This window comes from Clostridium sp. NSJ-49, from assembly GCF_014287725.1.
In the GTDB taxonomy this organism is placed as follows: domain Bacteria; phylum Bacillota; class Clostridia; order Clostridiales; family Clostridiaceae; genus Clostridium; species Clostridium disporicum_B.
Genome location: NZ_JACOOP010000006.1, coordinates 1 through 57,671, shown reverse-complemented (window position 1 = coordinate 57,671; position 57,671 = coordinate 1). Strand labels below are relative to the sequence as shown.

Annotated in this window: 56 protein-coding genes, 4 tRNA genes, 1 pseudogene, 1 riboswitch and 2 other annotated features (1 of these 64 running past the window's edge); of the genes and pseudogenes, 50 read left to right on the top strand and 11 right to left on the bottom strand. The window is 29.6% G+C overall.

What is annotated here, in order from left to right:
• The 19 genes from secY to cwlD all read left to right on the top strand — a co-directional run.
• Positions 1-1,165: the 3' portion of a preprotein translocase subunit SecY gene (gene secY / locus H8S10_RS03305; protein ID WP_186837930.1), read on the top strand. It extends 113 nt beyond the left edge of the window; the window shows 1,165 of its 1,278 coding nt (coding positions 114-1,278); its start codon lies off the left edge, out of view; its stop codon occupies positions 1,163-1,165.
• Between the two features lie 22 nt (positions 1,166-1,187).
• Complete coding sequence (locus H8S10_RS03300) at positions 1,188-1,838, top strand: adenylate kinase (protein WP_055267054.1); 651 nt, start codon at positions 1,188-1,190, stop codon at positions 1,836-1,838.
• On the top strand, positions 1,838-2,587 hold the full coding sequence (map, locus tag H8S10_RS03295; RefSeq protein WP_055267056.1) for a type I methionyl aminopeptidase: 750 nt from the start codon (positions 1,838-1,840) through the stop codon (positions 2,585-2,587). The genes H8S10_RS03300 and map overlap by 1 nt, the downstream gene beginning before the upstream one ends.
• Positions 2,588-2,638: 51 nt before the next feature.
• A complete protein-coding gene (locus tag H8S10_RS03290) occupies positions 2,639-2,950 on the top strand; it encodes a KOW domain-containing RNA-binding protein (RefSeq protein WP_055267058.1) in 312 nt (103 codons plus the stop codon).
• Positions 2,951-2,957: 7 nt separating this feature from the next.
• Entirely contained in the window at positions 2,958-3,176 is a 219-nt protein-coding gene (gene infA, locus H8S10_RS03285) for a translation initiation factor IF-1 (RefSeq protein ID WP_005212092.1), read from the top strand.
• Between the two features lie 47 nt (positions 3,177-3,223).
• A complete protein-coding gene (gene rpmJ, locus H8S10_RS03280; RefSeq protein ID WP_016205879.1) occupies positions 3,224-3,337 on the top strand; it encodes a 50S ribosomal protein L36 in 114 nt (37 codons plus the stop codon).
• Between the two features lie 207 nt (positions 3,338-3,544).
• A complete protein-coding gene (gene rpsM / locus H8S10_RS03275; RefSeq protein WP_055267060.1) occupies positions 3,545-3,910 on the top strand; it encodes a 30S ribosomal protein S13 in 366 nt (121 codons plus the stop codon).
• Positions 3,911-3,925: 15 nt separating this feature from the next.
• Positions 3,926-4,321 (top strand): 30S ribosomal protein S11, encoded by a 396-nt coding sequence (rpsK, locus tag H8S10_RS03270; protein WP_055267062.1) that lies wholly within the window; start codon positions 3,926-3,928, stop codon positions 4,319-4,321.
• A gap of 32 nt (positions 4,322-4,353) precedes the next feature.
• Positions 4,354-4,974 carry a 30S ribosomal protein S4 gene (gene rpsD / locus H8S10_RS03265; protein ID WP_055267064.1) on the top strand — a complete coding sequence of 207 codons (621 nt, stop codon included), beginning with the start codon at positions 4,354-4,356 and terminating at the stop codon, positions 4,972-4,974.
• Between the two features lie 102 nt (positions 4,975-5,076).
• On the top strand, positions 5,077-6,024 hold the full coding sequence (locus tag H8S10_RS03260; RefSeq protein ID WP_055267067.1) for a DNA-directed RNA polymerase subunit alpha: 948 nt from the start codon (positions 5,077-5,079) through the stop codon (positions 6,022-6,024).
• A 20-nt stretch (positions 6,025-6,044) separates the two neighbouring features.
• A complete protein-coding gene (gene rplQ / locus H8S10_RS03255; RefSeq protein ID WP_032117049.1) occupies positions 6,045-6,386 on the top strand; it encodes a 50S ribosomal protein L17 in 342 nt (113 codons plus the stop codon).
• A gap of 197 nt (positions 6,387-6,583) precedes the next feature.
• A complete protein-coding gene (locus H8S10_RS03250; RefSeq protein WP_055267113.1) occupies positions 6,584-7,417 on the top strand; it encodes an energy-coupling factor transporter ATPase in 834 nt (277 codons plus the stop codon).
• Positions 7,402-8,280, top strand: coding sequence for an energy-coupling factor transporter ATPase (locus H8S10_RS03245; protein WP_186837929.1), 879 nt, complete (start codon positions 7,402-7,404; stop codon positions 8,278-8,280). Before H8S10_RS03250 ends, H8S10_RS03245 begins: the two co-directional genes overlap by 16 nt.
• A 2-nt stretch (positions 8,281-8,282) precedes the next feature.
• Positions 8,283-9,080: an energy-coupling factor transporter transmembrane component T gene (locus tag H8S10_RS03240; RefSeq protein ID WP_186837928.1), complete on the top strand. Its 798-nt coding sequence runs from the start codon at positions 8,283-8,285 to the stop codon at positions 9,078-9,080.
• Positions 9,081-9,103: 23 nt separating this feature from the next.
• Positions 9,104-9,838 carry a tRNA pseudouridine(38-40) synthase TruA gene (gene truA, locus H8S10_RS03235; RefSeq protein WP_186837927.1) on the top strand — a complete coding sequence of 245 codons (735 nt, stop codon included), beginning with the start codon at positions 9,104-9,106 and terminating at the stop codon, positions 9,836-9,838.
• Positions 9,839-9,996: 158 nt separating this feature from the next.
• The gene (rplM, locus tag H8S10_RS03230; protein ID WP_055267075.1) at positions 9,997-10,431 is read left to right on the top strand and encodes a 50S ribosomal protein L13; all 435 of its coding nucleotides are present in this window, start codon (positions 9,997-9,999) and stop codon (positions 10,429-10,431) included.
• Positions 10,432-10,457: 26 nt separating this feature from the next.
• Entirely contained in the window at positions 10,458-10,850 is a 393-nt protein-coding gene (gene rpsI / locus H8S10_RS03225; protein WP_032117054.1) for a 30S ribosomal protein S9, read from the top strand.
• Positions 10,851-11,136: 286 nt separating this feature from the next.
• Positions 11,137-12,750, top strand: a complete 1,614-nt coding sequence (locus H8S10_RS03220; RefSeq protein WP_186837926.1) for a Na/Pi cotransporter family protein — start codon at positions 11,137-11,139, stop codon at positions 12,748-12,750.
• Between the two features lie 145 nt (positions 12,751-12,895).
• The gene (cwlD, locus tag H8S10_RS03215; protein WP_055267078.1) at positions 12,896-13,600 is read left to right on the top strand and encodes an N-acetylmuramoyl-L-alanine amidase CwlD; all 705 of its coding nucleotides are present in this window, start codon (positions 12,896-12,898) and stop codon (positions 13,598-13,600) included.
• Between the two features lie 135 nt (positions 13,601-13,735).
• Here cwlD and H8S10_RS03210 read toward each other — a convergent pair whose 3' ends face one another.
• Entirely contained in the window at positions 13,736-14,593 is an 858-nt protein-coding gene (locus H8S10_RS03210) for a YitT family protein (protein WP_186837925.1), read from the bottom strand.
• Positions 14,594-14,907: 314 nt separating this feature from the next.
• Here H8S10_RS03210 and H8S10_RS03205 point away from each other — a divergent pair, with 314 nt between their 5' ends.
• The 5 genes and pseudogenes from H8S10_RS03205 to iadA all read left to right on the top strand — a co-directional run bounded on the left by H8S10_RS03205 (position 14,908) and on the right by iadA (position 22,052).
• Positions 14,908-17,139, top strand: a complete 2,232-nt coding sequence (locus tag H8S10_RS03205) for a ribonucleoside-diphosphate reductase subunit alpha (protein ID WP_186837924.1) — start codon at positions 14,908-14,910, stop codon at positions 17,137-17,139.
• A 154-nt stretch (positions 17,140-17,293) separates the two neighbouring features.
• Complete coding sequence (locus H8S10_RS03200) at positions 17,294-18,328, top strand: ribonucleotide-diphosphate reductase subunit beta (protein ID WP_055267084.1); 1,035 nt, start codon at positions 17,294-17,296, stop codon at positions 18,326-18,328.
• Between the two features lie 172 nt (positions 18,329-18,500).
• The gene (gene ptsP / locus H8S10_RS03195) at positions 18,501-20,120 is read left to right on the top strand and encodes a phosphoenolpyruvate--protein phosphotransferase (protein WP_186837923.1); all 1,620 of its coding nucleotides are present in this window, start codon (positions 18,501-18,503) and stop codon (positions 20,118-20,120) included.
• 166 nt (positions 20,121-20,286) lie between these two features.
• A pseudogene (locus H8S10_RS03190) lies at positions 20,287-20,811 on the top strand (chromate transporter).
• Between the two features lie 68 nt (positions 20,812-20,879).
• Positions 20,880-22,052, top strand: a complete 1,173-nt coding sequence (gene iadA, locus H8S10_RS03185; RefSeq protein ID WP_186837922.1) for a beta-aspartyl-peptidase — start codon at positions 20,880-20,882, stop codon at positions 22,050-22,052.
• A gap of 210 nt (positions 22,053-22,262) precedes the next feature.
• Here iadA and H8S10_RS03180 read toward each other — a convergent pair whose 3' ends face one another.
• Positions 22,263-22,853, bottom strand: coding sequence for a cell wall hydrolase (locus tag H8S10_RS03180; protein WP_186837921.1), 591 nt, complete (start codon positions 22,851-22,853; stop codon positions 22,263-22,265).
• Positions 22,854-22,917: 64 nt separating this feature from the next.
• Positions 22,918-23,916, bottom strand: coding sequence for a hypothetical protein (locus tag H8S10_RS03175; protein WP_055267094.1), 999 nt, complete (start codon positions 23,914-23,916; stop codon positions 22,918-22,920).
• 159 nt (positions 23,917-24,075) lie between these two features.
• Between H8S10_RS03175 and cdaA the strand changes: the two genes are divergently transcribed.
• The 12 genes from cdaA to H8S10_RS03115 all read left to right on the top strand — a co-directional run bounded on the left by cdaA (position 24,076) and on the right by H8S10_RS03115 (position 37,984).
• Positions 24,076-24,933, top strand: a complete 858-nt coding sequence (gene cdaA / locus H8S10_RS03170) for a diadenylate cyclase CdaA (protein WP_055267096.1) — start codon at positions 24,076-24,078, stop codon at positions 24,931-24,933.
• Positions 24,900-26,144 carry a CdaR family protein gene (locus tag H8S10_RS03165; RefSeq protein WP_186837920.1) on the top strand — a complete coding sequence of 415 codons (1,245 nt, stop codon included), beginning with the start codon at positions 24,900-24,902 and terminating at the stop codon, positions 26,142-26,144. The genes cdaA and H8S10_RS03165 overlap by 34 nt, the downstream gene beginning before the upstream one ends.
• A 261-nt stretch (positions 26,145-26,405) precedes the next feature.
• Positions 26,406-28,004 carry an FAD-dependent protein gene (locus H8S10_RS03160; protein ID WP_186837919.1) on the top strand — a complete coding sequence of 533 codons (1,599 nt, stop codon included), beginning with the start codon at positions 26,406-26,408 and terminating at the stop codon, positions 28,002-28,004.
• A gap of 141 nt (positions 28,005-28,145) precedes the next feature.
• The gene (ptb, locus tag H8S10_RS03155; RefSeq protein WP_186837918.1) at positions 28,146-29,054 is read left to right on the top strand and encodes a phosphate butyryltransferase; all 909 of its coding nucleotides are present in this window, start codon (positions 28,146-28,148) and stop codon (positions 29,052-29,054) included.
• Between the two features lie 24 nt (positions 29,055-29,078).
• Positions 29,079-30,149 (top strand): butyrate kinase, encoded by a 1,071-nt coding sequence (gene buk / locus H8S10_RS03150; protein WP_186837917.1) that lies wholly within the window; start codon positions 29,079-29,081, stop codon positions 30,147-30,149.
• Between the two features lie 223 nt (positions 30,150-30,372).
• Entirely contained in the window at positions 30,373-31,212 is an 840-nt protein-coding gene (locus H8S10_RS03145; protein ID WP_055267105.1) for an AIM24 family protein, read from the top strand.
• A gap of 173 nt (positions 31,213-31,385) precedes the next feature.
• Entirely contained in the window at positions 31,386-32,729 is a 1,344-nt protein-coding gene (gene glmM / locus H8S10_RS03140; RefSeq protein ID WP_055267107.1) for a phosphoglucosamine mutase, read from the top strand.
• A gap of 332 nt (positions 32,730-33,061) precedes the next feature.
• Positions 33,062-33,484: an FMN-binding protein gene (locus H8S10_RS03135; RefSeq protein WP_186837916.1), complete on the top strand. Its 423-nt coding sequence runs from the start codon at positions 33,062-33,064 to the stop codon at positions 33,482-33,484.
• Between the two features lie 231 nt (positions 33,485-33,715).
• A riboswitch (purine riboswitch) is annotated at positions 33,716-33,817 on the top strand.
• A gap of 77 nt (positions 33,818-33,894) precedes the next feature.
• Positions 33,895-35,196, top strand: coding sequence for an NCS2 family permease (locus H8S10_RS03130; protein WP_207731827.1), 1,302 nt, complete (start codon positions 33,895-33,897; stop codon positions 35,194-35,196).
• A 117-nt stretch (positions 35,197-35,313) separates the two neighbouring features.
• Positions 35,314-35,488, top strand: a binding site (T-box leader).
• A 158-nt stretch (positions 35,489-35,646) separates the two neighbouring features.
• Positions 35,647-37,308, top strand: a complete 1,662-nt coding sequence (gene gltX, locus H8S10_RS03125; protein WP_055266669.1) for a glutamate--tRNA ligase — start codon at positions 35,647-35,649, stop codon at positions 37,306-37,308.
• Positions 37,309-37,556: 248 nt separating this feature from the next.
• Positions 37,557-37,709, top strand: a complete 153-nt coding sequence (locus tag H8S10_RS03120) for a hypothetical protein (RefSeq protein ID WP_156334263.1) — start codon at positions 37,557-37,559, stop codon at positions 37,707-37,709.
• Between the two features lie 137 nt (positions 37,710-37,846).
• Complete coding sequence (locus H8S10_RS03115; RefSeq protein ID WP_172675765.1) at positions 37,847-37,984, top strand: hypothetical protein; 138 nt, start codon at positions 37,847-37,849, stop codon at positions 37,982-37,984.
• Positions 37,985-38,173: 189 nt separating this feature from the next.
• Here H8S10_RS03115 and H8S10_RS03110 read toward each other — a convergent pair whose 3' ends face one another.
• Entirely contained in the window at positions 38,174-39,832 is a 1,659-nt protein-coding gene (locus tag H8S10_RS03110; protein ID WP_055266667.1) for a glutamine--tRNA ligase/YqeY domain fusion protein, read from the bottom strand.
• 288 nt (positions 39,833-40,120) lie between these two features.
• Here H8S10_RS03110 and H8S10_RS03105 point away from each other — a divergent pair, with 288 nt between their 5' ends.
• The 3 genes from H8S10_RS03105 to H8S10_RS03095 all read left to right on the top strand — a co-directional run bounded on the left by H8S10_RS03105 (position 40,121) and on the right by H8S10_RS03095 (position 42,025).
• Complete coding sequence (locus H8S10_RS03105) at positions 40,121-40,435, top strand: DUF1540 domain-containing protein (RefSeq protein ID WP_055266665.1); 315 nt, start codon at positions 40,121-40,123, stop codon at positions 40,433-40,435.
• Positions 40,436-40,614: 179 nt separating this feature from the next.
• A complete protein-coding gene (locus tag H8S10_RS03100; protein WP_186837915.1) occupies positions 40,615-41,457 on the top strand; it encodes a CPBP family intramembrane glutamic endopeptidase in 843 nt (280 codons plus the stop codon).
• Entirely contained in the window at positions 41,450-42,025 is a 576-nt protein-coding gene (locus H8S10_RS03095) for a 5-formyltetrahydrofolate cyclo-ligase (protein WP_070205690.1), read from the top strand. Before H8S10_RS03100 ends, H8S10_RS03095 begins: the two co-directional genes overlap by 8 nt.
• Positions 42,026-42,061: 36 nt before the next feature.
• On the opposite strand, the gene thrS is transcribed toward H8S10_RS03095, so the two are convergent.
• On the bottom strand, positions 42,062-43,993 hold the full coding sequence (gene thrS / locus H8S10_RS03090; RefSeq protein ID WP_055266659.1) for a threonine--tRNA ligase: 1,932 nt from the start codon (positions 43,991-43,993) through the stop codon (positions 42,062-42,064).
• A gap of 72 nt (positions 43,994-44,065) precedes the next feature.
• Positions 44,066-44,279: a binding site (T-box leader), on the bottom strand.
• A 167-nt stretch (positions 44,280-44,446) separates the two neighbouring features.
• Between thrS and H8S10_RS03085 the strand changes: the two genes are divergently transcribed.
• The 3 genes from H8S10_RS03085 to H8S10_RS03075 all read left to right on the top strand — a co-directional run bounded on the left by H8S10_RS03085 (position 44,447) and on the right by H8S10_RS03075 (position 45,685).
• Positions 44,447-44,530, top strand: a tRNA-Leu gene (locus H8S10_RS03085).
• Between the two features lie 116 nt (positions 44,531-44,646).
• Positions 44,647-44,721 (top strand) — tRNA-Gly (locus tag H8S10_RS03080).
• An 88-nt stretch (positions 44,722-44,809) separates the two neighbouring features.
• A complete protein-coding gene (locus H8S10_RS03075; protein ID WP_186837914.1) occupies positions 44,810-45,685 on the top strand; it encodes a LysR family transcriptional regulator in 876 nt (291 codons plus the stop codon).
• Positions 45,686-45,690: 5 nt separating this feature from the next.
• Here H8S10_RS03075 and H8S10_RS03070 read toward each other — a convergent pair whose 3' ends face one another.
• From H8S10_RS03070 to H8S10_RS03060, 3 genes are all read right to left on the bottom strand, one after another.
• The gene (locus H8S10_RS03070) at positions 45,691-46,251 is read right to left on the bottom strand and encodes a chromate transporter (RefSeq protein WP_055266655.1); all 561 of its coding nucleotides are present in this window, start codon (positions 46,249-46,251) and stop codon (positions 45,691-45,693) included.
• A gap of 1 nt (position 46,252) precedes the next feature.
• A complete protein-coding gene (locus H8S10_RS03065) occupies positions 46,253-46,852 on the bottom strand; it encodes a chromate transporter (RefSeq protein ID WP_186837913.1) in 600 nt (199 codons plus the stop codon).
• 158 nt (positions 46,853-47,010) lie between these two features.
• Positions 47,011-47,412 carry an HNH endonuclease signature motif containing protein gene (locus H8S10_RS03060; RefSeq protein ID WP_055266651.1) on the bottom strand — a complete coding sequence of 134 codons (402 nt, stop codon included), beginning with the start codon at positions 47,410-47,412 and terminating at the stop codon, positions 47,011-47,013.
• Positions 47,413-47,736: 324 nt separating this feature from the next.
• Between H8S10_RS03060 and H8S10_RS03055 the strand changes: the two genes are divergently transcribed.
• The 3 genes from H8S10_RS03055 to H8S10_RS03045 all read left to right on the top strand — a co-directional run bounded on the left by H8S10_RS03055 (position 47,737) and on the right by H8S10_RS03045 (position 49,689).
• Positions 47,737-47,810 (top strand) — tRNA-Gly (locus H8S10_RS03055).
• A 23-nt stretch (positions 47,811-47,833) separates the two neighbouring features.
• Positions 47,834-47,909: transfer RNA gene (locus tag H8S10_RS03050), tRNA-Lys, on the top strand.
• Positions 47,910-48,249: 340 nt separating this feature from the next.
• On the top strand, positions 48,250-49,689 hold the full coding sequence (locus H8S10_RS03045) for a Na+/H+ antiporter NhaC family protein (RefSeq protein WP_347707663.1): 1,440 nt from the start codon (positions 48,250-48,252) through the stop codon (positions 49,687-49,689).
• Between the two features lie 129 nt (positions 49,690-49,818).
• On the opposite strand, the gene ispF is transcribed toward H8S10_RS03045, so the two are convergent.
• Positions 49,819-50,292: a 2-C-methyl-D-erythritol 2,4-cyclodiphosphate synthase gene (gene ispF, locus H8S10_RS03040; RefSeq protein WP_186837911.1), complete on the bottom strand. Its 474-nt coding sequence runs from the start codon at positions 50,290-50,292 to the stop codon at positions 49,819-49,821.
• A 394-nt stretch (positions 50,293-50,686) separates the two neighbouring features.
• Between ispF and H8S10_RS03035 the strand changes: the two genes are divergently transcribed.
• The 5 genes from H8S10_RS03035 to H8S10_RS03015 all read left to right on the top strand — a co-directional run bounded on the left by H8S10_RS03035 (position 50,687) and on the right by H8S10_RS03015 (position 55,546).
• Positions 50,687-51,280, top strand: coding sequence for a class D sortase (locus H8S10_RS03035; RefSeq protein WP_055266645.1), 594 nt, complete (start codon positions 50,687-50,689; stop codon positions 51,278-51,280).
• 9 nt (positions 51,281-51,289) lie between these two features.
• Complete coding sequence (locus tag H8S10_RS03030; RefSeq protein ID WP_186837910.1) at positions 51,290-52,282, top strand: anti-sigma factor domain-containing protein; 993 nt, start codon at positions 51,290-51,292, stop codon at positions 52,280-52,282.
• A 17-nt stretch (positions 52,283-52,299) separates the two neighbouring features.
• A complete protein-coding gene (rluF, locus tag H8S10_RS03025; RefSeq protein ID WP_055266640.1) occupies positions 52,300-53,085 on the top strand; it encodes a 23S rRNA pseudouridine(2604) synthase RluF in 786 nt (261 codons plus the stop codon).
• A gap of 328 nt (positions 53,086-53,413) precedes the next feature.
• Positions 53,414-54,142 carry a DUF3298 and DUF4163 domain-containing protein gene (locus H8S10_RS03020; protein WP_186837909.1) on the top strand — a complete coding sequence of 243 codons (729 nt, stop codon included), beginning with the start codon at positions 53,414-53,416 and terminating at the stop codon, positions 54,140-54,142.
• Positions 54,143-54,169: 27 nt separating this feature from the next.
• Entirely contained in the window at positions 54,170-55,546 is a 1,377-nt protein-coding gene (locus tag H8S10_RS03015) for an aldehyde dehydrogenase (RefSeq protein ID WP_186837908.1), read from the top strand.
• 55 nt (positions 55,547-55,601) lie between these two features.
• Here the strand turns inward: H8S10_RS03015 and H8S10_RS03010 are convergent, their stop codons facing one another.
• Positions 55,602-56,669 (bottom strand): mannose-1-phosphate guanylyltransferase, encoded by a 1,068-nt coding sequence (locus H8S10_RS03010; protein WP_186837907.1) that lies wholly within the window; start codon positions 56,667-56,669, stop codon positions 55,602-55,604.
• Positions 56,670-56,964: 295 nt separating this feature from the next.
• Positions 56,965-57,402, bottom strand: coding sequence for a globin domain-containing protein (locus H8S10_RS03005; RefSeq protein ID WP_055266631.1), 438 nt, complete (start codon positions 57,400-57,402; stop codon positions 56,965-56,967).
• Positions 57,403-57,671 lie beyond the last annotated feature (269 nt).

Here is a 57,671-nt window from a genome sequence, read left to right as displayed (position 1 = left end):
GATTGAGACATCATATTTGACACAAGTAACTGAATCTGGAGGATTATTAAGTTTTTATAACTTAATATCAGGAGGAGCTTTAAAAAACTTTAGCATATTTGCTTTAGCAGTTTCTCCATATATTAATGCTTCAATCATAGTGCAATTACTAACAATTGCAATTCCTTCATTAGAACAACTTTCTAAAGAAGGTGAAGAAGGTAGAAAGAAGATACAAAGTATTACAAGATACTTATCAATAGGAATAGGATTCGTTTTAGCAATGGGAATATTCACTATGATATCTTCTCAAGGAGCTGCTACAGGATTAAATACAGCTGAAAAAGCAGTAGTATTAATTTCTTTAGTAGTTGGTTCTACATTCTGTATGTGGCTTGGAGACCAAATAACTCAAAGAGGATTCGGTAACGGGGTATCAATATTAATATTTGTCAATATCGTATCTCAATTACCAATGACTTTAATGTCATTATTTACATTAAAGGAAGCTGGTCAAGTAGGAATAGTAGAAATTACCATATTCTTAGTAGCTGTAGTTGCACTACTAGCAATAAGTATTTTCTTCTCATTAGCAGAGAGAAGAGTACCTGTTCAATATGCTGGTAAAGCTGTTGGAAGCAAGGTTATGAAAGGGCAATCTACACATATTCCACTAAGTATAATAGGATCAGCGGTTATTGCTATAATCTTTGCAATGTCAGTAATGATGTTCCCTGAGACAATAGCTAATTTCTTCCCTGGTAAGAGTTGGTCAACATGGATTTTACATAGTCCATATAGTATATTCAATAAAGAAACATGGATGTACCCAGTATTCTATGCTGTGTTCACTATATTCTTTACTTGGTTCTATACTCAAATCACTTTTAAACCAGATGAAATGGCTGAAAATCTTCATAAATCTGCAGGATTTATTCCAGGTGTTAGACCAGGAGCTCCAACAGAGAAGTATTTTGAAAAGTTACTTACTAAAGTATCTTTAATCGGAGGAGTATTTGCAGCGGTTTTAGCAGTATTACCAACAATAGTTAATAATTATACAGCATTCAAAGGAATTCAATTCGGTGGAACATCTGTATTAATTTTAATCGGAGTTGGATTAGATTTTTCTAGACAACTTGATTCACAATTAGTAATGAGACACTATCAAGGATTCTTAAAATAGATTAATAATGGAGATGATGCCCGTGAAGATAGTATTATTAGGTCCTCCTGGGGCTGGAAAAGGAACACAGGCAAAATCAATTAGTAATAGATATTCTATACCACATATTTCTACTGGGGATATCTTTAGAAAGAATATTTCTGAAGGAACCCCTCTAGGAATAGAAGCAAAGAGTTACATGGATAAAGGTCAGTTAGTTCCAGATGAAGTAACTATTAATATGGTTAAGGATAGACTTACTTGGGAAGACTGTAAAAATGGATATCTATTAGATGGTTTTCCAAGAACTGTTGCTCAAGCTGAAGCCCTAGAAGGATTTTTAGCAGATAGAAATGAAAAGTTAGATACAGCTCTTTCAATAGAAGTACCTAGCAGTTTCATTCTTGAAAGAATGACAGGAAGAAGAGTATGTCCATCATGTGGAGCTAGTTATCATGTAAAATTCAATCCACCTACTAAAGATGGTGTGTGCGACGTTTGCGGAAGTGATATAGTACAAAGAAAAGATGATACTGAAGAGACAGTTAGTGAAAGACTAGAGGTCTACGAAAGACAAACACAACCACTGATTGATTTTTATAATAATAAAAACTTATTATCAACAGTAGATGGAACTAAAGCTATAAACGAAGTTTTTGAAAGTATCTGTAGCATATTAGGAAGTGTTAATTAATGATAATTATTAAGACTGAAAAAGAAATTGACCTAATGAGACAGGCAGGAAAAATCGTTGCTGAAACTTTATTACTTGTTGAAAAAGAGGTTAAACCAGGAGTAACTACTGCTGAACTGGATAGAATAGCAGAAGAATTTATAACTAAGCATGGGGCAAAACCTTCATTTAAAGGGCTCTATGGATTTCCTGCTTCACTATGTATATCAGTTAATGAGCAAGTAGTTCATGGAATACCAGGAGGTTATGTATTAAAAGAAGGAGATATTATCAGCGTTGACTGTGGAGCAGAAATAAATGGCTTCCATGGTGATGCAGCAAGAACTTTTGCTGTTGGTGAAATTTCTGAAGAAGCAAGAAGGCTTATAACTGTAACTGAAGAATCATTCTTCAAGGGAGTTGAAGCTGCTATCGTTGGAAACAGACTATCTGATATTTCTCATAATATACAGAATCATATAGAGGCTAATGGTTTTTCAGTTGTAAGAGATTTCGTAGGTCATGGAATAGGAAAGACAGTTCATGAAGATCCTGAAGTTCCTAACTTTGGTAGACCTGGCCGTGGTCCCAAGTTAGTTGCTGGTATGGCACTAGCTATAGAGCCTATGGTTAACATGGGAACATATAGAGTGAAAACCGCAGGTGATGACTGGACAGTTGTTACTGCAGATAAGAGCTTATCAGCTCACTACGAAAACACTGTTGTAATTTTACCAGATGGGCCGGAAATATTAACACTAATTAAATAAGTGTTGCTTAGTTATAAATTCGCATGATACCAAAAGGTGGCTTGTAGATTTATGACTAAGGTAATCATCGAGGTGAAAAATTTGCAAAACAATGACTTAATTGGAAAAGTTGTTCTTTCAACATGTGGAAGAGATAAGGATCATTATTATGTTATTGTTAAAAAATTAAATGATGATTATTACCTTCTTAGTAACGGAAGGACTAAAACTATTCAGATGCCGAAGAAGAAAAAACTAAAACATTTTATTGTTTTAGAAGATGTAAATGATGAGATTAAAGCATCAATTATATCTCAACATAGAGGTGCTGATTTAAAGATTAAAAAATTTCTAAAAGAAAAAGGCATTGTTAAGGAGGGTTGATTACCTTATGTCAAAAGATGATGTAATAGAAATGCAAGGTGTAGTTTTAGAAGCTTTACCTAATGCAATGTTCCAAGTTGAGTTAGAGAGTGGTCATAAGATTCTAGCTCATATCTCAGGAAAGTTAAGAATGAACTTCATAAGAATTCTACCTGGAGATAAGGTTACTATAGAACTTTCTCCATATGACCTAACAAGAGGAAGAATTACTTGGAGAGCTAAATAAATTAAACCAATTAATTGGTTTACCATAAATAACAAGGAGGGTTAGCGATGAAAGTAAGACCATCAGTTAAGCCTATTTGCGAAAAGTGCAAGATTATAAGAAGAAAAGGAAAAGTAATGGTTATCTGTGAAAATCCAAAGCACAAGCAAAAACAAGGCTAATATAATTAAGTATTAGACATATGTATTTACAAATATTAATATATTGACTTTTTACTGAAATTTCAATATTATTATATAGGCGTTAAATTAGATGAAAATAGTTTTTAGGTACGGCTGACAATAGGAATTTTCCTATTGACCTAAAAATTTATTATAAATAAAACAAGCAAATATAAATGCATTTCAATTATCAGGAGGTGTAAATTAATGGCAAGAATAGCAGGTGTTGACCTACCAAGAGAAAAAAGAGTTGAGATAGGTCTAACATATATATATGGAATAGGTTTATCAACTTCACAAAAGATTTTAGCTACTACTGGAATCAATCCAGACACTAGAGTTAAGGATCTTACTGAAGATGAAGTAAATGAAATCAGAAACTACATTAAAGACTTATTAGTTGAAGGTGACTTAAGAAGAGATGTTGCTTTAAACATTAAGAGATTAGTAGAAATCGGTTGTTATAGAGGGATTAGACATAGAAAAGGTCTTCCAGTTAGAGGACAAAAAACTAAGACTAATGCTAGAACTAGAAAAGGTCCTAAGAAGACTATCGCAAACAAGAAGAAGTAATAAGGAGGGAAACACATGGCAGCTAAACAAGTCAAGAAGACTAGAAGAAGAAAAGAAAGAAAGAATGTTGAGCACGGTGCTGCACACATTCAATCTACTTTCAATAACTCAATAGTTACTTTAACTGATGCAGCTGGAAATGCTTTATCATGGTCAAGTGCTGGTGCATTAGGATTCAGAGGATCAAGAAAGAGCACTCCTTTCGCAGCACAAATGGCAGCAGAAACTGCAGCTAAAGCAGCTATGGAACACGGTTTAAAGAGTATAGAAGTATACGTAAAGGGACCAGGTTCAGGTAGAGAAGCAGCTATAAGATCATTACAAGCTGCTGGATTAGAAGTAACTTTAATTAAAGATGTTACTCCAATTCCACACAACGGATGTAGACCACCAAAAAGAAGAAGAGTCTAGTTATTATATAAATTCAACAGGAGGTGTAACGAATGGCAAGATATACTGGAGCTACATGTAGATTATGTAGAAGAGAAGGTCAAAAGCTATTCCTTAAGGGAGATAGATGTTATACAGATAAATGTGCTTTCGTAAGAAGAAGCTATGCACCAGGACAACATGGCGCAGCTAAGAAGAAGATGTCAAACTACGGAGTACAATTAAGAGAAAAGCAAAAAGCTAGAAGAATATACGGAGTTTTAGAAAGCCAATTCAGAACATATTATGAAAAGGCTGATCACATGAAAGGTATCACAGGTGAAAACTTACTTAAGTTACTAGAAATGAGATTAGATAACGTTGTTTACAGATTAGGATATGGTGCTTCAAGAAACGAAGCTAGACAATTAGTTACTCATGGACATTTCTTAGTAAATGGTAAGAAGGTAGATATCCCTTCATACAGAGTTTCAGTAAATGACGTAATTGCTGTTTGCGAAAAGAGCAGAGGAACTGAAAAGTTCAAGACATTTGTTGAAAATCCAAAGACATTACCAAAATGGTTAGAAGCTAACGTTGAAAACTATGAAGGTAAAGTAGTTGCTGAACCAGCTAGAGAAGACATTGACGTACCAGTTAACGAAACTCTAATCGTTGAGTTATACAGCAAATAATAAATTAATATTTGTTTTAAAACGAATATATCTTAGATTTAAGTATGGAATCAGTTGCCCTCGTAATAAGGTTGCCATTTTAAATATAAGGAGGGTTTGTACATGTTAGAAATAGAAAAGCCAATAATCGAGTGTATAGAATCGAATGAAGATGGTACTTACGGTAAGTATGTAGTAGAACCACTTGAAAGAGGTTACGGTATAACACTTGGAAATGCTATGAGAAGAATACTTTTATCATCACTTCCAGGTGTGGCTACTACATCAGTTAAAATTGACGGAGTATTACATGAATTCTCAACTGTACAAGGTGTTAAAGAAGATGTTACTGAGTTAATCTTAAACATTAAATCTTTAGCATTAACAATGGAAGGTGAAGGTCCAAAGACTATCTACATAGATGCTCAAGGACCTGGAGTAGTAACAGGTGCAGATATAAAAACAGATGGAGACGTTGAGGTTGTAAACAAAGACCTACATATTGCAACTTTAGACGATAACGGAAAGTTATATATGGAGTTAACTGTTAACAGAGGTAGAGGATACGTTACTCAAAATAAAAATAAGAGTGATGAACTTCCTTTATCAGCAATAGCTGTTGATTCTATATACACTCCAGTAAAAAGAGTTAACTTCACTGTAGAAAATACAAGAGTTGGTCAAATTACTGACTACGATAAGTTAACTTTAGAAATCTGGACTAATGGAACTATTAAGATTGATGAAGCTATAAGTTTATCAGCTAAGATTTTAATTGAGCACTTTAAGTTATTCATGTCTTTAGGAGTAGCTACTAACGACGTTGAAATTATGATAGAAAAAGAAGAAGACAAAAAGGAAAAAGTCCTAGAAATGACAGTTGAAGAACTAGATCTTTCAGTTAGATCATATAACTGTTTAAAGAGAGCTGGTATCAACACTGTTCAAGAATTAGCTAACAAATCAATGGACGACATGATGAAAGTTAGAAATCTAGGAAAGAAATCCTTAGAAGAAGTTGAAAGAAAGCTTAAGGAATTAGGCTTAAGCTTAAAACTAAGCGACGAGTAGTAAGTAAGGAGGTAAATTCCATGGCAGGTTATCGTAAGTTAGGTCTTTCTACAGACCAAAGAAGAGCTATGTTAAGAAGTCTTGTTACAAGCTTTTTAAAGCATGGTAAAATAGAGACTACTGAAACAAGAGCTAAAGAAGCTAGAAGTATAGCTGAAAAAATGATCACTCTTGCTAAGAGAGGAGATCTTCACGCTAGAAGACAAGTTTTATCTTACGTTTTAGAAGAAGAAGTAGTTAAAACTTTATTTGAAGAAATCGCTCCAAAGTATGCTGACAGAAATGGTGGATATACTAGAATGATTAAAAAAGGCCCTAGAAGAGGGGACGGAGCTGAAGTTGTTATACTTGAATTAGTATAATATATTAGGGGATTAAGTTAATACTTAATCCCCATTTTGTATATAATTAGATATTATATAAAAATTTTAACTTTTTATTTAAAGTATATACACTTGTAAATAATTTAACATGATATATAATTAATTTATGGAAAAAATATAAAGTTTTTATATGATATTTATTATTACTTTCTAAGGGAGGGATTGAATTGACAAAAATGATTGAGTGTAAGAACTTAGTTTTTAAATATGATAATTTTGAAGATAAAGCTCCAAAATATGCTATCAATGGTGTAAATCTTGAAGTAGAAAAAGGGGAATTTCTAGTTATATTAGGACATAATGGATCAGGAAAATCAACGATAGCAAAGCATATGAATGCTTTATTATTACCAAGTGAAGGAACTGTAGTTGTAAATGGATTAAATACTTCAGAGGATAATAATTTATGGGAAATAAGAGCAGCAGCAGGCATGGTTTTTCAAAATCCAGATAATCAATTAGTCGCTACTATAGTTGAAGAAGATGTAGCTTTTGGACCAGAGAATTTAGGAGTACCTCCTGAGGAAATTAGACAAAGAGTTGATGAAGCTCTAGAAAAAGTAGGTATGCTTGAATATAAGAAACATGCTCCACATTTATTATCAGGTGGACAAAAGCAAAGAATTGCTATTGCAGGTATTTTAGCAATGAAGCCTAAATGTATAATATTTGATGAGCCTACGGCTATGTTAGACCCATCAGGACGCAAAGAGGTTTTACGTAATATAAAAGAGGTAAACAAGAAATATGGAATAACTGTTGTATTAATAACTCACTATATGGATGAAGCTGCAGAAGCTGATAGAGTTATAGTTATGGATGGTGGTAAAGTTATTTTAGAAGGAATACCTAGAGATGTCTTTTCACAAGTTAAGAAAATGAAAGATATAGGATTAGATGTACCACAGGTTACAGAGTTATGCTATGAGCTACAAAAAGCTGGTATAGATATAGATACTAAAATTTTAAATGTGAATGAGATGGTGAGTGCGTTATGTCAATTAAAATAGAGAATTTAACACATATCTATATGCCAAAAACTCCTTTTGAAAAAAAAGCATTAGATGATGTTAATTTATATATAGAAGATGGAGAATTTATAGCATTAATAGGACATACTGGTTCTGGAAAATCAACATTGATTCAACATCTAAATGGATTATTAGAACCAAGTTCAGGGAAGATAATAATTGATGATATCGATATAACTGAAAAAGGTGTTAAATTATCAGATATAAGAAAAAAAGTAGGATTGGTATTTCAATATCCAGAGTATCAATTATTTGAGGAAACTATTGAAAAGGATATAGCTTTTGGACCTACTAACTTAGGATTAGGGCAAGATGAGATATTAATTAGAGTTAAAAGAGCTATGGAAATGGTTGGCCTTGATTATGAAAAATATAAAGATGTATCTCCATTTGAGTTAAGTGGAGGACAAAAAAGAAGAGTTGCTATTGCAGGTGTTATAGCAATGGAACCAAAAGTTTTAATTTTAGATGAACCTACAGCAGGATTAGACCCAAAAGGTAGAGAAGATATTTTATCTCAGATTAAAAAGCTTCATGAAGAGTATAAAATGACTATTATTTTAGTTAGTCATAGTATGGAGGATGTAGGTAAGCTTGCTAAAAGAATAATAGTTATGAATCATGGAAAAGTAGCGTTACAAGGAGAACCTAAAGATGTATTTAAGGAAATTGATACATTAGAGGAGATTGGATTAGGAGCACCGCAGGTTACTTATTTAATGAGAGAATTAAGAAGAAGAGGATTTAATGTTTCTGATGAGATATTTACAGTTGAACAGTGTAAAAAGGAATTATTAAGAGTTCTTCTGAATGATAAAAAAATTAATATGGGAGAAAAGTAATTATGATTAAGGATATAACTATAGGACAATATTTGCCTGGCGATTCATTTGTTCATAAGCTAGACCCTAGAACTAAGATATTATTATCAATATTATTTATAGTTTGCTTATTTGTAATTGATAAATTTGTAGGGTATGCGTTTGTTGTTGCTTTTTTAGCATTGGTGGTATACATTTCACAAATACCCCCTAGATATTTATATAAAGGTTTAAAACCAGTATTTTTCTTAATAATTTTAACTGCAGTATTAAACATATTTATGTTAAGAGGCGGAGCTTTATTATTTGAATTTGGTTTTATTAAGATATATGAAGAGGGAATAAGAACAGCTGTATTCATGGCTGTAAGGTTAGTATTATTAATAATGGGTACTTCAGTATTAACACTAACTACATCACCTATAGAGCTTACAGATGGTATAGAAAGACTATTAAGACCTATAGGTAAAGAAATAGCACATGAATTAGCTATGATGATGACAATAGCTTTAAGATTTATACCTACATTAATAGATGAGACTGATAAGATTATGAAAGCTCAAAAGGCAAGAGGAGCAGATTTTGAAACAGGTGGTATAATTCAAAAGGCGAAGAGTTTAATTCCATTACTTGTACCACTATTTATTAGCTCATTTAGAAGAGCTGATGAGTTAGCAATGGCAATGGAGGCAAGATGCTATAGAGGGGGAGCGGGAAGAACTAGAATGAAGGTATTAAAGTTCTCATCAAGAGACTTTATAGCCTTTGGTGTTTTCTCACTTTTAGTTATAGCAAGTTTTGCAATAAGATTTGCTATGTAATATTAAATCAATAAGGTGATAATGTGAATAATATAAAGCTAACAATAGAATATGATGGAACAAATTATTATGGATGGCAAAGACAAAAAGATAAAATAAGTATACAAGAAGCAATAGAACAGGCTATTGCTTCTATTACTAAGGAGAATAGTGAAGTTATAGGATCATCTAGAACAGACGCAGGAGTTCATGCAAAAGGTTTTGTAGCTAACTTTAAGACTAATAGTTCTGTGCCTCCAAACAGGTTTAGAGAAGCGTTAAATACTAAACTACCTGATGATATAGTTATAATTAAATCAGAAGCTGTAAATGACGAATTTCATGCGAGATATAACGCAAAAGGAAAGACTTATGAATATAATCTTTTAAATACTGAGGCTCCTTCAGCCCTACTTAGAAACTATTCATATCATCCTAAGTATGATTTAAACGTAGAGGCTATGAAAGAAGCTGCAAAATACTTTATAGGAACTCATGACTTCATTGCGTTTAGAAGTCAAGGAAGCTCAGTAAAAGGAACTGTAAGAACTATTTTCGATTTAAAAGTAGAAGAAAAAGATGAAATAATAAAAATTTCTGTTACAGGTGATGGTTTTTTATATAATATGGTTAGAATAATAGTTGGAACACTTATTGAAGTAGGCCGTGGAAAAACTAAACCGGAAGATATCAAAGAAATTATATTAAAAAAAGATAGGAAATTAGCAGGATTCTGTGTACCTGCAAAAGGATTATTTCTTAAAGAAGTTTATTATTAAAAAAATTTAAAAATTTGTTGACACACCCGAAACCGTGTATTATAATAAGTTTTGTTTGTTAGAATATTTATGTAGGTAAGATCCGCTAGCCCAGGATCTTAACATAAATCGGTAATTATAAAAAATTACTTTAAATGTAAGTTCAGGGAGGGAAAAACATGAAATCATACATTGCAAAACCACAAGAAGTTGAAAGAAAATGGTATGTTGTTGACGCTGCTGGAAAGCCACTAGGAAGAGTTGCTTCTCAAGTTGCTTCTATCTTAAGAGGAAAGAACAAGCCAACATTCACACCAAACGTTGACTGCGGAGATCACGTAATAGTAATCAATGCTGAACAAGTTGTTTTAACTGGTAAGAAGTTAGATCAAAAAATGATGAGAAAATACAGCGGATACGTTGGTGGATTAAAGGAAACTCCATACAGAGAAGTTTTAGCTAAGAAGCCAGAATTCGCTATGGAAGAAGCTGTTAGAAGAATGCTTCCATCAGGAGTATTAGGAAGAAAAATGCTTGGAAAATTAAAAGTATATAGAGGTGCTGAGCACAATCACGAAGCTCAAAAACCAGAAGTACTTGAATTAAAGTACTAATACAATCTCGGGAGGAGGAATAAAAAATGGCAAAAGTTCAATACATGGGTACTGGAAGAAGAAAGAAATCAGTTGCAAGAGTAAGACTTGTACCAGGAAATGGTAATGTAGTTATCAATAAAAGAGATATCGAAACATACTTCGGTTTAGAAACTTTAAGAATGATCGTTAACCAACCATTAGTTTTAACAGGAACTAAGGAAAAGTTCGACGTTTTAGTTAATGTTCACGGTGGTGGATTCACAGGTCAAGCTGGAGCTATCAGACACGGAATAACTAGAGCTTTAATAAAATCAGATGAAAACTTAAAATCTGAATTAAAGAAAGCTGGTTTCGTAACAAGAGACCCAAGAATGAAGGAAAGAAAGAAATACGGTCTTAAAAAGGCTAGAAGAGCTCCACAATTCTCTAAGAGATAGTTTGGTGTTCCAAGAGAGGTTTTTACCTCTCTTTTTTTATGTCAATATATTCATTAATTTGTTCCAGGTAATTATTTATTTTTAGCTAAGATAAATTTAGTTATATTAAATCTATGTTAAAAAACAGATACAACGCTTAACAATTGTTAAGAAGTATTGTAAACTTACTCTGTAATATAAATTTGTAATAAGTGAGAATCAAAATTTTATATTTTGTAAGTGAAACTTGCACATGTTCTTATGGGGGAAGGAGTTTCATTTATATGGAGAAAAGGAGATTATTATTTTGGATACTTTAATGGTTATAATCAAATTATTAGGCGGTTTAGGACTATTTATCTATGGTATGAAGTTAATGGGAGATGGTCTTGAAAATGCTGCAGGAGAAGGCTTAAAAAAGATACTTGAAAAAGTAACTAAGAATCCAATTATAGCGGTTACAGTTGGTGCAATAGTAACTGCAGTCATTCAAAGTAGTAGTGCTACCACAGTAATGGTAGTAGGATTTGTTAATGCAGGTCTTATGAATCTTGCACAAGCAGCAGGAATCATAATGGGAGCTAATATTGGTACAACAATAACGGCTCAACTTGTAGCTTTTAAATTAAGCACAATAGCTCCAATATTTGTTTTTATTGGTGCTATGATAGTTATGTTTGTAAAGGTAAAGAGAAAAAGAGAAATTGGTAATATTATTTTAGGATTTGGTATTTTATTCACTGGAATGGGATCAATGAGCTCAGCAATGAAGCCTTTAACAGATTCAGTAGTATTCCAACAAATATTATCAACAGTTGGAGGAAACTTATTCTTAGGAGTTCTTGCAGGGGCAGTAATAACTGCAATATTACAAAGTTCTTCAGCAACTACAGGTATTTTAGTTGCATTAGCAACAGCTGGAGCATTAGATATAAATCAAGCATTACCAATTATAATGGGATGTAATATAGGTACTTGTGTAACAGCAATGATAGCTACAGTTGGAACTAATAAAACTGCACATAGAGCAGCCTTATTACATTTAATATTTAATATAGTTGGTACAGTAATATTCTTACCATTTATAGCAAGTCATTTATTAGGAAACTTTGTTGCAGGATTTACTTCAGATGTAAGTAGACAAATAGCAAACTCACATACTATATTTAATATAGTTAATACAGTAATAATGGTACCATTGATACCTGTCTTAATTAAGATAGTTACTAGATTAATACCTGGTGATGATGATGACGAAAAGGCTGGAGTTAAGTATATTGATGATAGATTATTAGAAACACCAGTAATTGCAGCGGGACAAGTTATTAAGGAAACTATTAGAATGGCTAATAAATCTAAAAAGAGTTTAGAGTTAGCTATGAGTGCATTCAATAATAACGATGAAAAATTAACTCAAAAAGTTTATGAAAATGAAAATGTAATAAATATTCTTGAAGAATGTATCACTACTTATTTAGTTAAGTTGTCTAAGTGTGAATTATCAGATAAAGAAAAGAATATAGTTGCAGCTACATTCCATATAGTTAATGATATAGAGAGAATTGGAGATCATGCAGAAAACCTTGCAGATTTAACAATTCAAAAGATAAATAAAAAATTAGAGTATAGTGCTGAAGCTTTAGAAGAGTTAAAGTCTATTTATGAATCGACGTTACAAGCTGTAGATATATCTATTGAAAGTTATGAAAATAGAGATGTTGAAAAAGCTAAAACTGTTATGGAAGTAGAGGCTCAAATAGATAAAAAGCAAAGAAAATTCAGAGATTTACACATAAAGAGACTATATGATGGAACTTGTAACGCTTATGCAGGTGCAGTTTACCTGGATTTATTAAGTAACCTTGAAAGAATAGGGGACCATTCAACTAATATAGCCGAAAGTGTTATAGAAAATAATTAATAATTTTAAAAAAGATGTTGTAGGATTAAAGCTTATAACATCTTTTTTTATTCCGCTACTTTTAAAAATTTAATAAATGTAGAATGGTATAAAGAGTGATACATTAAAGAATACTAATATCAGATATGTATATTGGAGGAATAATATGAAGAAGATTATTATATTTGTATTTAGTATTTTTATTTTATTATCAATTTGTACAGTGTCTGCAAAAGCAAATGTAGAAAGTGATGATTCTAAAGTTATATTAATAGATCCTGGTCATGGAGGAATTGATGGAGGAGCTCAATCTAAAAATGGAACTATAGAAAAGGATATTAATCTCCAAATAGCTACAAAGCTTAAAGAAAAACTAGTTAGTAAGGGATATACAGTATATATGACTAGAGATGAAGATGAAGGATTATACCAAAAAGGTAGTACTATTAGAGAGAAGAAGCGTGATGATTTAAAAAGAAGAACAGAGATGAAGATAGAAACTAATTGTGATATATTTGTCTCTATACATCAAAATATGTTTGCGCAAAGCAAGTGTTATGGAGCACAGGTTTGGTATGCGTCTAATGATAAGAGCTCAACATTAGCTAATATAGTTCAAGATTCATTAAAAGAAACAATTAAAGATAATAATAAAAGAGTAGCTAAGCCTGCTGGTGAGGCATATTTGATTTTAAGAGATAAGTTTGATGGAGCATCAATATTAGTTGAATGTGGCTTTTTATCCAATCCTGAAGAGGAAGTAAAGTTAAAGAGTGAAGAACATCAAAATTTAATAGTTGATGGAATTTCTTTAGGAATAGATAGATATTTTAATGAAAATAGTAATAATACTAATGATAATAGCAATTAATAGATATTGCCGGGGAAATAACACGAAAGGTTAATAGATAAGAGTTAAAAGTTAAAGAATAAAATTATAATAATTTTATTGTATTAGAAACTATATTAGTAGTTTCATCTTTAACTTTTAACTCTTGATTTTTAACTATATGTTTATGAATCCTTTACCTTTAACTTCTGAAGCATCAATTATTGTAATAAATGCTTTAGGGTCAATACGAAGAATTTTATTTTTTAAACTAATAAATTGTGAAGAGGTAATAGCTACATATAACATCTTCTTCTTACTGTGAGTGTATTCACCTTCAGCCATAATTGATGTAATACCACGGTGCAAGTCATTTATAACGTAATTTATAATTTCGTTTTCTTTTTCTGTAAGAATTAATAATAATTTCTTACTTGTAAATCCATTTAATACTTTATCTAAAATAGTTCCTTGTATGAACATAGAGATAAGTGTATAAAGCGCTTGTGGTAAACCGAAAATAATTGCAGCAATAGCAACTATAATTAAGTTGAATCCAAAATTAAGTTTACCAATTTCAAAATTAGAATATTTCTTTCTAATTACCATAGTTATAATATCTATTCCACCAGTAGAACCATTTCTATAAAATACAAGCCCCATACCAATACCACATAAGACTCCACCGTATATACAGTATAATAGTATGTCGTTAACTTGAATTAATGCTGATAATGGTTTAGTAATTATTAATGATAATGAAATAGAAAGCATACCTATAGCGGTATATAGAGTAAATCTTTTACTAAGAAATTTATAACTTATAAAAAATAGAGGAATATTTAATAGGAATACAGTAATACCTGATGGAATATCAGATACATATTGTAAAATAAGAGCTATTCCTGTAACCCCTCCACTTACAAGTTTTGCATTAGTTAAGAAAAGATTAACTCCTAGTGAGTAGATAAAACACCCTAAAATTATAACTACTACATCAATATAAAAGTTTTTTGATTTAAGTAAATCTTTCATTAGTGCACCTCATGTTACAATTATTATTTTTCATAAGTTTGATTATATATTAGTTTCTAAGAGATGTTAATATTATTTTAATAAAATTAGCAATAAAATATTGATAATTACGATAATATATATTAAATAGTAATAGTTATTAATTATTAAAAATAATAGATAATTTAAGCAAGTGAGAGGAAAATATGTTATTTTCTCTTTTTTTATTTATTTTTTAATTTTACAAGTATATATAGCAAAGTTATAATTAACAATATATTGTGTCAGAGTGTTGAAAAAAAGAGTAAAGTATACTATATATGGTGGAGGAAACTATGGGATATTTACAAAGAATATGTAACTATGCAGTTGAAGGATTAGAAGGGGAAAATGAAATCTATACAAGTAAGAAGCTAATAGAGAGTTGTGAAAATATAATAAGACCGTCAATGAGTAATGATGAGATTAGAAAGTCAGTAATTCAAATTTCACTTGAGTTAACAACAGATAGTGAACCAAAGTGGCAATATGTAGCTTCAAAATTATATATAGATAAACTGTATGATGACATAAGAAAAAACAGAGAATTAGAAGAAGATTCTAATGTATATAATGATTTTTATAGCTTCATAAATAATATGACAGAAAAAAAATTATATGGAGAGTATATATTAAACAGTTATTCTAAAGATGATATATATGAATTAGAGAAATTTATAAAACCAGAGAGAGATTTAATTTTTACATATAGCGGAATAGATTTATTAGCAAAGAGGTATCTAATTCAAGACTTTAGTAGGGCTGTTTTAGAAGCACCTCAACAGATGTTTATGGGTATAGCTATGCATTTAGCAATTCCAGAAAAAAAAGAGGAAAGATTGTATTGGGTAAAAAGATTCTATGATGTTTTAAGTTCGCTTAAAGCAACTATGGCAACACCAACTATGTCAAATGCAAGAAAACCATTCTATCAATTGAGTTCGTGTTTTATAGATACAGTAGATGATAGCTTGAAGGGAATATATAAATCATTAGACAATTTTGCTGAGGTTTCTAAATTCGGTGGAGGAATGGGAATATATCTTGGTAAAGTAAGAGCTATGGGTTCTACTATTAGAGGATTTAAAGGAGCTGCAGGCGGAGTAATACCATGGATAAAATTATTTAATGATACAGCTATTGCAGTAGACCAATTAGGAGTTAGAAATGGATCAGTTGCAATATGGTTAGATGCTTGGCATAAAGATTTACCAGAATTTTTACAGTTAAGAACAAATAATGGTGATGATAGAAAGAAAGCTCACGATATATTCCCAGGGCTTTGTTATCCTAATCTTTTCTGGAAGCTAGCTGAGTCTAATATAGATGCAGATTGGTATATGATGTGTCCACACGAAATAAGAACTGTGAAAGGATATAATCTTGAAGATTTCTATGGAGAAGAATGGGAAGAAAAATACTATGAATGTGTTAATGATGAAAGAATAGAAAAAAGAGTAATGTCTGTTAAAGATATAGTTAGATTAATTATAAAGAGTGCTGCAGAAACAGGAACTCCATTTGCTTTTTATAGAGATACAGCAAATAAAATGAATCCTAATAAGCATAAAGGTATGATATATTCTTCAAATCTTTGTACAGAGATAATGCAAAATACAAGTGCTATGGACATACAACGAACAGAAATAATTGATGAAGATGGAGACAAAATAATAGTAGAAAAAACTAAAGCTGGAGATTTTGTAGTATGTAATCTTTCATCAGTAGTTTTAGGAAATATAGATGTAAATTCAGATAAAGAAATTGAGTATGTAGTAGAAACTCAAATAAGAGCTATGGATAATGTAATTGATCTAAATTATTATGCGGTACCATTTGCAGAAGTTACTAATAAGAAATACAGAGCTATAGGTCTTGGAACAAGTGGTTATCATCATATGCTAGCTAATAATAAAATTCATTGGACAGAAGATAAGCATCTAGAGTTTGCTGATAAAGTGTATGAAAAGATTAATTTCTATGCAATAAAAGCTAGTGTTAATATAGCAAAAGAAAAAGGTTCGTATACATATTTTGAAGGATCTGATTGGCAGACAGGTGATTATTTTGATTTAAGACAATATAACTCACCAATGTGGAATGAATTAAGAGAAAATGTTAAAGAATTTGGAATGAGAAATGGATACCTATTTGCGGTTGCTCCAAATGGATCTACTGCTACTATAGCTGGAACATCTGAAGGTGTTGACCCTGTTATGGCAAGATTCTGGTTAGAGGAGAAAAAGGGAAGTATAATACCAAAAACAGCTCCAAATTTAAGTTGGGAAAACTTCTGGTATTATAATTCAGCGTATAACATAGAACAAAAATTATGCATACAAGTAAATGGAATAAGACAAAGACATATAGATCAAGGACAATCATTTAATTTATATATAACTACAGATTATACAATGAGACAAATAATGAACCTATATATAGAAGCATGTAAATGTGGTGTTAAATCAATTTATTATGTAAGATCTAAATCATTAACTGTTTCAGATTGTGAAAGCTGTTCAGCTTAAAACAGTGACAACTTAAAGTGAGTTAAAACTTAAGGAATAAAATCACCTGAGGTTATTTTAGAAAATTTTAATTTAAAGAAAGTTGCTTAGAAATTTTATTAGTAACTTGTAATTTTAAATTTGTCACTAAAAAAGAAGTGAGGAGAAATGAGAGATGAATGTTAATAGAAAGCCATTATTTAATGAAAATGGTGATATAGATATAAGTAAGAAGAGGATGATTAATGGAAATACAACTAACTTAAATGATTTTAATAATATGAAGTATAGTTGGGTTGCTGATTGGTACAGACAAGGAATGAATAATTTCTGGATACCAGAAGAAATTAATCTTTCTCAAGATTTGAAGGATTATAATAAATTAACAACAGAAGAAAGAACAGCTTATGATAAAATATTATCTTTTTTAATATTTTTAGACTCAATACAAACTGCTAATTTGAGTAATATAAATAATTACATCACAGCTAGTGAAGTAAATTTGTGTTTAACAATTCAAGCTTTCCAAGAAGCTGTTCACTCTCAAAGCTATAGTTATATGTTAGATACTATATGTTCACCAGAAAAGAGAAATGAAATACTTTATCAATGGAAAGATGATGAAATTTTATTAACTAGAAATAAATTTATAGGAGATTTATATAATAATTTTATAGAATCACCTACAAAAGAGAATTTGATTAAGACTATAATGGCAAACTATATATTAGAAGGTATATATTTTTATTCAGGATTTATGTTTTTCTATAATTTGGAGAGAAATGGTAAAATGCCAGGTTCAGCTCAAGAAATAAGATATATAAATAGAGATGAGAATACACACCTTTGGTTATTTAGAAACATAATGAGAGAACTTCAACGAGAAGAGGAAACCTTATTTACGGATGAACTTAAAGAGGAATTAAGGGAAATGATGAGATGTGGAGTGGAAAATGAAATAAATTGGGGTCATTATGTTATCGGAGATAATATCCAAGGAATAAATAAAAATATGATAGAGTCGTATATAAAATATTTAGGTAATAAAAGATTAAAAGAGATAGGTTTAACGCCTTTATATGAAGGATATGATAAAAATCCTGCTAATTGGGTAGACACTTTATCAGATGCAAATTCAGTAAAAACAGATTTTTTTGAAGCTAAGTCAACAGCATATGCAAAAGCAAGCACATTAATAGATGATTTATAGGAAAATAATATAGAATTTTTTTCAGATTGGAAAAAATGTAAACAATTTTTATTAACAATAATAAAAAATATGTTATAATGAAAATTAGTGATAATTATTTGATAAAAATTTTAATTAATTTTTAACTTAAGAACAACAAGATTTATGCTTAAGTATAGGGAGGAATTCAATAATGAAAAAAGGTATTGCTGCATCAAAGGGTTATGCAATAGGTAAAGTATTCATACAAGAACATGAAGAAATAGTTATAACTGATGCTAAAGTTTCAGACGTAGCTGCTGAAAAAGAAAGCTTAAAGAAAGCTTTAGACGCTTCTAAAGAACAATTAACAGCTATAAAAGAAAAAACCCTTGCAGAAATAGGAGAGCACGAAGCACAAGTTTTTGAAGCTCATTTAACTTTATTAGATGACCCAGAATTCACAGGTCAAATGGAAATGACTATTGAAGGTGACAGCTTAAATGCTATGAAAGCAGTTCAAAGCGTTACAGATACATTTGTTATGATTTTCGAATCAATGGAAGATGACTATATGAGAGAAAGAGCTGCTGATATTAAAGACGTTTCTAAGAGAATCATCTCTAACTTAGCAGGAAAAGGTGGAAGTGGATTTGCTATAACTGAAGCAAATACTGTAGTTGTTGCTTACGACTTAACTCCATCAGATACAGCTCAATTAGATAGATCAAAAGTTGTAGGTTTCTTAACTGATATCGGAGGAAGAACTTCTCACTCTGCTATCATGGCTAGAACTTTAGAAATCCCAGCTGTAGTTGGTTTAGGAGATATAACTAAATCAGTTAAAAATGGTGATTCAATCATCGTTGATGGTATAGAAGGATTTGCAATAATCAATCCATCAGAAGAAGTTATTGCTGAGTATATAGCTAAGAAAGAAAGATTTGCAGCAGAACAAGAAGAGTTAAAGAAACTTATCGAAGTTAAGACTGTAACTAAATCAGGAAAGAGAATTGAAGTTTGTGGTAACATCGGTAAGCCTGAAGATATAGATCAAGTATTAGCTAATGGTGGAGACGGTGTAGGTCTTTTCAGGACTGAATTCTTATACATGGATAGAGAGTCAGCTCCAACTGAAGAAGAACAATTCCAAGCTTACAAAACTGTTTTAGAAAAAGCTAACGGTAAACAAATCGTTATTAGAACATTAGATATCGGTGGGGATAAAGTATTACCATACTTACCATTACCAGAAGAAATGAACCCATTCTTAGGATATAGAGCTATAAGATTATGTTTAGATAGAAAAGACATATTCAGAGTTCAAATAAGAGCTTTATTAAGAGCTTCTGTATACGGAAATCTTTGTGTAATGTTCCCAATGATTTCAGGATTAGAAGAATTCCAAGCAGCTAAAGCATTCGTTGAAGAATGTAGAGCAGAATTACATGCTGAAGGAGTTAAAACTTCAGATACAACTCAATGGGGTATCATGGTTGAAATTCCAGCTGCAGCAGTTATGGCTGATGAATTAGCTAAGCACGTAGACTTCTTCTCAATCGGAACTAACGACTTAATCCAATATACATTAGCTGCAGACAGAATGAGTGAGAAGGTATCATACCTTTACAATCCAATGCACCCAGCTGTATTAAGATTAATAAAAATGACTATAGATGGAGCTCACAAACACGGTAAGTGGGTTGGAATGTGTGGAGAAATGGCAGGAGATGAAGCTGCTATCCCAACATTAGTAGAATACGGACTAGATGAATTCTCAATGAGTGCTACATCAATATTAACAGCTAAGAAGATAATATTAGAACAAGAGTAATATTAAAATAATTAACAATAGATAAAAAAGTACGCTTAATAGGCGTACTTTTTTTATTTATTAATAATTGAAAAATATATCATAAATTGTTAAATTTAAACTATAGATTATTGAAGTATCATATACTCACAGTAAGAAAGAATAAAGGTAAATTATGGAGGAGATTATGAAAAAGTCTTTAGAACTATTTTTATCAATATTTAAGATTGGGACATTTACCTTTGGCGGGGGTTATGCAATGTTACCTTTTATGCAGAGTGAAATAGTAGAAAATAATTGTTGGATATCAATGTCTCAATTTAGTGACATAATAGGAATATAACAAATGACACCAGGACCTGTAGCGATAAATTCAGCAACATTTGTAGGATATAAAGTTGGAGGAGTGGGCGGTAGTCTTGTAGCAACATTAGGAGTTATAACAACATCGTTTATATTAGTAACAATTATAAATAAGATATTAGATAAGTTTAAAGAATCGATTACTGTAAAGGCTATGTTAGCTAGTATGAGACCTATACTTATAGCTTTAATAATATATGCATTTATAGATTTAGCTAAAGAATCATACGTAGATTTAAAAAGCATAATTATAACTATAATAATAGGAATTATATTAGTCTCCAAGAAAGTACATCCAATTTTAGTTATAGTTATTGCGGCAATATTAGGACTAATATTTTATTTGTAACTAATAATATTAATAGGATAAAAATATAACTTAGATAAAGTTTTTAAGAAAATTATAGGAGGAAAATAATGATTACTGTTATTAAGAATATTCATGTTTACGCGCCAGAAGATTTAGGAATTAAAGATGTAGTAATAACTTCAAATAAAATTGAAGGAATATATGATAATGTAGAAATTCCAAATAATTTTGTAGCAATAGAAATAATTGATGGGAAAGGAAAGCTACTTTATCCAGGATTTATAGATAATCATGTTCATATATTAGGTGGAGGTGGTGAAGGTGGATTTAAGACACGTACACCAGAGATGCAGTTATCAATGCTAATAGAAGCTGGAGTAACGACAGTAGTAGGATGTATTGGAACTGATGGAGTATGTAGAAATATGAGATCATTAATTGCAAAAGCTAAAGGATTAGAAGAAGAAGGTATAACTACTTATTGTTATACTGGTTCTTATGAGATTCCTGTAAAGACCATTACAGATAGTATAAAAGGGGATATGATGATGGTCGACAAAGTTATAGGAGTTGGAGAAGTAGCGTTATCTGATCATAGAAGTTCTCAAGCAACATTTCAAGATTTTGTAAATACAGTAGCTAGTGCTAGAGTTGGAGGCTTGTTATCTGGAAAGGCTGGGATAGTTAATGTTCATTTAGGAAATGGAGCAAGAAAGTTAGAATATTTATCTAAATTAATAGATGAAACAGAGATTCCACCAACGCAAGTATTACCAACTCATATAAATAGAAGTGATAAGTTATTCTATGAAGGTGAAGTATATGCAAAAAAAGGTGGTTTTATAGATTTAACAACAAGTAGTGATCCTAACTTTTTAGAGCCAGGAGAAATAAGAGCTGGTGAAGGATTATCAATTCTTTTAAGAAATGGAGTAGATATAGAACATATAACATTTTCTTCAGATGCTAATGGAAGTATGCCTAAATTTGATGAACAAGGGCATTTAGTAGGTTTAGGAATATGTTCAGTATCAAGTTTATATAGAGAGGTTAAAGAGAGTATAAAAGAACATAAGGTACCAATAGAAGAGGCTATAAAAGTAATAACTTCTAATGTAGCAAATATACTTAAGCTTGATAATAAGGGAAGGATAACAGAAGGAAGAGATGCAGATTTTGTAATAGTAGACGAAGAAAGTTTAGATATAGATATGGTAATAGCGAAAGGAAAAATAGTTGTTGAAAAAGGAGAGGCTGTTGTAAAAGGAACATTTGAATAGTATTGTTGGCGAAGCTCATAAGCGAAAAGTCGACTATGTAGAGGTGAAAATGCTACTATCGTAGCAGTGAAAATTTAACTGAAGTTAAAGTGAAAGCTATTAATATAGATACTTTTCATCATTACCATAGGCAATATTTTCACTGTCACGTCAGTGACATTTTCCCTTTTGACAAAGTCAAACTTTTCACCAAAGTGCTACGCAATTTATTTAATACAGTGAAAAGAAAACGTGATGACCTATAGGGGTTATATTAGTTTTATCAACTTCTTGCATCCAACTACAGGTTGCAATTTCAGGATTATAAAAGAATAAGGCCTCTCTAGTTGGATCGTGGCCATTTATAGCCTCATGAACTGCATCAAAACATTCTTGAGTAGGTGATACTTGTATTTCGTTATTTATGACGCAAGAAAAAGCATTTGGTTGAAATACTACCTCCTCAATAGTATCAGGAAAGTTAGGAGATAATACTCTATTAAGTATTACCGATGCAACCGCTACCTTTCCTTCAAAGGGTTCCCCTTTACTTTCAGCATAAACTATTTGCGACATAAGATATATATCATTTTGAGTTAAATAAATCATTTTATCATTTTGGCTAAAAACTTCTACATACTCATCATTGGATATATCTATAAAATTATTTATTAAATTGTTGTTTTCTCTAGTCGTTAAAAGTATATTTGCGCTATCATTAATGATATTTATATCATTTTCAGAAGCAAATTTAGGATAACTATATAGTACTGAAAGGGAAAGGGTCAAAATAAAAGAAAATATTTGTTTGAATTTTTTCATAAAAACCTCCTTTTGGATATAACCCAATCAAACAATATTTTTACCCAAAAGAAGAAAATTAATACTAAAAATTTTCTAAAGACTTATTTAAAGAGTTTAATGAGTCATTTACATCGTCAAGTTTAGAAAAAGCATTCTCATAATTCTTATCTATAGAATCTTTATTATCTTTATAATTAGTAGATGATTTTTCAAATATTATAGCTACTTTTAATGTTTTTAAATAGTTAGAGTATAAGTTAAAGGTGTCAATTAAAGCATTGTAATATGATAAATAGCCTTCAGGAATAGATATACTATTAATATTGCTTTTTATATTTAAGAATTTACTTTCTTTATCAGCTATATCATTAAGTATAGAGTCAAATGATCTATTGTCTTCTCGGACTTTTGATATAGCAGGCTCAAGATCTTCAACTAATTCAGAAAAATTATTAACAGCAGTTTTGAAGTTCTTCATAAATGCTTCACCTTGAGATGTACTAATATTATTTTTTTTAGTAACAATTTCTAAATTATTCAAGTAATTTATCAACTTATCAAAAAAGACTAAAGAGCTATCATTGAATTTTATGTCTATGCCTAAATAATTTAAATCGCTATAACTTTTTAATAAATCAAATTGTTGTTCATTTATTTTAGTTACATATTCAGAAGAAGATGATATATTTTGATATTCTAGAGATGAAATACAACAATTATATAAAGTTTGGGCAGACTCTATAGATGAGAGAATTTTTGAAGATATATCTCTAGTGTAATCATCTAGAATAATTAAAGCACGTAAATCATTTTTAATTGTTTCTAAATTATTTATATTATTTCTAAGAGAAGTAACTATGCTTTCATTGTTTAGATTAAATTCAGTAGGATAGTCTTTGATTGAATTATTTATAGCATTTATTTCTTCAACTATATAATCAAATGTATTAGATTTAGAATTGTTATTTTTAAATTTATAATTATAAATAAATGCTATAGATATAAATGCCAGTAAAAGTACCAAGAATATAATTAATATAAACTTTTTGTTTTCACGAAGTTTAGTTTTAAAAATTTCCATTATATACACCTCCAAAAAGTATTCTTTACATAAATTTATATTAGTGAAAATAAATAAATATTAATAAGTTAAGGAAAAATAATAAAATAAAATTTCTTATACTAAGATTTGGAATAATGGTGTATAATTTTAATTAGAAAAATTATGGTGGTGGACTAAATGCAAGAATTTTTTACAGTGGTTACAAATTCACTAGCAAATATTTCAATAATGTCTATAGTGGATATTTTAGTAGTTGCATTTATTTTTTATAAAGGATATATGCTCATAAAAGAAACTAGAGCAGAACAATTATTGAAAGGTATAGTTTTTATAGTAATTTTAATTCCTATAAGTGGGTTATTAAAATTAACTATGTTGAATTTTATATTGAATAAGACATTAACTATAGGAGTATTATCGGTAGTTATTATTTTTCAACCAGAAATAAGAAGAGCATTAGAGCATTTAGGAAGAAGTGCTTTTGAAGATGTATATGGTTTTGAAGATAGTGAGAAGAGAAATATATATGTAAAAGAAATAGTAACAGCAGTATCTAATTTAGCTGAAACAAAGACAGGAGCATTAATAGTTATTGAGCAAAGTACTGGGCTTGCTGAAATAATATCTAATGGAACTGTATTAGATGCACGAATTTCAGCCAACCTTTTAGAAAATATATTTGTAGTGAATACGCCATTACATGATGGTGCAACGATTATAGGGAAGAATAAGATATTAGCAGCAGGGTGTGTGTTACCTTTAACAGGAAATAAAGATATCAATAAAAAACTTGGAACTAGACATAGAGCGGCCATTGGGTTATCTGAAATATCAGATGCAATAGTAATAATAGTTTCTGAAGAAACAGGAACAATATCATTAGCTATCAATGGTAGATTGACTAGAAATTATGATAAAGAAAAATTAAGAGTAGTTTTATTAAAGATAATGGAGCATAGAGAAGAAAAGAGAGTTAAAACAGCAGGCAAGAAGGTGAAATTATGGATAACTGGAATAATAAACAAAAAGCAATAGTTCAAATGGTATGTCTTTTGTTATCCATAGCTTTATGGTTTTATGTGACAAATGTTGAAAATCCAATTAAGACACAAGATATAAATAAAGTGCCGGTTCAACTTATGAACGAAGGAGTGCTTAAAGATTCTAATCTAACATTAGCACCTAATCAGCAATTTTTTGTTAACCTAAAGATTGAAGGAACAACTCAAGATTTGCGTAAAATAAATAAGGATGATTTTGAGATTGTAATAGATTTAAGCGAATATGCATATAAGATTGGAGCTAATAAAATCCCAGTTCATATAGTGGATTCACCGGCTAGAGTAGCAATAAAAAATAATAGTTCATTGACTCTAACTATATATATAGAGGAGTATGTTAAAAAGGATATAGAAATAACCTCTGATATAAATATAATAGCTAAACCAACATATTATGTTGCACCAATAGAATTTGGTAATGACAAAGTAACTATCAGTGGACCAAAATCAGCTATAGATAATGTTGCCTCTGTAGTAGCTAGAGGGGAAGAATATAATTTAAGTGAAACTATTTCAAAAAGTTATCATTTATATCCAGTAGATGAAAATGGAAATAAGGTTGATAATGTTACATTATCTCAAGATACGATTGATGCTACGATAAATGTAAATGAAGGCAAAATTGTTCCAGTTAAAGTAAATACAGTAGGTGAATTAATAAGTGGAATAAGATTAAAGGATTTTACATCAAATTACAAAGAAGTAGAATTAAGTGGTCCTAAAGAAATTTTAGATACTATTGATGTTATTGAAACTAATCCAGTAAATTTATCAAATATTACAGGTGATACAACTATAGATGTAGATTTAAAAATACCAGATAAAGTACAAGTTAATTTAGGAGATGTTAATAGTGTTTCTGTAACTATTACTGTAGAAAATGAATCAAGTAAAGAAGTAACTGTAGATGTTGCTTTAAATGGAGTTGTTGACGGATTAAATCTTGATGTTGCAAATAAGACAGTAAGAGTTAAGGTTATTGGTTATGAAGAAGATATAAAGAATATAACTGCAGAATCTATAACAGCTAACTTAGATTTATCAAGTTATACTGAAGCAGGGCAATTTACTGAATATCCAGCGATAACATTAAATTCTCCTAATGATAAAGTTAGATTAGAAGTTCTAGATAAAGTATCATTTAATTTAGAAAAAGTAGTTACGGAAACTACGCCAACAGAGTAGTTTTTTATGAATAATTAGAAATTTATAAGTTATGCTTAATGAATAAAGTCAGCTTAATAGCAGGCTTTATTTTTTTATAAAAAACTGTATTAATAATTAAGATATGATAAAATATAGAACTATAAGAAAGTATACAGAAGTTAAATTCAAAATCTGTCATTTATTTAAATAAATTTTTACAGAATGAATTATAATTTTGCAAGTGGAAATTATTACTATAACGGTTGTAGTTTCATAAATAACAATTTGAAAGGTGATTATATGACTATAAGAATTAATAATATAGTACTTGGACTAGATGATAATATAGAAGTTTTAAAGAAAAGAGTAAGTAAGAAATTAAAGATTTCAATTGATGAAATAGAAAACTTTAAAATTATAAAAGAAAGTTTAGATGCAAGAAATAAAAATAATATTAAGTTTACATATGCTATTGAAGTTAATCATAAAAATGAAAAGAAAATTGTTGATAGACTTCATGATAACAATGTAAAAATAGATGATACAAAGTATGATCCAGATGTAGAACCTGGAACTGAAGAACTTAATAGTAGACCTATTGTAGTAGGTCTAGGTCCAGCTGGGTTATTTGCAGCGTTAATGTTAGCTGAAAAAGGATATAGACCTTTAGTTATAGAAAGAGGAGAAGATGTAGATAAAAGAACTGAAACAGTAAAAAGATTTTGGGATAATGGAGAACTAAACCTAGAATCTAATGTTCAGTTTGGAGAAGGGGGAGCCGGATCATTTTCAGATGGAAAATTAACTACAAGAATTAAAGATAAAAGATGCGACTATGTTTTAGAGCAATTAGTTTCAGCTGGTGCACCTGCTGAAATTATATATGAAGCTAAGCCACACGTTGGAACTGATATATTAAAAGATGTAGTTAAGAATATAAGAAAAAAGATTATAGCATTTGGTGGAGAAGTTATGTTCTCTTCAAAGCTTGAATACATAAATGGGAAAGATGGAAAAATAAAGAGCATAATAGTGAATGGCGAAGAAATACCTTGTGATGCTCTAGTTTTAGCTTTAGGACATAGTTCAAGAGATACATATGAGATGTTAAAAGAAATTGGTGTATTTATGGAGCCAAAGGCTTTTGCAGTAGGTGTAAGAATAGAACATCCACAAGAAATGATAAATATTTCTCAGTATGGAAAATATCATAATCATCCGAGATTAAAAGCGGCAGATTATAAACTTACATATCAAAGTAAAGATTTAAATAGAGGGGTTTATTCATTCTGTATGTGTCCAGGTGGAGTTGTTGTTGCAGCTTCTTCAGAGGAGAATAGATTAGTATCAAATGGAATGAGTTATCATGCTAGAGATTTAGAAAATGCAAACTCTGCTTTAGTAGTTACAGTTAGTCCAGAGGACTTTGAAGGAAATGATGTATTAAGAGGTATGGAATTCCAAAGGCATTATGAAAGTTTAGCCTTTAAACTTGGAGGAAGTAATTATAATGCACCAGTTCAGTTATTAGGTGATTTCTTAAATGATAGAAAATCTACTAAATTAGGAGCTGTAAATCCTAGTTATAAGCCAGGATATGAATTAGTTGATATGAGAGGGTGCTTACCGAGTTATGTAGTTGAAGCTATAAAAGAAGGTGTAGTTAACTTTGATAAGAAAATACAAGGGTATGGAAGAGCTGATGCTGTTCTTACAGGAATAGAAACTAGAACATCTGCTCCAGTAAGAATAACAAGAAATGAAAATCTTGAAAGTATATCTATGCATGGATTATATCCAGCAGGTGAAGGAGCTGGATTTGCTGGAGGAATAATATCAGCAGCAGTTGATGGAATAAAAGTAGCAGAAAGAATAATAGGAAAATATAAGTGTTATTAAATATAGTAAAAAATCCTGAAAAGTTTATTTTCAGGATTTTTTTATTACAAATAATTTTAAAATAGTAAAATGATGGTATAATGGTTAATGGGTAAACAAATAATTAAATAAAGAAAATTATGGAATAGTATGAGGTGTTATATGGGAAAGAATTTTGAAGAATTATTTTCACAATTAAAGGCTGTAAGTACTAAGAAATTAGCTGTAGCGGTAGCTCAAGATGAACCTGTCTTAGAAGCTGTTAATTTAGCAAAAGATAGAGGAGTTGTAGATTCAATTCTAGTAGGAGATAAGGCTAAAATTGAAAAAATAGCTAAAAATATTGATATGGATTTAAGTAAATTTGAAATAATAGACGAAGAGGATCCACAAAAAGCTACATTGAAAGCTATGGAGTTAGTATCTACTGGACAAGCTGATATGGTAATGAAAGGTCTTATAGATACAGCTACATTTTTAAGAGGTGTATTAAATAAGGAAGTAGGATTAAGAACAGGAAAGCTTATGTCTCATGTTGCAGTATTTGAAATCGATGGTATAGATAGACTTATATTACTTACAGACGCAGCATTTAATACTTATCCAGACATTAAGGCAAAAGCTCAGATTATTAATAATTCAGTGATGGTAGCGAAAGCTTGTGGTATTGAGTACCCAAAGGTAGCTCCAATTTGTGCTGTAGAAGTTGTGAATACAGATATGCCGGCAACAGTAGATGCATCACTTTTATCTAAGATGAATGATAGAGGTCAAATAAAGGGATGTATAGTAGATGGACCATTAGCGTTAGATAATGCGTTATCTGAAGAGGCAGCTCATCATAAGGGTATAAAAGGTGAGGTTGCTGGAAAAGCAGACATATTATTATTTCCAAATATTGAGGCTGCGAATGTAATGTATAAAGCATTAACATATACAGCGAAAACTAGGAATGGTGGTATTTTAGTAGGAACATCAGCTCCAGTTATTTTGACATCTAGAGCTGACAGTTGTGAAACTAAGGTAAATTCTATAGCTTTAGCAGCATTAGTTGCAGAATCAAAGAAATAAACGGATAAAGAGGGAGATTGAGAAATGTCATACAGATTACTTATAATAAATCCAGGGTCAACATCAACTAAGATAGGAGTATATGATGGAGAACATGAAGTTTTAGTTGAAACTTTAAGGCATTCAGCAGAAGAGATTCTTTCTTATAAAACTATTTATGACCAAAAAAGTTTTAGAAAGAATGTTATTTTAGATGTGTTGAAAAATAAGAAATTTGATATAACTACTTTAGATGCTGTAGTTGGTAGAGGTGGAATGCTTAAACCTATGCCAGGAGGAACTTATGAAGTTGATGAGTCTATGATAGAAGATCTAAAAGCAGGAGTACAAGGTCAACATGCATCTAATTTAGGGGGAATATTATCGAAGGAAATAGCTGATGAATTAGGAATAAAGGCTTTTATAGTTGATCCAGTAGTAGTAGATGAACTTCAAGATATTGCAAGGATTTCAGGAATGCCTGAATTACCAAGAAAGAGTAAATTTCATGCTTTAAATCAAAAAGCTGTAGCAAAGAGATATGGAAAAGAAACTAACAAAGGATATGAAAATCTTAATTTAATAGTTGTTCATATGGGTGGAGGAGTTTCTGTTGGAGCTCATAAAAATGGAAGAGTTATAGATGTTAATAATGCATTAGATGGTGATGGACCATTCTCACCAGAACGTGCAGGATCAGTTCCTGTAGGTGATTTAATAAAGATGTGTTATAGTGGGAAATATACAGAATCTCAGGTATTTAGTAAGATAGTTGGTAAAGGTGGCTATGTAGCATATTTAAATACTAACGATGCAAGAGATGTATTAAAGCTAAAGCAAGAAGGAGATAAGTACGGATCATTAATATATGATGCATTTATATATCAAATTTCAAAAGAAATTGGAAGTATGGCAACAGTATTAATGGGCAAAGTCGATGCTATTATTTTGACAGGTGGAATTGCCTATGGAAAAAAAGTATGTGATGATATAAATTCGTATGTAGGATGGATTGCACCAATAGTAGTATATCCAGGAGAAGATGAATTGTTAGCATTAGCACAAGGGGCAATTAGAGTTCTTAGTGGAGAAGAAAAAGCAAAAAAGTACGTTTAAGATAATATAAAATTAAAGTGCAAGACAATATTTAAAGTTAAGAATTAATTCTTAACTAAAATGAGTCTTGCTCTTTTTTGTTATTAATATATATAATTTCAACTCTATATATCTGCATATGAAGCAATTAAGTTTATTTAAGTGGATGGATAACTAAAGAAATGATATTAATTCGTATTAAAAATTAAATACTTGTCAAGAATTTGGACAAGGGGTGAAGAGGATGAGAACAACTGTTAATATTAATAATAAATTAACTATGATTTCAGAAATGATTAATGATTCAACTTTTCAAATACTTGAGTATGAAAACTTAAGTGGAGTAAGTTCGATTGAGAATACAATAAATATAAATAGATTACAGAATTATGGGATAACTCTTAAGCAAGCTAGAATAATCTTAGATAATAGTTCGGTTAAAGTACAGCCTGGAGCTTTAAGCTTTATGAAAGGTGACGTTTCTATAAAAAGTAATATAGAAGTTACATCTAAATTTTCACAGAGGTTATTTAAAAATAAAAAAATAGATGAATCTATGATTAAACCAATAATTGAAGGTAAAGGGGAGGTGTTTTTAGAACAAACCCTTGAATATTTTACGTTGGTAGAGTTAGAAGATGATGAAGTAATAATAGATGATAATATATTTTATGCTTGTGAAGAGGAAATTGAAATATATAAAATTATGAAAAGGACATCTCAAATGAAAGAAGATGATGAGGATATTGTTCAATTGAAGCTAAAAGGAAGTGGCATAGTTTTATTAAAAATTCCAGTACCTGAAAGTGAGATATTAAGATGTAAACTTTATAAAGATAAACTAGTAGTAAAAGATGATTTAGTAGTATTGAGAACAGGAAATGTAAAATTATCAGTAGAGAGTTCTGGAAATACTATAATTAGGGATATATCTGATAATGATGATAAGGTTGATATATATACTGGGATAGGAGAAGCTTGGATAATTCCTACAAAAAATATTTATAACAAAACTTTTAATATAAGCAGTGATATTTGCAAAGAAAATTTTGATGACGATGATGAGAATGATGAAATATATTAATTATAAGTTCAAATAACTAAAGTTTAAATTTGAATACTAACTTATGGATATAATATATTATAAATAGACGATTTTGTTATCAAGTTGTAAATTAAAGGAATACGATGTATACTATAGTGGGGTTTTACTAGTTCATTAAAGTATATACAATAAAAATAAGTGAGGTAATTTAAATGAGTAGAATGTTTGGAACTGATGGAGTAAGAGGTGTAGCAAACACTGAATTAACTGCAGATATTGCTTATAGTTTAGGAAGAGCTGGAGCTTATGTTTTAACAGAAGGTACACATAAACCAAAGATACTAGTAGCTAAGGATACAAGAATATCAGGTGATATGTTAGAAGCAGCTTTAGTTGCAGGGATACTTTCAGTAGGAGCAGAGGCTGTATTGTTAGGAGTTGTACCAACACCAGCAGTAGCTTATTTAACAAGAAAATATAATGCTGATGCAGGAGTAATGATTTCAGCATCTCATAATCCAGTTCAAGATAATGGAATAAAGTTCTTTGATAATAGAGGATATAAATTAGATGATAGTATAGAAGATGAAATACAAAGAGTTATAGAAAGTAACTTCGCAGAGGTTCCATCACCAATAGGAGGAGCTATAGGTAGATGTAGTACTGAACCAAGAGCGTTAGATGAATATATAGATTTTGTTAAGTCAACTATTACAGGTGATTTAAAAGGAGTAAGAGTTGGATTAGATTGTGCTAATGGAGCAGCTTACGAAGCAGCAGTTAAGGCATTTAGAGAGTTAGGTGCAGTAGTTAGAGTAATCAATGATAATCCAGATGGAGAAAATATTAATGATGCTTGTGGATCAACTCATCCAGAAGAATTAATGGATTATGTTGTAAGAAAGAATTGTGATTTAGGATTTGCTTTTGATGGTGATGCAGATAGATGTATGGCTGTTGATGAAAAAGGAAATTTAATTCATGGAGATTATATCTTAACTTTATGTGCTAAGCACTTAAAAGACGAAGGAAAGTTAAAGGATGATACTTTAGTAGTAACTGTGATGAGTAACCTTGGTCTAGATATAGCTTGTAAGAAAGAAAATATAAAGACTATTAAGACTAAAGTTGGAGATAGATACGTATTAGAAGAAATGCTTAAGAATGGATATGTTTTAGGGGGAGAACAATCAGGACATATAATATTCTTAGAACATAATACAACTGGAGATGGATTATTAACAGCACTTCAAGTTGCATCTATTAAAAAGCATACAGGAAAAACTTTAAGTGAATTAGCTGGAATAATGAAAGAGCTACCTCAAGTATTAGTAAATGCTAGAGTTACTAATGATAAGAAGAATATATACTTAGAAGATGAAGAAATAATAAACTCTATTAAGGAAATTGAAGCTAAGCTTAATGGAAAAGGTAGAGTGTTAATAAGAGCATCAGGAACTGAACCTCTAATAAGAGTTATGCTTGAAGGTGAAAATCAAGAAGAAATCGATAAAATGGCCCATGATCTTGCTAACTTAATACTAAGCAAAATATAAAATTAAAGACCACACAAGTGGTCTTTTTATTTTTCAAGTAAATTATAGTTAAATCAATTTTATAAATAACATTAGAAGTATAGAAAAAACATAAGACTAGCGAATAAGATTTTTTAATTTAGTAAAAAAGAATTGGGTGAAATTTAAAGAAAAATGATAAAATGATAAAAAAATAGTCATACAAATAATAAAGTGGTAAAAAAATAACCGATAATTGATAAGCAGGTAAAGTTGTGTTAATTTTAACAATCGTGTTGAAAAAATAACAAATTTGTTGTACAATCTTATCATGATAACGATTAATAAAATTATTTTTTAGGGGGATAATATTTATGAAAAAGAAAGTAATCGCAGTTACATTATTAGCAGCTATGGCATTAACAGGATGTGGATCTAAAGGATTTACAGGAGAAAAAGTTGGAAAAATAGAAGATTCAAAAGGAAATGTAACTATGGCAACTGTTCAATTTGAAAATGGTAAAGCAGTAGCAGTAGACATTGATGTTAAACAAGCTGATGGATCAATGAAATCAGAAGCTTCTAAATCAGGTGCTTATGATATGAAAAATGAACCAGGAAAGAAATGGCACGAACAAGCTGACTTATTAGAAGAGTTCATCGTAGCTAACGACTTTGATTTAAGCAAAGTAACTTTAACAAATGACGAAGGAAACACTGATGCAGTATCAGGAGTTACAATAAAAGTTAAAGGTTACTTAGACGCAGTTCAAGATGCTCTAGATCAAGCTAAATAATTAATAAGTTAACATATTTGTAAGATGCTATCATGTTATTTGATAGCATTTTTTTATTTAATTAAATTTTTAAGACAAAAAATATTTACAATTTTTAAAAGTGGACAAGAAATTAAAAGTAGTTTAGTATAAATACAATATATGAAATCCTAAATCTATACTTAATAAAGGTACACGTTGATTTAGAGAAATTATTTTGCGCTTACGAATTATATTAGTAGCGTGCTTCATATTAAAAGTAATCACTTTTATCGTATAAAGTTGGTAATATGGTCCAACAGTTTCTACCAAATCGCCTTAAATGATTTGACTACGATATGTCGATATACATATATGTGTATCTATTTACATATCTATTATCCCTTATACGATAGATGCTTTGATTACAAAGGCATAAGGGGGAACAAAAGATGAATTTCATTTCTAATTATTTTCAATTTAAAGAAAAAGGAACTAATTTTAAAACAGAGTTAATCGGTGGATTAACAACTTTTTTAACAATGGCTTATACGTTATTTGTAATTCCAGAAGTGTTATCTAATACTGGAATGCCTAAAGAGGCAGTATTTGTAGCTACAGCATTAGCAGGAGCCATAGGAACATTGATTATGGGAATATATGCAAAATTTCCAATGGCTTTAGCACCAGGTATGGGATTAAACGCATTTTTTACGTTTAGTGTATGTTTAGGTATGAATATTCCATGGCAAACTGCTATGGCAGGAGTTTTGGCATCAGGAATAATCTTTATAATTTTATCTATAACAGGATTTAGAGAAACAGTAATTAAGGCAATTCCTAATAATCTTAAATATGCAGTAAGTGCAGGAATTGGACTTTTTATAGCTTTTATTGGATTTAAAAATGCTGGAATAGTAGTAGCAGATCCAGCAACATTTGTAGCATTAGGAAATTTAACTGAACCATCAGTATTGTTGGCGATATTTGGGTTAATAGTTATGGCAGTGTTAATGGTGAGAGGAAATAAAATAGCTATATTTATTGGATTGGTTGTAACAGTATGTGTTGGTATGATATTTGGATTAGTAGATGTACCAAAAGCAATAATTTCTATACCACCATCAATAGCGCCTACTTTTGGAGTAGCAGTTAAGAATTTAGGTAATATCTTTAATCCACAAATGATTATGGTTATATTCACATTCTTATTTATGGACTTTTTTGATACTGCTGGAACAATTGTAGCAGTAGGTTCAAAAATAGGTTTAATTAAGAAAGATGGTTCTGTAGAAGGTGGTTCAAAAGCATTATTGGCAGATTCCGTGGCTACTTGCGTGGGAGCTGTTTTAGGAACAACTAATACAACATCTTATTCAGAATCTTTGTCAGGAATAGCAGTTGGGGCTAAAACTGGATTTTCAAGTGTAGTTGTTGGAGTAATGTTCTTAATATCTTTATTCTTTTCACCATTGTTATCGGTAATAACCACTCAAGTTACAGCACCTGCTTTAATAATAGTAGGATCATTGATGTTTATGTCTGTAGCAGATGTTGAATGGAACAAGAGTGAAATAGCAATATCATCATTTTTGACTATAATATTAATGCCTTTAACATACAGTATAGGGGAAGGAATTGCATTTGGATTCTTGACATATGTAATACTTATGTTAGCAAAGAAAAAATATAAGGAAGTACATCCGGTAATGTATGGATTAGCTGTATTGTTTATTATTTACTTTATAATTTAAAAAATAATTTATCATTTGTCATTTTTAATTTGTAACTGATTTACTCTTTACAATAAAAATGCATAATTGTATAATTAATCTGGTATATGTGAATAATATACCAAAGAGATAATTTTATATAAAGCGATGAAAAAGAAGAGTAAGCACTTAATTAAATCAAAGAGAGTTAGGGCTGGTGAGAACCTGATATTTAATAATGCTGAAGGAAGCTTTGGAGCTATATTTTCAATTAAGTGGGTTAGTAATAACCAATTTAGGTGGTAACGCGGAAGATATGTCTTTCGTCCTAAAGAATTTTTTAGGACGAAAGACTTTTTTATTTTAAAATATAAAAATTAAGAAATAATATAAAACAATATATATTAAAAATAAAGAACTCTATATGAGCTTTATCATAAAGTCTTAATTTTTAAATCTTAACTATTAATTGTAGAAAGAGGAGAGAACAAAATGGCATTTGAAAAATTAGCAGAATTAATATTCCCTAATATTGATAAGACACCTCAATATTATATTGAAAAGTATCCTAAAAGAAATTTAAAAGAAGGTGCTGTAGTATGTAGATATGCACCATCTCCAACAGGGTTTCAACATATTGGAGGAGTATTTGCAGCTTTAATAAATGAAAGATTAGCAAGTCAAACTGAAGGAGTATTTTTCTTAAGAATAGAAGATACAGACCAAAAGAGAGAAGTTGAAGGAGCTATTGAAGATACAATTGCTACAATGCATAATTTTGGTATGGACTTCAGTGAAGGAATGACTGGGCAAGATACTTCAAAAGGTGAATATGGTCCATATAGACAAAGTGAAAGAGCTGAAATATATAAAACTTTTGCTAAAGATTTACTATTAAAAGGATTAGCTTATCCATGTTTCTGTACTCCAGAAGAATTAGCTGAATTAAGAGAAAGACAAGTAGCTAATAAGATAACTCCAGGATACTATGGAGAATATGCTAAATTCAGAAATATAACTGAAGAAGAAGCTATAGAAAGAATTAATAACGGAGAAAGCTATATTTTAAGATTAAAATCACCAGGAAATATTGAAAATAGAGTTGAGTTCCATGATTTAATTAAAGGTGATATTTCTTTCCCAGAAAACAATCAAGATGTTGTTATAATTAAAGGTGATGGACTTCCAACATATCACTTTGCTCACGCAATAGATGATTATTTAATGAGAACAACTCATGTTATAAGAGGAGAAGAATGGTTATCATCACTTCCAATACATGTTCAATTATTTGATGTTTTAGGATTCGAAAGACCAAATTATGCTCATATTCCAACAATAATGAAACAAGAAGGTGGATCTAAGAGAAAACTTTCTAAGAGAAAAGATGCTGAAGCTGCAGTTTCTTATTATAAAGAAGTAGGATATCCAACAGTATGTGTTATTGAATACTTATTAAATATCGTAAATTCAACATATGAAGAATGGAGAGCTGAAAATCCAACTGCTGATTATCACGAATTTAATGTTCAATTAGAGAAAATGAGCAAGAGTGGAGCATTATTTGATTTAGTTAAATTAAATGACGTTTCTAAAGATGTTATAGCTAGAATGCCAGCAAACGAAGTATATGCTCAATATACAGCATGGGCTAAAGAATTTGATAAAGAAATGTATGACCTAGTAACTTCAAATGAAGCTATGGCAAAAGAAGTATTTAATATAGATAAAGAAGGTCCAAAGCCAAGAAAAGATTTTGCTAAATGGGATGAAGTTAAAGACAAAATATTCTATTTCTTTGATGAATTATTCTACAATGAGACAGCAGAACAAGTAGAACTTCCAAAGACTTTATCATTAGAAAATGCTAAAGCTATAATCGAAGAATATGCTAAGAGATTTACTTTTAATATAGGAAGCCAAGAAGCTTGGTTTGAAGAGTTAAAAGTAATAGGAGCAGAGCTTGGATATTGCGCAAATAGAAAAGAGTACAAAGCTAATCCAGATGCTTTTAAAGGAATGATTTCAGATGTTGCTGGAGCAGTAAGAAGTGCATTATCACACAGAACTAATACTCCAGACCTTTATACTATAATGCAAATTATGGGTGAAGAAAAGGTAAGAGAAAGATTTGAAAGATTTTTAAGTTTATAATATATTAGATATTTATAAGATATAAGAATTCTCTACTTAGTTAGAGAGTTCTTATTTTTTATTTATATAATTTTATAATGGTACAAATTTAATATTATTGGAAGAGAACATTACAATGCTATTTTAAACAATTAATACAAGGTATTACGAAGAGAATAATGTACAAACTATTATTGTAGCGGTGGTAGAACTAAGTATTAGACTTGGCTGTATCAGGGCTAAATATATTTTAAAGAGGTGCTTTGTATATGAGTAAAAATGCAAATTGTGGATGTAATAAGGCGCAAAAATCAGCAGGCAACAATCAGTGGGCATCACCAGCTAGTGTACAATCAAGTATTTATGATAATTGTAAATGTAATAAAAAACAAGAGAAAACAGCAACTAATAATCAATGGTAATGCTTAAATAAATATAAAACTATATAAAATATAAATGTATTAAATTTTAATACATAACTTTATAAATAATTTCCATGTATTAAGATGAACTTAAAGAACATACTATTAATGAAACTTAATGAAGGAGGAGATTTCTAATGCATAATTATTGTAAAACAGCTACAAATAACGCATGGGCATCAAAACCTACATCAAGTTTAAATAGTTGTCAAAGTTGTAGGAGTCATAAAGAAGAAAAAACTGCTACAGATAATAAATGGACATCTACAAAATAGATTTGGCGACTCAGAAGTTGGTAATAACCCGTTACCTTACTTCTACTAATTCAATCATTTCACCTTACTAAGATGAGGTAGTCAACGGAGATGGGTATAAAATGAATCTTTGAGAAATTAATTAATTTCAATATAATTTTCATAATTTATATTCATACAAAAAAAGAGGTGGCCAGTGGCCACTTCTTTTTATAATTTAAATGATGATTTTAAAGGTACGATTCTATTAAACACTAATTTTTCAGATGTAGTATATTTAGAATCTACTGTAAAGAATCCGTTTCTAACCATTTGGAACTTATCTAGTGGACTTGCATTTTCTACAGCTACTGGTTCAATAAATCCTTGTAAAATTTCCATTGAGTTAGGATTTATTTGTTCTAAGAAGTGTTTACCTTCATTTCCTTCTTGATCATCTAATATTAATGGCTCATATAATCTAAATTCAGCAGGTTTTGCAGTTTTAGCATCTACCCAATGTATAGTAGCTTTAACCTTTCTTCCAGTGAATCCTGAACCACTTTTAGTTTCTGGATCATAAGTACAGTGAACTTCGATAACTTCACCATTTTCATCTTTTATTACATCAGTACATTTTACAAAATAAGCACCTTTTAATCTAACTTCGTTACCAGGGAATAATCTAAAGTACTTTTTAACCGGTTCTTCCATAAAATCTTCTCTTTCGATATATAGCTCTCTAGAGAATGGAACTAATCTCTTACCGAAAGATTCATCTTTAGCGTTATTTTCTATTTCTAACATTTCTGTTTGATCTTCAGGATAGTTAGTTATAACTAATTTTAAAGGTCTTAAAACAGCCATTGCAAGTGGAGCTTTCATTTGTAAATCTTCTCTTATGAAATAGTCTAACATTTGAGAATCTACTATTGAGTTAGCTTTAGCAACACCTATGGCAGAGCAGAAATTTCTTAATGCTTCTGGCGTACATCCTCTTCTTCTAAGACCTGATATAGTAGGCATTCTTGGATCATCCCATCCATCAACAACACCTTCATCAACTAATTGTTTAAGCTTTCTCTTACTCATAACAGTATTAGTCATGTTTAATCTAGCAAATTCTATTTGTCTTGGAATTGACTCCATTTCACATTCCTTAACAACCCAATCATAAAGAGGTCTATGATCTTCAAACTCTAAAGTACAAATAGAGTGAGTTACAGATTCAATAGCATCTTCTAATGGATGAGCAAAGTCATACATTGGATAGATACACCACTTATCGCCTGTATTATGATGAGTAGCGTGAGCTATTCTATAAATTATAGGATCTCTCATGTTCATATTAGGAGAAGCCATATCTATTTTAGCTCTTAAAACTTTTTCTCCATCTTTAAATTCACCTTTTCTCATTCTTTCGAATAAATCAAGGTTTTCTTCAACTGATCTACTTCTATATGGACTTTCTTTACCAGGTTCAGTTAATGTTCCTCTATATTCTTTAGCTTCTTCAGGTGTTAAATCACAAACGTAAGCTAATCCTTTTTTTATTAATAAAACAGCTCTGTTATACATTTCTTCAAAGTAATCAGATGCAAAGTAAAGAGCATCCCAGTTTCCACCAAGCCATTTAACATCTTCTTTTATTGATTCAACATATTCAGTATCTTCTTTAACTGGATTAGTGTCATCAAATCTTAAGTGAGTTTTACCTTTAAATTCTTCAGCTAATCCAAAGTTTAAAAGTATTGATTTAGCATGACCTATATGAAGATAACCATTTGGTTCTGGTGGGAAACGAGTTATTATTTCTTTATGCTTTCCACTATTAAGGTCTTCTACAATTATATTTCTTATAAAATTAGAAGAATTAATTTCATTTGACATAGTATTACCTCTCCTATTATCATATTTTAGTTTATTTTGAAATTAAAAGTTAATAAATATTATAAATACAACTTATTATTTAATCAAATTTCAACGGTTAAACTATATATTTTATATATTTACTATTAATAATAATTTTAATCTAATATAAGTAAAAAAGAAAGTAACCTTTATATAAAAAGTTATATAAATACAATAAAATCGACAATAAAATTATAGATGTGAATAAAAGAATCAATATTTCTAAAAATATAAATAAGACTCATATGTATTTTTAGGAGGTATAATATGACCAATTTAATTTGTAATGTAGAAAGTTGTATACATAATAATTCTGCATGCTGTTGTAAAGAAGGAATAACAGTAGGAGGGTCTGAAGCATCTTCGGCCTCAGCAACATGTTGTGATAGTTTTGAAGAAAAGCATGGAGCTTTCACAAGTAATTTTGAAGCACCTCATGGAAGCTTAAATGTTCAATGTGAAGCTGAAAATTGTACATATAATGAGAATCGTATGTGTGCAGCAGAAGCAATACATATTGCTGGCATGAATGCATGTACAACTGGAGAAACTGAATGTAATAGCTTTGTACCAAAACTTTAAGTTTGACCTAAATAAAAGAGGATTATTGTTTTACGACAAAGTGGAGGTTTTCACTTGTCGTAGACAATTTGCATTATACAAAGTATATTTTCATTTAGCGTAGCAATTTTTAATGTGGCGAAGCTACAGTATTGTGTGTATAATTAATTGTATAATAATAACAATTTAAAGGGTGAATAATGAAATTAAATTATATTAAAAACTTAAACGAAGGAAGTCTAGAAATTAAACCTATTACTTTTTGGAAGGCTATAATACTATCATTTATTTTTGATATAACTTATAGTTTTGTATATACTCCTATAAGTATATTCGTAGAGTTTTATAGAGATATGTTCTTTATGAATAGCTGGAGTGAAAATTTATTAACAACTATAACAGATTTTATTTATCAATATGGAATTATGTTAGTTATTATAGTGTTAATTAATAGAAGTTTTAAAACTAATGGAAATGTATTATATGATGAAAAAATCTCTAAGAAAAAGTACTTAGCTGGAGTAGGTATGATAGTTGGATATATATGTATTACCTATGGAGTATTTGATTTTCTATTATATTCATTGCCAACTCTAAATGAGGGGCTATATGAATATTTAGAAGAATATCTTTTGAATACATCATATATTTTTATATTTATTTCAAGCTGCATTATGGCTCCGTTCTTTGAAGAGATATTATATAGAGGAATATTGTTAAATGGATTATTAAAAAAGTATAGTTATAAAAAAGCAATAATATATTCAGCGCTTATATTTGGTATAGCTCATATGAATTTACCACAAGGAATAAATGCATTTCTTCTAGGTGTAATTATTGGACTAGCCTACTATTATACAAGATCAATTTATGTTTGTATGGGTATGCACTTTGCTAATAATTTTTTAGTTAATTTTGTAGTATATCCAGAATCAAGATTATGGACAATAATTTTGTTTATAGTAATTCCTATAATAGGACTAATTATTTTTATCAAATCTTTTAGGACAATAAAGAATAATAAAGGAATTGAAAATGTATAAAAACATCATTAGAAAAAAGGTATTAGACTTAAGACATAATTTAAAAAAAGAAGAAAAGAAGAGGTTAGATAGGATAATATATGAATCAGTAATAGAAAATGATCTATATATAAATGCCAACAAGATTTTTATATATGTAAGCTATAATAATGAAGTAGATACAATAGATATAATTAAAAATTCAATAGATAATAATAAATCAGTTTATGTGCCTAAGATTAATATAGAAGATAAAACTATGAAGTCAGTAGAAATTCACAGTTTAAATGAACTAAGTGTTAATAAGTATGGTATTTTAGAACCTAATATTGTGGATAAAAATAATACTGAAGAAAAATTTGATATCATAATAATGCCTGGAATAGCATTTGATAGTGATGGTAATAGAATCGGATATGGTGGGGGATATTACGATAAATATATTTCAAATTTAAATTATGATGTAGTTAAGGTAGCATTGGCATATAATTTTCAGATGGTGAATTATATAAAAGCAGAAGAGCATGATATTAAAGTAAATTATATATTTACTGATAAAGAAATGATTTATATAGAAAATACAATTTAGAAATAGAAAAGAGGCTGAAAATCAGCCTCTAAATTTTTATCTTTCTTTGTTAGCAATTTCAGTTTTAATTCTTTCAACGAATGAATCTAATGCAATTGCACCTTCATCATCGTTCTTTCTACTTCTTACTGCAACTTCATTGTTTGCAGCTTCCTTTTCTCCAACAACTAGGATATAAGGAACTCTTTCAAGTCTAGCTTCTCTTATTTTATAACCAATCTTTTCAGTTCTGTGGTCAACTTCAACTCTAACACCATTGTTTCTTAAAGTTCTAACTACGCTATCAGCATAATCAGCATATTTATCTGAAAGTGGAAGAACTTTTACTTGAACTGGAGCCATCCATGTTGGGAATGCACCAGCATATTTTTCTATTAAAGTTGCAATAGTTCTTTCATAACATCCGATTGAAGATCTATGAATAACAAATGGTATTTTCTTTTCACCATCTTTATCTATGTAAGACATACCTAATCTTTCACCTAGAGCAAAGTCTATTTGAACTGTTATTATAGTATCTTCTTTTCCATGAACGTTCTTAGATTGAATATCAAGCTTTGGTCCGTAGAATGCAGCTTCACCTTCAGCTTCAACATAATCTATATTTAAGTGATTTAATATAGTTCTCATTTGGTTTTGAGTAGCTTCCCAAGCTTCTGGGTTATTTATATATTTTTCAGTATTAGTTGGATCCCACTTAGAGAATCTATAAGTTATATCTTCTGCAATTCCTAGAGTTTCCATAACATAGTTTATTAAGTCTATAACTTCTCTAAATTCCGATTCAACTTGTTCAGGAGTACAAATTATATGTCCTTCTGAAAGTGTGAATTGTCTAACTCTAGTAAGACCATGCATTTCTCCAGAAGCTTCTTTTCTGAATAGAGTAGAAGTCTCAGCATATCTTATTGGAAGATCTCTATAGCTATGTTGTTCTGCATTATAAACAGTGAATTGGAATGGACAAGTCATTGGTCTTAAAGCCATAACTTCTGTATCTTTTTCTTCATCACCTAATACAAACATACCATCTTTATAGTGACTCCAGTGACCAGAAGCAACAAATAAATCATTTTTAGACATAAATGGAGTTTTAGTTAAAACATAACCTCTTTTTTCTTCTTCATCTTCAATCCATCTTTGAAGAGTTTGGAATAATTTAGCTCCCTTAGGCATGAATAGTGGAAGTCCTTGACCTACTTTTTCATCAGTAGTAAATATTCCTAGTTCTCTACCTAATTTATTATGATCTCTCTTTTTAGCTTCTTCTAAAGCTGCTAAGTGAGCCTCTAAATCAGCGTTCTTTAAGAATGCTGTTCCGTATATTCTAGAAAGCATCTTATTCTTTTCGTCACCTTTCCAGTAAGCACCAGCACTTCTTATAAGTTTTATAGCTTTAATATTCTTTAATGACATTACGTGAGGACCAGCACAAAGGTCTGTAAAATCACCCATTTTGTAGAATGAAATAACTTCATCTTCTGGAAGTTCATTTATTAATTCAACTTTATAAGGTTCATCCTTCATAAGTTCTAAAGCTTCATTTCTAGGAAGTTCAAATCTTTCTATTTGAGGATTTTCCTTTATTATTTTTTTCATTTCAGCTTCGATTTTTACTAAATCGTCTGCAGTGAAAGCTTTTTCTACATCAAAATCATAATAGAATCCATTAGCTATTGAAGGTCCTATAGCAAGTTTTGCTTCAGGGAATAATCTTTTAACAGCTGCAGCTAATACGTGAGAGATACTGTGTCTTACTGTATCCTTTCCTTCTTGAGAATCAAAAGTACATATAGCTAATTCACAATCTTCATTTAATTGAGTTCTTAAATCAACAACCTCTCCGTTAACAAGTCCACATTGAGCATTTCTTGCTAATCCTTCGCTAATAGATTTAGCAACATCTAAAACTGATGATCCATTTTCAACTTCTTTAATAGATCCATCTTTTAAAGTAATTTTAATCATTTTATATATCTCCTTTCATTTTGCTGTATAAAAAAAGCTCTACGTCACTTTTCTTATACAAATTTAGTATAGAAAAGGGACGAGAGCATATAATTCTTCCCGCGGTTCCACCCTTAATTGCCTAAAATTTAGGCCACTTAAATATCATCGTAACGTGATGTAAACGGACTTTATTAGAGTCACTCAGAGCTGGTTTTCAACTAGTTTCAAATAAAAATACTTACAGCTGATGTATTTTCTCTCTGGAAATGAAGTGGTAGTTTACTCGTCTCTTCAACGTTTTTATATATTTATAGAAAATATTATAAATATCTACATAAGAAATGTCAATAATTCGGATGATTTAATAATGAATTTAAAACTCTGAATGTGAGCAAAGTAAATATATTTTATAAATATTTCTAAAATATATTGTAATATATGGAATAAGGTGTATAATTAATAATATAGTAAGCAGATGTGGCGAAATTGGCAGACGCACTAGACTTAGGATCTAGCGCCTTTGGCGTGGGGGTTCGACTCCCTTCATCTGCACCATTTAAACCTTCGATTTATATCGGAGGTTTTTTATTTTATAAAATAGTTATAAAAATAGTGAACTTTTAATATAGATATAACAAGAAAATAAGTTAGCAAGAAATTAATAAATATTTGCGGAAGTGACTCAACGGTAGAGTGTCACCTTCCCAAGGTGAAGGTTGCGGGTTCGAATCCCGTTTTCCGCTCCAAGAATAACTAATATTATTTAGATATAGTATTAGTTATTTTTTATTTTTGTAGTATAATCAATTCATATTACGAGAGAAGGTATGGTATATGAATATAAGACATTTAAAAATTTTTATAACTGTTGCTGATTGTGGAAAAATGAGTGAAGCAGCAGAAAGACTTTTTATATCACAACCATCTGTTAGTCAAGCTATTAGAGAAATAGAAGATTATTACGGAGTTAAGCTATTTGAGAGACTTTCAAAGAAACTTTACATAACAGAAAGTGGAGAATTATTATTAAGATATGCTAGACATATTGTTAGTTCTTTTGATGAAATGGAGGCAGATTTAAAAAATTCAGGGCAAAACATATGCTTGAAGATCGGATCAACTGTCACTGTAGGAACTTGTATATTAAATGATATTATAAGTAAATTTGAAGAAGAAAATAAAGATATATCTACAAAAATAATTGTAAATAATACTAATGTTATTGAGAGTATGTTATTGCATAGTAATTTAGATATAGGAATAGTAGAGGGGATAGTTAATAATAAAGATCTTGTAAGAATTCCTATATGTAGTGATAAACTAGTTTTAGTATCAGGAAAAAAACATAACTTTTATTATAAAGATGAAATAAATATTGAGGAACTTTCAGGTCAAGATATGATTTTTAGAGAAAAGGGAAGCGGAGCTAGAGAGATATTTGACTCAATACTAGAAGAAAATAATATAGCTGTAAATGAAAAATGGAATAGCACAAATACAGAAGCTATAAAAAATGCAGTTATTGGGGGGCAAGGGTTAGGAATATTATCTACATTGATAATACAAGATGAAATTAAAGATGGTACACTACATATAATTCCAATAAAAAATATAGATATTTCGAGAGAAATATGTGTAGTGTACCATAAGGATAAGTTTATATCAAACCATTTAAAAAGATTGATAGAAAGTATACAATACTTAAAATAAGATTTTTAAAATGCCATATAAGCTATTGTTCCTATTAATCCTGAACCAAAAATAATTAATATAGGATTAACTTTAAATTTTCTGATAGCAAAAAGTCCTCCTACGAATAATAAAAATTCTATAGGTCTAAAATTTGATAATACTATATCTTGCTTTTCAGCTTGGAAAATAGCAAGTGTTAAAATAGATAATCCTGCTGAACTTATAAGAGCAACTACTGCAGGTCGAAGACTAGCCAATATAGTTTGTACACCACCGAAATTACGATATTTATAATAGTAGTGAGCTAGTATAAGACAAATAATAAATGAAGGAATTATACATCCTAAAGTACAAATAAGAGCACCAGGTAAACCAGCTAATCGAGTTCCTACAAATGTCGCTGAATTAATAGATATAGGACCTGGTGTCATTTCGGCAATAGTAATTAAGTCAGCAAACTCTGGAAGAGTCATAAGTCCATGTATATTTACTATTTGATTTTGTATTAGAGGTATAGCAGCATATCCACCACCAACACTAAATAATCCTACTTGAATAAAGCTTAAAAATAATAGTCCTAGCATATTATACCTCCAAATTTGCTTTCTTCTTAGAATTTTTTATATCTAATATAAGATTTACGATACCAACAAGAATACACAGTAAAATTACTGTTATCGCACTTATACCTAATACATAAGTCATAATAAATGCTATTATCATTAGAGCAATGTATAAAACTTGACCTGTTTTTATTACATTTTTAGCTAAATTTATAACAACATCACATATAACGGCAGCAACACCAGCTCTCATTACCATTAATGCAGTTCCTATAATTTGGCTTTCTCTAAATTTAACGTAGAATGAAGATATAACAGAGATAATAGCGATAGGAGGTATAGATGTTCCTACAACTGCAACAATTGATCCAAGAATTCCTTGCATTCTGTATCCTAAAATAACAGATGCATTTATTGGAATAGGACCTGGAGATGATTGAGCTATAGCTGTTATATCAAGCATTTCACTTTCATCTAGCCATCCTAATTCTTCAACGAATTTTTTCTTCATAAGAGATACAATTACAAATCCACCACCAAAAGTAAAGGCGCTAAGAATGAATGTAGATTTGAATAATTGCCAGAGTACTTTCCAATTTCTTTTATTTCTTAAACCTTCCATTAATAGATTCTCCTTCTTGTTATTGATACTTTTAACAAAGTCCTATAATAGTATAAGTTTAAATTTTTGATTAGTAAAATACGTATATTTTATTAAAAATATAGGTATTTACTTATGGATATATAAATAAAAAAAGAAACTGCTAATAATGCAGTTTCTTATATTTCATTTATTAATAAATCTAATGCAAGTTCATCTATCATTTCAGAAGAGTATAAAGTGTTTCCCATAAGCTTAAATATTATATCTTTCTTGCTATATCCTTCCTTATGAATTTTTAAGTCTTTCAATAATCTTTTTAGTGAACCATTATGAATTCCAAGTATTTCAGTTAGTTCTTTAGGCCAGTAATAATCTTTTGGAAGGCAATAATATAATTTCTCTTGTAACTCAAGTTTATACTTTAGATCAATAAAACGGTTATGGTGAGGACCGTCATTACCACGATGGTGTTCAGGACACAAGTATTTATAATTTATTTCTATATCAAAACCGCCTTGACTTCTAAATACTATATGATGAATATCAGCTATTTCACCACAAACTTCACATTTGTACAAACCTTTGCCCCCTTTTAATTTAATATATATATTATATTATCAATATTAATTTGTTTCAAATGTTACTATTGTATATTTATAATATAATATATTAATTGAGAGAATGAGATATTAATAAAAATTAATTATATCAATGAAAATAAAAGAAATTTTATACTATATTATATTAAGTTATTAATTATAAGGTGATAACTTTGAAATAAATAATACATAAGAAAAGTAATGGTTACAGAGAAGATTAATCATAGAAAAAAGTATAGTAATTATTGACAACTAAATTTTCAAGTGATAAAATTAAAAATGAAAAAGATAAATATTGTTTATGCGGGTATCGTATATCGGTAATACTCCAGCCTTCCAAGCTGGAAAGGTGGGTTCGATTCCCACTACCCGCTCCATTATAATTTTTTAAAATTAATATGCGCTATTAGCTCAGTTGGTAGAGCACCTGACTCTTAATCAGGGTGTCCCCGGTTCGAACCCGTGATGGCGCACCAAGCTTAATAAAAAAGATGGAGTATGTTCCATCTTTTTTTATTATATATACAAGAACAAATTTGTTGACATAACTTGTCTTAATTTGTTAGTATAATTATAAAAAAGAATACCTTATCAAGAGTGGTGGAGGGACTGGCCCTGTGAAGCCCGGCAACCTGTTTAGGTAGTTAAGAATTAATACTGTATAGTAAAGAGTTATTTTACTATATTATTAGCTATTGATTATTAATTACTTAATAGTTAGTGTTATTTTTTAGTTAAAGGTTATTTATAATAACTTTTAAGTGTTGAATTTTAACTAATGACGTGGTGCTAAATCCTGATAGATAAGAAGTATAAATATTAAGTGTACAGAGCTTCAGTATCTATTACTGGAGCTTTTTTTATTCTAAGATAATAAACTATAATCTAGAAGTATGTAGGATAAATACATTTTTTAACAAATGCAAAGAAAAAGGAGAAGAGAGAATGCAGAAAAAGGGAAGTTTAAGTGCTTTATTACCATTATTAGTTTTTTTAATTGTTTATGTGGGGTTATCTGTAATAGCTGGAGATATGTATGCGGTATCAGTTATAATACCATTTTCGGCAGCAGCGTTTACAGCAATATTTATGAGAGGTAAAGAATCTTTAACAGATAAGATAGAAATTTTTTGTAAGGGGGGAGGTGATAGTAATGTAATATTAATGATATTAATATTTGTTTTAGCTGGGGCATTTGCTCAGGTAGCAAAAGATATGGGAGCTGTTGATTCTACAGTTAATTTAGGATTATCAATATTACCAAGCAATCTTTTAATAGCAGGATTATTTATAATAGCATGTTTTATAGCATTATCTGTAGGTACATCAATGGGAACAATAGTTGCATTAGTTCCAATAGCAGTTGGAGTAGCAGATAAAACAGGGGTAGTAGTAGCTTTAGCAGTAGGAGCAGTAGTAAGTGGGGCAATGTTTGGTGATAATCTTTCAATTATTTCAGATACAACTATAGCTGCAACTAGAACACAAGGATGCGAAATGAAAGATAAGTTTAAAATGAACTTTAAAATAGTTTTACCAGCAGCTATTATTACAGCAATATTATTAGCGTTCTTAACAAGAAATGCTGGAATTACACAAGTAGAATCTTTAGAATATAGTTTAGTTAAAATATTACCGTATATAGCTGTAATTGTTTCATCTTTATTGGGCTTAAATGTAATATTAGTTCTTTTAGGTGGAACTATAATAGCAGGTGGAATTGGAATATATTTTGGTGCTTTTGATATAATGTCATTATCTCAATCTATAGCTACAGGCGTTATGGGGATGGGGGAACTTATAATAATTTCTCTATTAATATCTGGAACAATATCATTAATAAAACATAATGGTGGAATAGATTATATACTAAATAAGGGATTAAAAGGATTTAAGAATAAAAGAAATGCTGAATTAGGAATAGCAACATTAGTAAGTCTTGTTGATGTTTGTACTGCAAATAATACAATAGCTATAGTTACAGTTGGACCTATAGCAAAGAATATATCAGATGAGGTTGGACTTGAACCAAAAAGAGTTGCAGGAATAATGGACATGTTTTCTTGTGTATTCCAAGGTATAATTCCATATGGAGCACAATTAATTTCAGCAGCAGGACTTGCAGCGATATCACCATTTGCAATTATGAAGTATTTATTTTATCCATATTTAATGGGGGTATGTGCTGTTATAGCGATATTCTGGCACCACAGAAATAATAGCAAATTAAAAATAGAAGATAAGAACTTAAAATAAAAAACGATTTTACAATTTAGTCAGAGAAAATAAAAAAATAGATAATATACTTATTAATTTTATAAGTATATTATCTATTTTTAATTTTTAAATCTAAGTTTTTTGAGTATTTTTTACCGTTTGCTATTTCTAATTTTTAATTAGTAAACAAATACTTTGTGAAGATATTCCTTTTCCTTCACCTGTAAAACCAAGGCCTTCTTCTGTTGTAGCTTTAACGTTTATTTGATCTATATTTATATTTAAGGCATTAGCTATATTTTTTCTCATATCTTGTATATGAGGAGCCATCTTTGGTTTTTGAGCTATTATAGTTGAATCTATATTGTTTATTTCAAAACCATTATCTTTTAAAAGTTTCCCAACTTCTTTTAATAAATGTATACTAGAAATTCCTTTATACTTTGGATCAGTGTCTGGAAAGTGCTTTCCTATATCTCCAAGAGCAGAAGCTCCAAGTAATGAATCCATTATTGCATGTAATAAAACATCAGCGTCTGAATGTCCTAATAAACCTAATTCGTAAGGAATTTTTACTCCACCTAATATTAAATCTCTATTTTCTACTAATTTATGAACATCATAGCCCATTCCTATTCTCATTAAAATCACCTCGATAAAAATATAAATATATTTTACCACAAATAAGATAAAAAATTTAAATGAAAACAGAAGGTTTCTTCTTAGTAGCTTGAACTTTGTTTTTTAGTAGATATATTTGATTTATGATATAGCTTTCTTAAAGAGGACTTTAGAAACGCTTTTCTTATTTTTGTATACAATGAGTATAATAAAATCATATATTTTGATTTTATTTTTTTTCTTCTAAATAGGAAGTCTACATAGACAACATTATTTTTTTGGAGATGCATGTTAAACCACCCAATCTACAATATTATTGATTTCAAATAATATATTTAAAATACTTTATGCTATAATATATGTATAAAAAAGAAAATATGAACTTATTTAATAATTAATTATAGGTGATGGAAAAGTGGACAAGTTTAGAAGGGGTATTGGATTGTTACTTATAGCTGTGGGTTTAATTATAATAGGAACTGTAGTCTATAAAAAAGTAGAAACAATTAGAAAACAAAAAGCTGTTATTGAGATGTTTGAAAGTAGTATAAGTGAAGGGTCTTTAACAAGTAAAGAAGAAGTTAATCTAGAAGATATTAATGGATATACTCCTATAGCAATAATAGAAATACCAAGTATAAAGTTATCTCAAGCATTAGTTGAAGGAATTTCAGATGATGTTCTTAAATATTTCTTAGGCCATTTTAATGATTCTGCTGCTCCTGGTGAGAAAGGTAATTTTGCAGTAGCAGGCCATAGAGTTTCTGATTATACAGATGCTTTTATCAACTTATATAAAGTAAAAGCTGGAGATGAAGTAATAGTTAAGACACATGATAAAAAATATACTTACGTAGTAGAAGATAATTTTATTGTAGAGCCTGAAGACGTTCATGTTTTAGATGATACAAAAGAAGCAACTATGACATTAGTAACATGTACTGTAGGAGCTAAACAAAGGGTTATAGTAAAGGGAAGGTTAATTTCAGAAGAAGAGTTAAATAGTTAGGGGATAAAAATGGGGAGAGACGAAAGAGTAGTATATAGATTTTCATCTATAGCACCACTTATAGTTATAAGTGATGAGATAATTGAAGAAAGAAAAGAACAAATATTATTATTAAAGAGAGAACTTATTAATTACAGAGTAATATTAAAAGACTTAGCATTAATGGAAGTACCGTATTCAATAAAGAATGAACTTTTAAATATCGCTTTTTTTATAGTTCAAGATGTTGAAATATTAGATAATTTTAAAAGTAAGAAAAATATTCCGATGAGTGTAGTTGCAAAAGAATTTGGCAAGACTAGAAGATACTTAGAAGAATGGAGAGATAATATAGTGACATATGTTGTTATATTATCAGACCCTAAATATAAGCATATACAGGATTATTTAAGGGTAATAGAAGATGAAGAAAAAGATATTGATGTAAATGCGTTAAGTATTTTAAAAAATAATAAAGATATTAAAGGAATTGTTATAAGCTCTAGGAAAAAGAATGCGATGATAATGACCTCTATGGGTGACTTAGTAAAGATTAAGACAAATGATATAGTATCAATAGGTGAAGAGGTTAGTGGAACTCCAAAGAAGTTATTGAGAGATTATAAATTCCATATATCAATGTTAGTAGCTATCTTTTTAGTTTTAATCGGAATGACTATTTTCAGATATACTAAAGTAGTAAGTACTGTAATGGTAGGAACAACATCAAATATTGTATTAGAGGTAAATTCTTTTAATAGGATAAAAAATATATATTCTAGAACTGAAAGAGGAAGTAAAATGGTAGAAACCATTGATGTCCTTGATAAAGGTATAGATCATGCAATATATAGTATAATTAAGTATGCAAATGAAAATGATATGATGCCTCAAACAGGTATAATAGTTACTGTAAATGGAAAACCAATAAAATATGGACTATTATCTAAAACCGAGGATTATATATATTTAGAACAAATAGATTTTAAATTAAATAATTCTGGAATAGAGCAGAATTTTTAGTAGTAAGAGGGAAGTATATGAAACAAAATTCACAAAAAAGGAATAATATAATTATTCATAATGATAGACCAGATGATATAAGATTAAATAAATATATAAGTGAATCAGGTTATTGTTCAAGAAGAGAAGCTGATAAATTAATTGAAAGTGGAAGAGTTACTATAGATAATGTAAAAGCAACTATGGGAACTAAAGTTTCAAAAGGGCAAGTAGTAAGAGTTGATGGTAAAAAAATATATAAGGATGAAGAACTGGTATATATAGCTTTAAACAAACCAGTTGGAATTACATGCACAACTGAACATAAGGTAAAAGGAAATATAGTTGATTTTGTTAACCATGAAAAAAGAATATTTCCTATAGGAAGATTGGATAAAGATTCACAAGGACTTATCTTTTTAACGAATGATGGTGATATAGTAAATAAGATTCTTAGAGCAGGAAATAATCACGAGAAGGAATATATAGTAACTGTAAATAAACCAATTAATGATGAATTCGTTAAACGAATGAGTAATGGTATAAGAATACTAGGTCAAGTAACAAAGAAATGCTATGTTAAAAAAGAAGGTAATAACACTTTTAGAATTATACTTACACAAGGATTAAATAGACAGATTAGAAGAATGTGTGAAGCTTTAGGATATGAAGTTACTAAGCTTAAAAGAGTAAGGATTATGAATGTTAATTTAGATGATTTAAAAATAGGTCAATGGAGAGATATGACTGAAAAAGAGTTAAAAGAACTCAATAGATTGATATCAACATCTGTGAAAACTAAAGATGCTGAGCAAATAAAATAGAATTATTAATAAATTAAAAATAAACTGCTTAGGCGGTTTATTTTTTTGTTATTTTTACTATAAAATTTTGATTTGTTTTTATATTAAAATTTATAGAGCATTTTTGAAAGTGTGATTAACGAATTAATTAATGTGTATAATAAAAAATATTTGGGAGAATCTAATTTGGAATTATTTTTTACAAATAAAGGAGTTACACACAGTTTCCACAAGTGCCTGTGGATAAGTTGTTATAAATTTGTTGATAGCAATGTTAATAATTATTAGTAAAATTGTAGATAATATTGATAAAAGAAAGAACTATGTCGAAAAAAGAGGAGAGATATCGATGAAATGGCTAAAACAGGCGATTTTAGTAATATTCATGTTATCAACAGTTTTTGGGAGTTGTCCACAAAGTGTGTTGATAACAAGGGGATATAGTAATGTTTATCCACAGATGACTATTGTGGATAAAGTTTATAAGAGTAAAAATGATTATTTGCAAATTGATGTAACTATTCCACAAATAAAAAATTTACCGAATGAAGATAAAGAAAAAAATATAAATAATTTAATCACAACCTGGACAGAAGAATGGATAAATGATGCTAAATATATTGCAGATGAGTATTTTAAGAATGGAACACCCCCTTTAAATCCATATCAGCTTAATGCTAAATATAAAGTTACTAATTTGAAAAAAGTTATAAGCTTATATATTGATTATTATCAATATACTGGAGGAGCTCATGGTGTAACAACAAGAAAATCATATAATATAGATGAAACAACTGGAGATATATTAACATTAAAAGATCTGTTTAATAGTGAATATAATTATAAAGATAAGATAGATTCAAATATTAAGAATGAGATTAATAAAAATTCTGATATTTATTTTACTGGTAGAGAAGGATTTAATGGAATTGATGAAAAAACAAAATTTTATATAGAAGATGGTAATCTGGTGATATATTATGGACAATATGAAATTGCACCATATGCAACAGGAATACCAGAATTTCGTATACCTATAAATATGTTTGAAGAAAACTTTAAGTATGGTAAAATTTAATTTAAACATATGCTTAGAGAGGTTTATATGAAAGAAATTAAAAATATATTTAGTGATCAAAGGAAGTTCTTTGATTCAGGAAAAAGTAATGATATTGATGTTAGAATTAAACAACTAAAAACATTGAAAAAAGTTATAAAGGAAAATGAAAAGGAAATATTACAAGCATTAAAAGATGATTTAGGAAAATCAAACTTTGAAGCCTATGCAACAGAAATAGGGTTAGTATATGATGAGATTAATTTACACATAAAGAATGTAAGAAAGTGGTCTAAGAGAGAGAAGAGAAGTTCGCCAATTGTATATTACCCTTCAAAAAGTTACATATATAAAGAACCTTATGGAGTTACATTGATAATTGGGCCATTTAACTATCCGTTTCAATTAGTTATAGCACCACTTATTGGTGCTATATCAGCAGGAAATACAGCAATAATAAAGCCTTCAGAAACTACTATAAATACAGCTAGGTTACTAGAGAAAATTATAAATGAAAATTTTGATAAAGGATATATAAGAGTTGTTAATCCATTAGGAGGAAAAGAAGTAGTATCTTATCTTTTAGATTTACCTTTTGATTATATATTCTTTACTGGAAGCGTAAGAGTTGGAAAAATTGTTATGGAAAAGGCAGCTAAAAATCTTACTCCGATAACTTTAGAATTAGGAGGAAAGAGTCCTTGTATAGTGGATAGAGATGCAAATATTAATTTAGCAGCTAAGAGAATAGTTTGGGGAAAATTTTTGAATGCAGGTCAAACATGTGTTGCTCCAGATTATTTATTTTTACATAAAGATATAAAAGATAAATTTTTAAGAACTTTAGTTAAAGAAATTAAGACGCAATTTGGTGAAATAATAAAAGAAAGTCCAGATTATCCTAGAGTAGTAAATACTATATCTTTAGGTAGATTTTCAAATTATTTAAATGATGGAGATATATATTTTGGAGGAGAAATTGATAAAGATCAACTATATATGGATCCAACTATTTTAACTAACGTGAAGCTAGATTCATCAGTTATGACAGATGAAATTTTTGGACCGATACTTCCAGTAATAGAGTTTGAAAATTTAGATGAAACAATCAGTATTATAAATCATAGAGAGAAGCCATTAGCTTTATATTATTTCTCAGAAAGCAATAAAAATATAGAGTATATTATAGAAAGAACTAGTGCAGGAGGAGTAACTATAAATGATACTATAATACATGTTGCTAACGGAAACCTTCCTTTTGGAGGAGTAGGACCAAGTGGATTAGGGAAATATCATGGAAAAGATAGTTTTAATACTTTTACTCATAGTAAATCAGTTATGAAAAGAGGAACCTTTATAGAGTTTAAAGTTAGATTTGCACCTTATAATAATAGAATAAATCTATTAAGAAAAATAATGAAATAAATTATGAGCAACTGTAAAGAGGCCACCAAAAGGTAGCCTCTTTACAGCGATGACTTTATACAAAATCATCAAATTGCTCGTTAGTGTTAAGATCATTTAGCAGATGTTTAATTTCTTGGTCTTTATTCTTATCCATAACAAGAATAACATCACCAGCATCAACAACTACTAAATCTTTAACGCCAAAACCTATTATTAAATTTTTATCTCCAAAGATTGAACAGTTTTCACAATCTTGAACATATACATTCTTACTAATATTATTGCTATTATTTTTAGTTAAGAATCTGCTAAGTGCAGTAAAGCTACCAATATCATCCCAAGCAAAGTTACCTTTGATCACATATGCTTTTCTAGTACGTTGCATCACACCAAAGTCAATAGATATTCCATCTATAAGATTGTATTGTTCCCTAACTACTTGCTCTTCAAATTCTTCACCGATGTTTTGATAAATCTCCATAAGTGATTTATACATCTTTGGAAGATATTTTTCTATTTCACGCAGAATTACATCTGCTCTAAAGATAAACATACCAGAGTTCCATAGATAAGTGCCTTTTAGTAGAAAATCCTTAGCAACCTCTATATTGGGTTTTTCAGTAAATCGAGCAATTTTATAAGCTGCCTCAGAAGATACAATTCTTTCACCCATTTCAATATAACCATATCCAGTTTCGGGTCTAGTTGGAGTAATACCAACTGTTACAATGCCTCGACGTTTATTTGCTATATCAATAGCTTCTGACAATACATCTAAATATTCTTTTTTACCCTCTACATGATGGTCTGAAGGTAAGACAACCATTATGGCATCTTTATCCTTTTTTAAAAGCTTGACTGCAGATAAACCTATGCAAGTTGCGGTTTCCTTGTTTTGAGGTTCTGTAAATATATTGTCAGGATTTATATCGCTTAACTCATTTTTAATTTTATCTACATAATCTTGATTAGTAACAACGTAAATATTCTCCTTACTAATTAGAGGAGTTATTCTTTCAACGGTGTTTACTAAAAAGCTTTTACCATTAATTAGTTTCAAGAATTGTTTAGGTTGGTTAGTCCTTGATAAGGGATATAACCTAGTACCTTTTCCCCCTGCTAGAACTAGTGCGTATATCAAATGATCCAACTCCAAGTAATGCTATAGTGTATTATATGAGAGGAAAATAATATTTGTGAAATGTATAAAGAGATATTTGATTAATATAAATGCAATAAAATGAAGATATTAGTTAAAATAAATTGATTTTTAAATAATATATTTTTGGATTAAGATATTATTTTAAGTTTTTTTGTAATATTTGAAATATAATGATAATAAGAAGAGAAAAATTAAATAAAGTTTTTAGTAAAAAAAAATAAAGTCAGCATTACTGACTTTATTAGTAAGTATTCATTAATAGACTTAACTATTTTTAAGCTCTTGAAGCATATATTTTTGATTCAACATCTATAAATACTTGAGCAAGAACACCATAAGTTTTACCCCAAGCATCCATTATATCATCTGTAGCAGCATCTCCTAAAACTTCTTTTATAGCAATTAATAAATTTTCTCCAACTATAGGATAATGTTCAGGTTTTACTCCAGAATCACAATGTCTTATTGCTATTTTTTCAACTACAGGCATTATAGCTGATAGGTTGTCTATGTTTTGAGCAGAAGCTAGAATAGACATTGCTAATGCTTTAGGTTGTTCACCAGATTTTTGTCTATCCATGTTAAATAATGGTGCAACTTCAGGATTTCTTTCAAACATTGTCTTGTAGAAAGTTTTTGTAATATCTAATCCATGAGCTTTTAAAGCTGGAACTGTACTTTTTATTATATCCATTGTTTTTTGATCTAACATATTAAAACTCCTTTTTAGTAAATATTAATTAATAATTATTATCTATGAGTATAATATATCACTTTTGAATTAAATGTGCAAGTAAAATATACATTTAATTTTAAAATAAGTTTTTGAAGTTATGGGAAATTTAATATTATTAATTAAATTGAATCTGTTAAGTTGATATGAAAAAATAGCTTGATTTTTCATAGAATTGCTCGCTCTTTGAAAATTATATAAGTTTGAATTTTTTATTGTATGGTAAACAAACCTACAATAAAATTGAT

What these genes read in the sequence shown, in the direction of transcription:
- H8S10_RS03020 (WP_186837909.1), top strand. Translation starts at nt 53,414, where the DNA reads ATGAAATGGCTAAAACAGGCGATTTTAGTAATATTCATGTTATCAACA.
- H8S10_RS03160 (WP_186837919.1), top strand. Translation starts at nt 26,406, where the DNA reads ATGACTATAAGAATTAATAATATAGTACTTGGACTAGATGATAATATA.
- H8S10_RS03070 (WP_055266655.1), bottom strand. Translation starts at nt 46,251, where the DNA reads ATGCTAGGACTATTATTTTTAAGCTTTATTCAAGTAGGATTATTTAGT.
- H8S10_RS03120 (WP_156334263.1), top strand. Translation starts at nt 37,557, where the DNA reads ATGAGTAAAAATGCAAATTGTGGATGTAATAAGGCGCAAAAATCAGCA.
- ispF (WP_186837911.1), bottom strand. Translation starts at nt 50,292, where the DNA reads ATGAGAATAGGAATGGGCTATGATGTTCATAAATTAGTAGAAAATAGA.
- gltX (WP_055266669.1), top strand. Translation starts at nt 35,647, where the DNA reads ATGGCATTTGAAAAATTAGCAGAATTAATATTCCCTAATATTGATAAG.
- buk (WP_186837917.1), top strand. Translation starts at nt 29,079, where the DNA reads ATGTCATACAGATTACTTATAATAAATCCAGGGTCAACATCAACTAAG.
- rpsD (WP_055267064.1), top strand. Translation starts at nt 4,354, where the DNA reads ATGGCAAGATATACTGGAGCTACATGTAGATTATGTAGAAGAGAAGGT.
- H8S10_RS03115 (WP_172675765.1), top strand. Translation starts at nt 37,847, where the DNA reads ATGCATAATTATTGTAAAACAGCTACAAATAACGCATGGGCATCAAAA.
- H8S10_RS03105 (WP_055266665.1), top strand. Translation starts at nt 40,121, where the DNA reads ATGACCAATTTAATTTGTAATGTAGAAAGTTGTATACATAATAATTCT.
- H8S10_RS03015 (WP_186837908.1), top strand. Translation starts at nt 54,170, where the DNA reads ATGAAAGAAATTAAAAATATATTTAGTGATCAAAGGAAGTTCTTTGAT.
- H8S10_RS03175 (WP_055267094.1), bottom strand. Translation starts at nt 23,916, where the DNA reads ATGGAAATTTTTAAAACTAAACTTCGTGAAAACAAAAAGTTTATATTA.
- H8S10_RS03100 (WP_186837915.1), top strand. Translation starts at nt 40,615, where the DNA reads ATGAAATTAAATTATATTAAAAACTTAAACGAAGGAAGTCTAGAAATT.
- cdaA (WP_055267096.1), top strand. Translation starts at nt 24,076, where the DNA reads ATGCAAGAATTTTTTACAGTGGTTACAAATTCACTAGCAAATATTTCA.
- H8S10_RS03095 (WP_070205690.1), top strand. Translation starts at nt 41,450, where the DNA reads ATGTATAAAAACATCATTAGAAAAAAGGTATTAGACTTAAGACATAAT.
- ptsP (WP_186837923.1), top strand. Translation starts at nt 18,501, where the DNA reads ATGAAAAAAGGTATTGCTGCATCAAAGGGTTATGCAATAGGTAAAGTA.
- rpsI (WP_032117054.1), top strand. Translation starts at nt 10,458, where the DNA reads ATGGCAAAAGTTCAATACATGGGTACTGGAAGAAGAAAGAAATCAGTT.
- H8S10_RS03005 (WP_055266631.1), bottom strand. Translation starts at nt 57,402, where the DNA reads ATGTTAGATCAAAAAACAATGGATATAATAAAAAGTACAGTTCCAGCT.
- H8S10_RS03240 (WP_186837928.1), top strand. Translation starts at nt 8,283, where the DNA reads ATGATTAAGGATATAACTATAGGACAATATTTGCCTGGCGATTCATTT.
- H8S10_RS03180 (WP_186837921.1), bottom strand. Translation starts at nt 22,853, where the DNA reads ATGAAAAAATTCAAACAAATATTTTCTTTTATTTTGACCCTTTCCCTT.
- H8S10_RS03205 (WP_186837924.1), top strand. Translation starts at nt 14,908, where the DNA reads ATGGGATATTTACAAAGAATATGTAACTATGCAGTTGAAGGATTAGAA.
- H8S10_RS03075 (WP_186837914.1), top strand. Translation starts at nt 44,810, where the DNA reads ATGAATATAAGACATTTAAAAATTTTTATAACTGTTGCTGATTGTGGA.
- H8S10_RS03260 (WP_055267067.1), top strand. Translation starts at nt 5,077, where the DNA reads ATGTTAGAAATAGAAAAGCCAATAATCGAGTGTATAGAATCGAATGAA.
- H8S10_RS03210 (WP_186837925.1), bottom strand. Translation starts at nt 14,593, where the DNA reads ATGAAAGATTTACTTAAATCAAAAAACTTTTATATTGATGTAGTAGTT.
- rpsK (WP_055267062.1), top strand. Translation starts at nt 3,926, where the DNA reads ATGGCAGCTAAACAAGTCAAGAAGACTAGAAGAAGAAAAGAAAGAAAG.
- glmM (WP_055267107.1), top strand. Translation starts at nt 31,386, where the DNA reads ATGAGTAGAATGTTTGGAACTGATGGAGTAAGAGGTGTAGCAAACACT.
- ptb (WP_186837918.1), top strand. Translation starts at nt 28,146, where the DNA reads ATGGGAAAGAATTTTGAAGAATTATTTTCACAATTAAAGGCTGTAAGT.
- H8S10_RS03250 (WP_055267113.1), top strand. Translation starts at nt 6,584, where the DNA reads ATGATTGAGTGTAAGAACTTAGTTTTTAAATATGATAATTTTGAAGAT.
- H8S10_RS03135 (WP_186837916.1), top strand. Translation starts at nt 33,062, where the DNA reads ATGAAAAAGAAAGTAATCGCAGTTACATTATTAGCAGCTATGGCATTA.
- cwlD (WP_055267078.1), top strand. Translation starts at nt 12,896, where the DNA reads ATGAAGAAGATTATTATATTTGTATTTAGTATTTTTATTTTATTATCA.
- infA (WP_005212092.1), top strand. Translation starts at nt 2,958, where the DNA reads ATGTCAAAAGATGATGTAATAGAAATGCAAGGTGTAGTTTTAGAAGCT.
- map (WP_055267056.1), top strand. Translation starts at nt 1,838, where the DNA reads ATGATAATTATTAAGACTGAAAAAGAAATTGACCTAATGAGACAGGCA.
- rpmJ (WP_016205879.1), top strand. Translation starts at nt 3,224, where the DNA reads ATGAAAGTAAGACCATCAGTTAAGCCTATTTGCGAAAAGTGCAAGATT.
- H8S10_RS03065 (WP_186837913.1), bottom strand. Translation starts at nt 46,852, where the DNA reads ATGGAAGGTTTAAGAAATAAAAGAAATTGGAAAGTACTCTGGCAATTA.
- rplQ (WP_032117049.1), top strand. Translation starts at nt 6,045, where the DNA reads ATGGCAGGTTATCGTAAGTTAGGTCTTTCTACAGACCAAAGAAGAGCT.
- rpsM (WP_055267060.1), top strand. Translation starts at nt 3,545, where the DNA reads ATGGCAAGAATAGCAGGTGTTGACCTACCAAGAGAAAAAAGAGTTGAG.
- H8S10_RS03130 (WP_207731827.1), top strand. Translation starts at nt 33,895, where the DNA reads ATGAATTTCATTTCTAATTATTTTCAATTTAAAGAAAAAGGAACTAAT.
- H8S10_RS03110 (WP_055266667.1), bottom strand. Translation starts at nt 39,832, where the DNA reads ATGTCAAATGAAATTAATTCTTCTAATTTTATAAGAAATATAATTGTA.
- H8S10_RS03145 (WP_055267105.1), top strand. Translation starts at nt 30,373, where the DNA reads ATGAGAACAACTGTTAATATTAATAATAAATTAACTATGATTTCAGAA.
- rplM (WP_055267075.1), top strand. Translation starts at nt 9,997, where the DNA reads ATGAAATCATACATTGCAAAACCACAAGAAGTTGAAAGAAAATGGTAT.
- H8S10_RS03290 (WP_055267058.1), top strand. Translation starts at nt 2,639, where the DNA reads ATGACTAAGGTAATCATCGAGGTGAAAAATTTGCAAAACAATGACTTA.
- H8S10_RS03165 (WP_186837920.1), top strand. Translation starts at nt 24,900, where the DNA reads ATGGATAACTGGAATAATAAACAAAAAGCAATAGTTCAAATGGTATGT.
- H8S10_RS03030 (WP_186837910.1), top strand. Translation starts at nt 51,290, where the DNA reads ATGGGGAGAGACGAAAGAGTAGTATATAGATTTTCATCTATAGCACCA.
- H8S10_RS03200 (WP_055267084.1), top strand. Translation starts at nt 17,294, where the DNA reads ATGAATGTTAATAGAAAGCCATTATTTAATGAAAATGGTGATATAGAT.
- H8S10_RS03245 (WP_186837929.1), top strand. Translation starts at nt 7,402, where the DNA reads ATGTCAATTAAAATAGAGAATTTAACACATATCTATATGCCAAAAACT.
- rluF (WP_055266640.1), top strand. Translation starts at nt 52,300, where the DNA reads ATGAAACAAAATTCACAAAAAAGGAATAATATAATTATTCATAATGAT.
- iadA (WP_186837922.1), top strand. Translation starts at nt 20,880, where the DNA reads ATGATTACTGTTATTAAGAATATTCATGTTTACGCGCCAGAAGATTTA.
- thrS (WP_055266659.1), bottom strand. Translation starts at nt 43,993, where the DNA reads ATGATTAAAATTACTTTAAAAGATGGATCTATTAAAGAAGTTGAAAAT.